The following is a 57,671-nucleotide window of genomic DNA, read 5'->3' on the forward strand; positions in this document are numbered from 1 at the left end:
GAAGAAGTAAAGATTGAAAGAATTGAAAAGGAATCATGCGCAGTCATAAAATCATCCATAAATTCATCCTCCTCTATCTTGTCATCGGCCTTGCGATCTTTATCTTCCTCTCCACGGCGGGCTCGGCGATGATTCAGAAAAAGGTGCTGAATGAAGAAAGCCTGAATCTGTATGAAGAAGCGTCCAATATTGCTCAGGACCGTTCGATTCTTACTTACTCCCGTTCTGCAACAGATGAAATCTCCGAACCCTCGTCCGATACCGAGACGCAGACTCTCTATGACAGCCTTTCCAGGCTCTCGCTCTATCAGAGTTGTCAGATCTGGCTGATCAGCCCAAAGGGCAAGGTCTACATGAATACAAGCGAACCGCTGAATACCTATGTTCCCGTGACACTGGACGGATTTGATCCGGTTGCGCTTGGCTCAAACTATTACAGCATCGGAACCTTCTTCCACTATTTTGACACCGATTATCTCAGTGTGATGATTCCGATTACCTCTAATCTGAATATCCGCGGATATGTCGCTGTTCATATGGATATGAAGAAAATTATCTCACTGAAGGAGGGTATTCTCGCAAGAGTGCATGTCATGACAGGAGTCATCTACTGTGCCTTTCTGTCTGTACTTGTGCTCCTCTATTTTTCCGTACTTCGTCCGCTCAAGAAGATCACCATCGGCACGGAAAAATTTGCGGAAGGTGACATGAAGTATAATATCCGGGTGAAATCACAGGATGAAATGGGCCATCTCGCGGCATCTCTGAATGTGATGTCCGATGAAATCAGCAAAAGCGATGAATATGAGAAGCAGTTCATTGCGAATGTATCCCACGATTTTCGTTCTCCTCTTACTTCGATCAAGGGATTCGTCGAGGCGATCCTGGATGGCACCATACCCGCAGAGATGCAGGAGCGCTATCTGCGCATTGTTCTGAATGAGACCGAACGCCTGACAAAGCTTACAAACGGCATCCTGACACTGAACAGCATGGACCAGAAAAAAAATCTGCTTCACATCAGCGTTTTTGATCTCAATGAAGTGATACGAAATACAGCTGCCTCTTTTGAGGGAATCTGCACGCCAAGGCAGATTTCCTTCCAGATCACACTGACCGGAGAAAGGCTTCCCGTTCTGGCGGATCAGGAGAAAATCCAGCAGGTTCTCTACAACCTGATTGACAATGCGATAAAATTCAGCCGGGACGGCTCTGTCATCGAACTGGAAAGTGATATCCGGCACGACAAGGTGTTCTGCACGGTCCGTGACCACGGCGCCGGCATACCAAGAGCATCCCTGAACAAGATATGGGATCGTTTTTACAAGAGCGACGCGTCAAGAGGACGCGAGAGAAAGGGAAACGGACTCGGTCTGTCGATCGTAAAGGAAATTATCAATCAGCACAAACAAACGATTACCGTGATCAGCACAGAGGGAGTCGGGACAGAATTTATTTTCTCGCTGAAGCCGGCTCCTGAAGATCTGACGGAGACATCGACCATCGCGCAGGCGTCACAGCAGCACGATGAATTCTGATCCGGTTTCCGAAAAATTGCCCGGGATTCCGCGACAGTCTTCCGTTCACTCAGCAAACCGCCATTATACGGTTTGTGGTGCCCTGCCTGCATTTGTGGTGCCCCGCTTGCGGGGCATAAGTGTCTCTTAACATAGTCAGCAAAGCATCTGAAAATAAAGCCCGCTGCCTCGCTGCTTCACCGCTCTCGCATCTGCTGCATGCAACCGGCTTCTTCGGTCCGCAGATAGTCGGGCGGATCTGCCACATCAGACTCTCCAGGTATAGTTTCGCAGCTGTCCCTCTTCCAGCATTCCCTCAAAGTTATGCTGTCGGAGTGCCTCATAGAGAACGATTGACACAGAGTTCGCGAGATTCAGAGAACGGATCGTGTCCAGCATCGGAATACGGATTGTCGTTGCCTGATTATCGTACAGAATCTCCTCCGGGATGCCCGCGCTTTCCTTCCCGAACATTATGTAGCACTCGTCTTCAAAGGATACGTCTGTATAGCAGCGCGGTCCCTTCGTGGAAGCGAAATAGATTATTGCGCCGGGATGCTGTCCGATGAAGTCCTCATAGTCAAGGTATCTGGTGACATCCAGACTGCTCCAGTAATCCATTCCCGCCCTTTTCACAGATTTCTCCGACAAGTGGAACCCAAGCGGCTCTATCAGGTGAAGGCTTGCCCCCGTGGCGGCACAGGTGCGGCCGATGTTTCCGGTGTTCGAAGGGATCTCCGGTTCATGAAGTACAATATTGAAATGTGCCATAGGTTTCTCCGTTTTTTCTGATTATCTCTGATTATCTTTGATCAGCAGTCTTTCCCTCGCTACAATTTGTATATCTCATCCTGCTGCGGCTTTCTTTGGTCAGCACTCTTTCCCTCGCCACAATTTGTATATCTCATCCTGCTGCGGCTTGTCCAGATAACGGATCTCTCCCTGGTTATGCAGGATTCTGTCTCTTCCGGATGTGGTTCTTCCGATGACTTTTGCGGGAATTCCGGCATTTACAAGTTCTTCCGTCAATGCGTCTCCCCTCCCGGTAAGAACCAGAAGAGAACCTTCCGAATAAATCTGGTATGGATTCAGATTAAAAAACTCACAGATTTCCACACTTTCCTGCCGGATCGGTATCTCCCGCAGATTGATCTCCAGTCCTGCGCCCTCGGCTTCCGCAAGCTCCCAGAGTGCGCCGAACACTCCTCCCTCCGATATATCATGCATCCGTACCGTCTCGCGGTCTGCCCCTGCAATTTCAGCCTCCGGGACGACAGAGAGATCCTCTCTGAATTTTTTCGCGGCCTCGATGATATCTCCGGTAAATCTTCCGGAAAGTATCTTCTCCCGTTCTGAAGCAAGCAGCATGGCGGCCGCGATTCCTGCCGATTTTGTCATAACGATGTCGAAGCTGCGCTTCTCATTACAGGATTTCTCCGAACATCTCTCCTTCGCAGCAGACCAATCCGCCTTTGTATGTGCATCGGATCCGTCCCTGTTGCCGGACGATACGCACGGAAATGCGGAACAGATCTGACTGTCCAAAGGCACACCGATTCCCGTCACGGCAATGATCTCGCTTCTCACGGACCGGCTGACCGTTGTATGACCGCCGGCGATACTTACACCAAGATTTTCAGCCGTCTGTTCCGCCGCCCGCAGGATTTTCTTCAGGACAGCTTCCCCGGTATCTTCTGTGAGAATGAGGTTCAGAATCACCGCACGACCCGCCGCTCCCGCAGCGGCGAGATTGTTTATCGCCGCATGGATCGCAAGGATTGTCCGGATCACCGGATCCGCATCAAGATCAAGAGAAACCGACGGCGAGATCACTGTACTCTCTCCCGTTCTCAGGATCGCGGCGTCTCCTCCCTCATACGGTCCGGCTGTCAGATCAGATCCGCTGTGGCGGATCTCCTTGAGAACAGACCGGTTGAGTACCGCTTCTGAAATTTTTCCAACTCTCATATTATCGCCTCAAAATTTCTGTACCCGATGCTTTCGATTCCTGTAACGAGTCTGACCGGCCAATTTCCTGGACTGCTGCTCTCTAACCGGACATTTCCGGCACTGCCGCTGTCTGCTTTCTGATCGGTCATTTCCGGTACTGTCACTGTTTTAACGACCATTGGTGACACGGCCACAGTCCGGATTCTGTCACTTCTCCGGATACTGTAGGAATGAAGGTACATTGTTCAATTCTCGATCACATCACTCTCAACAATCGAACCATTGCCGACCGCTGACTGTATCGTTGCCAGATCACCTGTCGCGATGGCTGCCTGAATCGCCTGCAGCGTCTCACTGTCAGCGTTTTCTGTACCGATTGTATAGGTGAACGGCATCATCGAATAGCTGCTGCGATTTACCAGTTCTTCCGAATCAAGCTGCCCGTTGATGTAGATTTCCTTGTAGAGCTCGGCCTCGACGCCCTGTATACCTCCGGATACCGTAATGCTTCCGTACGGTTCGGAGCTGTCGGTCTCGTATTCCGTCTCCACATCCGTCGTGCTGATCGTCCTGCTCTCGAAAGATATCGTCCGGTCAGCATCTCTCGTCTCCTGACCGTAAATATTGAAGGTCAGATAGCCGTTTTTTGTCACCGCCTGTATATAGATCGGTGCGGATGTATTATTCTCAAAACGGAAGTCCATCAGTCCCTCGGAAATCGACGCATCCAATCCTGGTTCGATATATGATACCAGATAGGAGTGGTTGTGCCGTTCCGTCACCTTGAGCTCAGCTGCCAGAACCGCGTCGTAGAGCGTCGTCGTTGTCTGACACACTCCTCCTCCATAAGACTCTACAACTTTGCCGTTTTCATAGGTATCACCCGGCAGGAATCCATATTCCTTTGTGGTAGGACCGATGACCTTCTCCGCGGAAAACTCTTCGCCCGGATACAATACTGTTCCGTTGATATGCTCCGCAGCAAGCCTTACATTGGTATCATGATTTGTATCCCCGGTCTGATAACCAGTCGTAGCACTTCCCAGAAGATCTGTAATCTTTGAAAGCTCTGAGGACTTGTCCGCATATTCGGTTGTGCTGTACTCCAGTGTAATGCCTCCCTCACCGCCGTGCCAGTCGCTGGCAAAATAGTCCATGATTTTCTGAACCGATGCCTTATTGTTCAGTGCTACTCCTGCCTTCCCGGGTGTGAGCGTAAAGGTGTTGTCATCGTTTAAGACAACGCCGTTTGACTGCGGGCTGCAGTTCAGTGCATTGGCATTTTTCGCGAGCACCGTGCTGACATCAGACCGGGACACCGCAAAATCCATGTCGAGAACAATCGGTCCGCCCTTTTCAAGCTGCCTCTCCGCCAGAAAACGTTTGAAGATGTTGCCCTTTTTACCGATCGACAATGCCTCATCGACGACATCTTTATTCGTATATGTAAGCCCGAGCGCTCCGGCCGTTGTCCGCACCTGATTGTCTCCTGCGTGCAGAACAATGACATCATCCGAGAGCTCCTTCAGCCTTGTCTCGACAGCCTTTTCCATCTGACTTCGCGTCATATTTGTCACATTGATGTTGTCGATATAGATTCCGTATTTCTTCTGATTGCCATTTCCGGAATTGTCATTTCCGGAAGAAACGGACCGGATTGCTGTTCCCGGGGAGGAAGATGTCACCGCCTCTGTTCCCTGCAGATTTTCGGCCGAAGACGAAGAAACGGCCACCGCATTTAAGGTGTCCGCTCCCGTCTCCCCCGTATTGTCTGTATTCTCCGCAGCCATCGCCGGGAGAACAAGTGTGACAATCATCAGAAGTGCCAGAATGATGGCGATCACGCCGGCAATCAGCCGGCGTTTCCGCTCCATCCTTTCCCTTCTGTCTGTTTTCTTATGATCGGTTTTTCTACTCATTCGCACACGCAGTCTTCTGAAAATGAAATGTAATTGTCTGCATCAGATGAAAAGGCAGCCGCATCAGAATTTATCCAGCTTCAGGTTAAAGATCTGTAAAACATCTTTCTTTTCGGGCATTGCGGGAATCGCGCCGCGCTTTTCCACGCAGAGGCCGGCTACAATGTTCGCAAATCTTATGAACTCTGCCGCCTGCTCCTGATCGAGATCCTCCGGTCTGATCTTGAACTCGGCAAATCTTGAGAGAAGGCCTCCCCAGAAGGAATCCCCCGCGCCTGTCGTATCGACAACCTTTCTGGTCTGAGAAGGTGCCTTTACCACAAAATTCTTCGTGCGGAGCATCGCGCCGTCCTTACCGAGAGTTACCACGACGCACTTCACTCCTTCATCCAGAAGTGCTCCGGCAGCATCATACGGATCCTCGATATCCGTGAGGAGCTTTGTCTCCTCATCAGACAGCTTCATAATATCCACATACTTCACCACGGAACGCATCTGCGCCTTGGCTTCTTCCTCGCTCTTCCACAGCGGCGCACGGTAATTCGGATCATAGGATATGATCGCTCCTGCCTTTTTTGCCTGTTCTACGGCAAAAATTGTCGCGCTCCTTGCCGGTTCATTGGTGAGTGACAGAGACCCGAAATGGAAGATCTGTGTCTGGTTGATAATGTCCATATTGACCTCGTCCGAACGGATCATGGTGTCAGCTCCGGGCTTTCTGGCGAACGAAAATTCACGGTCACCGTCATGAAGCGTCACAAACGCAAGCGTTGTGAAATAATCAGGGTCAATTCTCAGTCCCTCCGTATTGACATGATTCTCGTCCAGTGTCTTCTTGAGGAGACGTCCGTGCATATCATCTCCGACTTTTCCGATAAAGGCGGTTTTCATTCCAAGCCTGGAAGCCGCAACCAGAACATTTGCCGGAGCTCCTCCCGGATTCTGCTCAAATAGTGTCCTGCCTGCCTCACTGGTGCCGCAAGGCGTAAAATCAATCAGTAATTCACCCATCGCTGTAACGTCGTACATAATATTCTCTCCTCTCGATTTCTTGATTGTGAAACAACATTTATACGAGACACTGCACAATAAAACTTATTGAATAGAATCCATGAATAACAGTCTGGTGCGCATCGCTCATGGACAAGCCTGTGCTCTGTCGCTATGCTTTTTAATAATAGCATAACATAAAAAGGAAAGCACGCATAGACAATTTCGTGATTCGCATTCTCGTGCCGCTGACGCGTCACTTCATCCTCATACCTGCAGCCTTCGAAATTCGCATAACGTCTCTTACATACGCTTCACGACAAGCGGCCTGTCTGCGTTTTCGAAATTTATTGGACACATACTGTATAAGCTACGGATTGCTCCGTGCTTCGCACTCCCGTAATCCTACAGGTGACCGACTTCGTCGGTCTGTCGCGGCGTTCGCCCCACCGCTTCACACTTTGTGTGAGCGGATGCGGCTCACTGTCCGCGCATATTCGCACTTCCGTGCCGCTCACGCGTCACTTCGTGCTCATACCTGCAGCCTTCGAAATTCGCATAACGTCTCTTACATACGCTTCACGACAAGCGGCCTGTCTGCGTTTTCGAAATTTATTGGGCCACATACTGTATAAGTCCCCGCGTCACTTCGCTGCTTCGCAGCTTCCGTGCCGCTAACAGGTATTCGCATTCCCGCGTTGCTTCGCACCGCTCCATGCTCATACCTGTTGTCGTCGCTAATGTTCTTGCCCACTGGTGAGCAAGCTCCCCGTGGGCCAAGAACATTGCGACTGGACTTATACAGTAAAAGAGCTCCGAATCCTGTATAACAAGAATCCGAAGCTTTTGATCAGCGCGAGACGGGATTCGAACCCGCGACCCCAACCTTGGCAAGGTTGTACTCCACCCCTGAGCCACTCGCGCATTTGCTGGTTATAAATGTCAGCTCATCTCTTAAAACTGACGATATTGAGAATACAATACCTGTATCCATTTGTCAATACATAATTTAATTATTATTGTCGAAACTTTTTTGCCGTTGACATAAATATTTTTATGGTTTCCGTATCATGAGCTCATCCTTTAGGTTCTCATGATGGCGCTCAGGACGTATTGATTGTTCGGGAAGCTCTTTTGTGTGATATTCTCCAGTCGGATCAGATCTACATCCAGCCAGAGCTCTTCCGCGGCAATCATGATGTTGGCGAACATGATTCCGAAGTTTACCTCCTCCCACCGATACTTCTCCATATAATCCGCCTTATGTTTCTTTGTGAAAACATGGATCCTGTCGTCAAAAACCACAAATCTCCAGGGCTGAATATTCATCGAGGAGGGGGCATATCTCGCTGCTTCAAGGAGCTGTTTCATCCAGGAACGGGGAATTTCCTTGAACACGCATAATTCATCAAGAGGCAGTCTCTTTGCCTCTCCTTTCCTTCTGACCGGGGATTCCTTGCTTTTTCCAAAAGCCAGAATTCCAATCAGCTTCAAGCTGTCTTTCTGCTGCAGACTGCCGGGAACCGCTGTGCTTCCGACGAAGCATGCACCCAGTCCTTTACAGCACAGATACAGATTCATCTGTTCCATGAGATATCCCATATTCATCTGGCATCGCGCCGTCTCCTCCGAATAAAAGAGAATATAGTACGGTGCCTTTACCCGATGAAGCTGGCGGATATGAAAAGATTTTCTGATGTTGTCACATATCAATATATCCGTTTCAAAATCGCCAAGCAGGTTGGGCAGTTCCGCGAAATGAGAACGGATTTCATTGAGCAGGTCCTCCTCGAGCGGCTCGAATATATATTTATGAACAGATTTTCTTACAAATATTGCTTCGTACAGATTCATGCCCCATCACCCTGAACAAATAATCCGAAATATTATATGTAACATAATTGTAACATATTAATTTATAAATTCAAGGGCAGACATGATTATTTTAAATGTCAGGCAGACATCATTATTTTAAATGTCGGTCACCTGTGGAAGCTGCGAGAGTTGTCAATACCTAAGGATTGCGGGAGTGCGAAGCACTGGGCTGCCCTCAGCCCTTACAGGATACGGCGTTGTTTTCAGCATGGTGTTTTACTGCTGCAGTGCCACCACTGTCTCTATTGATCCGCTCCACGCAAACATATCCACCGGATATGCCTTACCTGCGCGGTAACCGCGTTTTCTGAAATACCGCAGATCTCTGGCAAGAGTCTCCGGGTTGCACGAGATATACACGATCCGTTCCGGCTTCATGGAGGACACGGCATCTATGAAGGTCTCGGTACTGCCCGATCTGGGAGGATCCATAAACAGCACATCCACCTTCTCCCCTGCCGCTGCCATCCTCTCCAGAAATCTTCCGGCATCATCCTGATAGAAACGAATATTCCGCACTCCATTTATCCGTGCGTTATACCTGGCGTCACGCACGGCATCTGCATTCAGCTCTACACACGTAACTTCACCTGCGCTGCCAGAGGCTGCGATTCCGATCGTCCCGATTCCGGAGTAGGCGTCAAACACTTTCTCCCTTCCTGTCAGAGCAGCCAGCTCAATCGCCTTCCTGTAGAGCACCTCTGTCTGAACCGAATTGATCTGATAAAAGGAAGACGGAGAGATCCGGAATTTCTTCCCGCAGAGGATATCCTCGATATATCCCTTCCCGTAAAGGACAATATTCCTCTCCCCGAGAACCATGCTTGTATTTTTTTCATTGAGATTCAGCACGATTGATGTAATCTCCGGATGCTCCTTCCGGAGAGCCTTTACAAAATTATTCTTCGAGGGAAAAATCGGAGATGTCACTACCAGAGTTACGAGAATCTGACCGGTTTTATGTCCGACCCGCACCATTACATGGCGGAGCAGTCCATATCCGGAATCCTCATTGTAGATGGTGATCCGGAAAGAAGGAACCAGTCTCCGGATCGTCCCGATGATGCGGTCGGCTCTCTGGTCTTCAATCAGGCATCTCTCGACCGGAACGACGCGATGTGTTCCCGCCTCATAAACTCCGGATACGATGCTCCCGTCCCTCTTTCTCTGAAATGCGGCATTTACCTTATTTCTGTAAAAATAAGGATAGGACATGCCGGCAATCTTCTCTGTCCGCGCGAGTCCCTCCAGTTCTTTTCTCACCCGGTTCTCCTTTACCTTCAGCTGCTCTTCATACGTAATATTCCGGAATTCGCAGCCTCCGCATTTCCTGTAAACCGGACATTTCAGAAATTCCTCCCCATCTGTGTGCGGTTCTGTTTTTTGGGGCTTCATCTTTGCAGCCGCTTTCTGGTCTCTCAGATATGGCTTCTGATTCTCTGGATTCCGGTCTTTCTTATTAATTTTCTGATTCTTCATAGCAGCTTCTTTCTGTGTACGATACCATCTCTGCACTTCACTTCAGGCGCAGATGACAACGCAGCCGTTTCCCGGTATTGATGATGTTTTCCGGTATTACTAAGGTTTCTCCATGCAACTGACGTTTCTCAAACGGCAGCCGGTTCACGTCTCAGAAGATGATTCCGAGCCGGTCAATCACAAGCCCCCAGAATACGCCGATGAGATAGAGCGCAATTGTGATTTTGATATTATCCTTCATATACCTGCGATCCGAGCGAAACAGGATCAGCAGACCGACGCCGGCACCGATCAACAAGCCGGTCATCATCTGACCGGAGGTCAGGATTCCCTTCAGATAGAGCTCGGTAATTGTGACGGAAGCCCCGCAGTTCGGAATCAGACCGATCAGCCCTGAAAGTGCTACACCCAGCAATGGCTCCCCGGACAGAAAGGCACCGACCCTTTCCTCTCCAATCCCCTCAATCGCAAGTCCTGCAAGAAAGGTGATGATCAGAATGAAGATCGTAATTTCTATCGTATGGCGAAAAGCCGAGAGAAAAATATTTCCCTCCTCGCAGTGACAGTTGTCCTGCTCACAGAGGTCGTGAATGTGGCGATCCTTCCGTGGATGTTTTTTCCGGTAGACCCGAAGGAATGCATCGACAATCAGGCCGGAAATCGCGCCCAGAATAATCTTTGTCCCGATGACAGATGCAATTGTCTTGATATTTACCTGCTCCGAGATGAAGATGGGAAGCATTTCGTCAGACGTTGAGAGAAAAACGGCGAGCAGCGTTCCAACGGTGATCACCCCGCCTGAGTACATGCTTGCCGCGGCTGCAGAAAATCCGCACTGCGGAATCACTCCGGTTGCCGCTCCGACAATCGGTCCGAGACGGCGCGCGCGCTGAAGCATGGATATGGTTTTCTCCTGGGCTCTCTCCTCCAGCCATTCCATCAGGAGATATGTAATATACAGAAATGGAATTAGTTTCAGTGTATCTGTCAGGGTATCTTTCAGTACATCCAGCAGCATAATATCCTCCGATGTCTACTTGACACATATCTGTTTCCATCATAAACTAGCAATGCGGTAAAACCGCCAATGAAAACGCTTATAATAAGATATGATCAGGTGATTTATGACATTTTCCAGTATGTTTTTTATACTCGGCTTCCTGCCGGCATTTTTTCTAATTTATAAAATATTTCCGAAGCAGTCAAGTAGAAACATCATACTGCTTCTTTTTTCTATGCTCTTCTATCTGTTTGGCGGCCTTCGTTTCCTGATTCTTCTGACTGTGGAGGCGTTCGTCGGATGGGCATTTGGTCTCCAGATCGAGAAGGCAGCAGGAAAAAAGAGGCTGCAGAGCAGTCTTCTGGCGGTATCGGTTCTGATTTTTCTTGCAATCCTCGGCGGCTTCAAGTACACGGGTTTTATATTCTCGAATCTAAATCAGACTCTCGGTACCGGGCTGACCGTTCCCTCTGCCGTACTTCCGCTTGGTATCTCTTTCTATACGTTCAAGCTGATTTCCTACACTGCCGATGTATATCATGAAAGAGTATACGCTCAGAAAAGCTTTCCGGTTTTTCTCACCTACGTGATCTGTTTTCACACCATTTTGCAGGGACCGATTGTCCGTTACGCTGATATGCGCAGGGAGCTTAATAACCGTATCATGGACCGCCGCACCTTTTCCGAAGGCATGTACCGATTTTCTCTTGGTCTTGCCAAGAAAACCATCCTGGCGGATCACATGGGAACGCTCGCCGATCAGATGTTTCCGGCCTCCCGGGGAATCGCGGCGGTTTCCCCAGCCTCTGCCATCCTCGGTTCGATATGCTTCACGCTTCAGATGTATCTGGATTTCTCCGCGTACTCGGACATGGCGATCGGCCTCGGCAGGGCTGTCGGATTCCACTACAAGGAGAACTTTAATTATCCCTATATTGCTGCGTCTGTGAAGGATTTCTGGCGCCGCTGGCATATATCTCTGTCTTCCTTTTTCCGGGACTACGTCTACATCCCGCTGGGAGGAAACCGCAGGGGCTTTGCCAGACAGACTTTAAATCTGCTGGCAGTATGGCTTCTCACCGGTTTGTGGCATGGCGCAGACTGGAACTTTATCCTGTGGGGGCTGTATTATTTTGTATTTATTTTTCTCGAAAACCTCATTGCCCATATCCGAAAAGGCAATGCACCGGGCAACGACGGGACCAGACATGCCGCATCGTCGATACCGGTCAGAATCCTCGGACACCTGTATACGATTCTGGTGTTCAATTTCGGATGGGTTATTTTCCGGTTCACGGATTTCAGACAGTTGAAGACAGCGCTCGCTTATTTCCTGAACTGGTCCTCCGGCTGGCAGGATGTCTCCATCCTTCTCACCGTGAAGAACAACCTGTTCATCCTGATACTCTGTGTTCTGGCATCAACCCCGCTGTTTTCCGCTCTCTCCCATCGGGCAGAGATCCGTATGCAGGAAAAACGGGTGTCCAAGAACGGCTTCTATGCTGTACGGCTTGCCTTCGCCGGTATCTGTTTTGTGCTGGCGATCTGCGCACTTGCGGGAGCAACTTATCATCCGTTCCTGTATAACCAGTTCTGAAAGGCTTGCATTCATGAACAATTGTAAGAAAAAAGGAAAAGAAAAAGATATTCATAGCTATCTCAAAAATAATATCCGCTGTCTCAGACGCTGGCAGAAGCTGTACTGCGCAGCCTTCTGCATCGGCTTCGGCGTCTTCGGTATCCTGGGTCTCAATATGGATCTTCGCCCGAAAATCTCTCTTCTGGAAAAAAGGGTCCTTGCAAAACTTCCTCAGGTTTCCTTCTCCGGCATCTGGAACGGAGATTTCTTCGATGGACTCGTGACCTGGTATTCCGACACCTACCCGACACGCGACACCATGCTGACCGTAGACTCGGAGATTGAGAACTGGTACGGAATCCGCGGCACTGCTCTGTACGGAACTGCGTCGAAGTCAGCCGCAGATGCAATCCCGGACACCTCCTCGGTAAGCCTCGCTCCCATCGTAGCGCAGAGCTCTGATGAACAGAACATCACCGGTAACCAGTCTGTTTCCTCTGATTCCGTTTTATCAACGGAAAGTCGTTCCTCTTCCGCCTCTTCCACAGACACCGGATCATCCCGGCCATCTGACACTCCCTCTACGGAGGCACAATCTACAGAGAAGGACGGAACCATTCACGAAGTACCGGACGCAGTCGGTCAGGTCTACATCACCGGAAACCGTGGATTTGATATTTACTATTTTAATCAGGAAAATGTAGATGCATACGCCTCGATGATCAACTCGGTAAAATCCCGCATCGGTCAGCAAGTGAACCTTTACGATATGATTATTCCGACCGGATTCGGCGTGGATCTCAGTGAAGACGTTCAGAAATCGCTCGGAGGATCCAGTCAGAAGGACACCATCAGCTATGCCTATGACAGGATGGATCCATCTGTAAAAAAGGTTTCTATATTTGATACCCTTGCCAGCCACAACTCCGAGTATCTGTATTTCCGGACCGACCACCACTGGACCTCCCTCGGCGCATACTATGCGTATCAGGAATTCTGCAAGGCGAAGGGCATCACTGCTCACTCTACAAGTGATCTTCAGGAGAAGGATTTCCCCGGCTTCATCGGCACTTACTATTCTTTGAGCAACCAGTCCCCCGCTCTTGGGAACAATCCCGATACCGTACAGGCATGGATACCGAACGGAACAAACGAGATGACCTACACCGATCAGAACGGAAACTCATATTCGTATCCGATTGTGGCGGATGCGAGCACCTTTTCATCAGAAAATAAATATCTCGCCTTTATTGCGGGTGATCAGCCCTATGAAGAAATTCACAATCCGGCAATTACAGACGGTTCATCCTGTCTCATTCTGAAGGAATCCTTTGGAAACTGTTTTGTGCCATGGCTGGTTGATCATTATCAGAATCTGTTTGTGATTGATTACCGCTACTACAACGGCAATCTGACACAGTTTGTATCGGATCATCAGATACAGGATGTCATCTTCCTCAACAATACCGAGGCGGTCACCGCAGACCGTGCAGCGATGATGCTGAATCTGTTTCCGTGAAGACCTGACGCCCATCCATGGCAGTAAACAGCAGTCCACGCAGGGATGTTGTTTCATCTGTTTCCGTGAAGACCTGACGCCCAGCCACGGCGGTAAACAGCAGTCCACGCAGGATGTTGTTTCATCTGTTCCCGTGAAGGCCTCCCGTCACATGCGCGCATACCTCAGATACCATGAAGACGTTCTCTGATCTTCTGCCCCTCCGGAGTTGCGGCAAGACCGCCTCTTCCGGTTTCCTTGAGTTCGGATGGAAGGCTTCTGCCGATACTCTTCATCGCGTCGATCACCTCGTCCGGCGGTATACGGCTTCGGATTCCCGCCATAGCGAGCTCGGCAGATGAAACAGCATTCAACGCTCCGATGACATTCCGCTTCACGCACGGCACCTCTACCAGCCCGGCGACCGGATCGCAGACAAGCCCGAGAAGTGAGCTCAGAGCAATTGCGCTTCCATGGATAATTGCCTCTGACGAGCCTTCGAGCAGATAAACAGCCGCGCCGGAAGCCATCGCCGAAGCAGAGCCTATCTCCGCCTGACAGCCTCCTTCCGCACCGGCAAGGCAGGCTCTCAGCGCGATGACACCTCCGATTCCTGAGGCTACATACAGAGATTCTGCCATTTTCCGATCCGGAAAGTGGTATTTTTCCTGCATGGATATCAGGACTGCCGGCACAACACCGCATGATCCCGCCGTCGGTGCCGCTACAATCCGCTTCATACAGGCATTTGACTCTGCCACTCTCAGCGCCCGTTCCATAACCTTTCCGCAGAAATCTCCGACAATGCCTTTCCCACCCTCATGATACCGGCGCATCTTCTGTGCATCAGTTCCGACCAGGCCGCTCGCGGAATACAGATCCGGATCATAGTTGATATCCGAATCCCGCATAGCGGTGTAGATTTCCTCCATTTTGCTCATGGATTCCTCTTCTGAAATTCCTTCCTCTCTGCAATCGTCGAGAATGACTGCCTTCCAGAACGGAATCTGCTGTTCACTGCAAACCTTCACAATTTCTTCTAGTGAATGATACAAGCTTCTCCTCCCATTGCTTATGCACAAATCTGCTGCTCTGTACTTGAACGTTTTCTGTTCTTATCGTTAAATCTATGAAATTTGCAGGCTCTCCGAAACGCCGCGCCTGGACGTTTTCTCTTCTCTATCCCGAGACGGGATAACGCTCTTAATCCCCCTCCTGCAGACTGTAATAAGTCACCTTTTCGATCCCCTCCAGATGTTCCAGCCATTTCAACGACTCACGCGGAATTTCCTGGTCACATTCAATGACCATCACCGCATGGCCGCCTCTTCCCGAGCGATAGAGCTGCATCGTCGCGATATTCACAGATTTATGCTCCAGCATACTGGTCACCTCTGCCACATGGCCGGGCTGATCCAGATTGTGAACGATCAGCGTCGGAAGATCTCCGCTGAAGTTTGCCTCCAGTCCGTCGATCCGGTTAATCATGATCCTTCCCCCGCCGATCGAAGAAGCCTGAACCTCCAGCTTCCGTCCGGACTCCGAAGTCAGATTCATACGGACCGAATTCGGATGTGCGTCTTCTCCCAGATCGATCGCGCCGAAACGGTATCTCAGTCCTTCCTCTTCTGCAATACGGAAGCTGTCCGGAATCCGGCTGTCATCCACCGCGAAGCTCATCAGGCCGGCGACCAGCGCCTTATCGGTTCCATGCCCCTTGCCTGTCGCCAGAAACGATCCGTGAAGCAGAATTTCCACATCGGTGATTTTCTCTCCGATCAGCTTCCGGCAGACATTTCCGATCTTCACGGCGCCTGCGGTATGAGAGCTGGAAGGTCCGACCATCACGGGCCCTATAATATCAAAGATGTTCATTCCCTTCCTCCTGTCTGCGTGATGCTGTGAACATCTGATCCTGTCTCATGTTCTTTGTCATGAAAAACAGCGGCTCCTTCTTCTATACACAGAAAAGCACGGGAAATGATGCAGCAATAGCAATCACTGCATTCCCGTGCTCCTCGGTTATCTGAAATCCGGGGTGCCGTACATATCGTACGGTGTTACCTGATATACATAATAATTGATCCAGTTCGCGTAAAGAGCCGCAGACGTCGCCCTCCAGGTCAGCAGCGGCTTCTTCTCCGGGTCATCGTCCGGATAATAGTTCTCCGGCATAGCGATCTCCATCCCTTTTGCCAGATCCCGTTTATACTCCCGGTCAAGGGTCATGCGGTCATACTCCGGATGGCCCTGTACGAAGACCTTCCTTCCGTCGTCTGCCATTCCAAGGAAAAAGCCGGCCTCATCCGAATCCGTGAGAACCGTAATCTCCGGGTGATGCAGAAGCTCATCCATCGGAATTTCGGTGTGACGGGAATGCGGACAGAGAAATACGTCGTCAAAGCCTCTGACCAGCGGAATCTTGCGCTTATGAATCTGATGCTCGAAGAGGCCGAACATCTTGTGGTCCAGAAGCCTTTTCTGGATCCCGTAGAAATGATACATCGCCGCCTGTGCGCCCCAGCACTGATACATGGTTGAAGTCACATGCTTTTCCGACCAGTCCATGATCTCGCAGAGTTCATCCCAGTAATCCACCTCTTCAAACTCCATCAGTTCAACCGGCGCGCCGGTCACAATCATCCCGTCATAATATTCTCTGCAGATATCTTCAAACGTCACATAAAACTTCTGAATATGACTGATCGAAGTATTCTTCACGTGATGGGAAGCCGGAACCATGAATGTAATATCAATCTGAAGCGGTGAATTTGACAGACAACGGAGAAGCTGAAGCTCCGTATCTTCCTTCAGCGGCATCAGATTCAGAATCAGGATCTGCAGCGGACGGATGTCCTGGTGTATTGCGCGGTCTTCATCCATGACAAATATATTCTCTTTTTCAAGAACCTCCTTGACGGGAATATCATTCTGAATCTTAATAGGCATATGGAATCCTCTTTTCGTATATACAAGTGCTGCATCCTGCGTTCGCAGGGCTATAGCGATTACATTTTCTGGCAGTCATATGCGTATATTATACGCTTTCCCCAAATAACGTTCAAGACAGCATCGCGAGCAGTCCCGCCTCATCGATGACAGGAACGCCGAGCGCCTGTGCCTTCTCCAGTTTGCTTCCCGCGGCTTCGCCGGCTACCAGATAGCTCGTCTTCCTGGATACGGAACCTGTGCATTTTCCGCCGTTTTTCTCAATCAGGGCCTTTGCCTCTGCCCTTCCGAGGGTTGGAAGTGTTCCGGTCACTACAATGGTGAGTCCTGCAAGCTTATCCGTGGTATCTTCTTTCTCCATTTCCATTTTTACGCCATAGTCCGAGAGTCTGTTCAGAATCTTCTGATTCTCTTCGTTTGAGAAGAAGCTCACGATATCTCGCGCTGTCGTTTCGCCGATATCCGGAATCTGTACAAGATCATCTTCTCCTGCCGCCTCAAGTTCCCGGATGCTCCGGTAATGCTTCATCAGTTCGCGTGCTGTTGACCCGCCTACATTGCGGATTCCGAGTGCGGTCAGAAGCCTGACGGGACTGTTGGATTTGGATTTCTCGATGGCTGCCAGAACTTTATCCGTATTTTTTTCCTTGCCGATAATTCCTTTTTCGATCAGCTCGTCCCGATGCTCCTTCAGGCAATAGATGTCCGCGTAATTTCTGAGATAGCTCTCCTTCACCAGCTCATCGACCAGTGTCTCCCCGAGACCTGTAATATCCATGCAGTTTCTCGAGGTAAAATATGAAATCGTGCGCGTCAGCTGCGCGGGGCAGGAGGGATTCACGCATCGGATATCAGCCGTGTCCTCTTCACGGATCAGCGGCTGTCCGCAGATCGGACAGAAGCGGGAGGCCTGATAGACCTGTTCCGGTTCTGTGATGCATCCCGTCAGTTTCGGAATAATGTCTCCGCTCTTACGTATCCTGTAGACGCCTCCGATTCCGATTTTCATATCACGGATATAATCCTGATTGTGCAGCGTCACACGTGAGACGCTGGTACCGCACAGCCTTGCCGGCTTTCCTGTTTCCTTATCATATACATGGCCGATGAATCCGATCTTTCCAGTTCTTCCAACCGTTTCCTCGATGGATTCCATCACAACGGGCCGCTCTTCCGGCGGATATTTGTAGGCGATGTGTCCGGCAGAGTACTTGCTCCCAGCCGGAAAATCCGACCGGTATGCGATCTGATCAATTTTAACAACCGCGCCGTCAATATCATAGGGAAGCTCGTCCCGCATCTCACCGATGCGGTTGATCGCCTGAAGCACTTCTTCCGGGCTGCTGCATAGCGTGTGACTGACGGTTTCTATCTTTCTCTCCGAGAGCCAGTCCAGCGCTCTGTCGTGACGCTCCATCAGTTCTGCCGGGCCATCCTGCACATTAAAAATAAACATGCGAAGACCACGCTTCTTCGTAATGGAAGGATCGAGCTGCCGAAGGGTTCCCGCTGCCAGATTTCGTGGATTCGCCGCCGTCTTTCTGCCGTTCTTCTCCTGCTCATCATTATAGCGTTCAAAATCCTCATGGGTCATATAGACCTCTCCGCGCAGCTCAAGATAGTCATACGGCGCACGGATGGTTCTCTGTACGCTCGGGATCACCATGGCATTTGCCGTCACATCCTCTCCGGTGAATCCGTCGCCACGGGTCTCCGCCGTCTCCAGAAGCATGGTTCCCGAGCCGTTGCCCCGGTAACGAAGCGTCATTGACAGGCCGTCAATTTTCTGTTCAACGGAAAACTGAGCATCCGGATGCATAGAAAGGACCTTCTTCACCCACTCTGTGACATCCTCGTAGTGAAAGACATCTTCGATCGAGAGCATAGGAACATTGTGGACGATCTTTACACCGGCTTCCCTTTTTGCGACTCCGCCGATAATCTGAGACGGAGAATCGGGGGTAATCCATTCCGGATGTTCTTCTTCGGCCGCCTTTAATCTCTGCATCAGCTGATCATATTCATAATCCGTGATCTCCGGTTCATTGCGGTTGTAATACAGATCCATGTGATGCAGGATCGTCTTCTTCAGTTCATTATACGCATCAAAATTCATTTCTCACCTGTTCCTCCGAGATAATCCCTGTCCATACCTGTCGAATCTTCCTGCTTCTTCGGTAAAATTACAGCCCTTGTCTGCCGCTCCTGCCTGTCTCTCCGGCAGAGTTCCTTTCAGTCTCGCTTTCAGCCCGCAAATCTCCTCCGGTGTCATCTCCGCCAGATCGCCCGGCTTCATATCACCGATCTGCACATTGACGACCCGGATACGCTTCAGGCTTTGAACACCGTATCCGCAGTACCTGCACATGCGCCGGATCTGCCGGTTCAGCCCCTGTGTCAGAATGATCCGAAAACTGCGCCTCCCTGTCTGTTCTACCCGACACGGTCTTGTCGTTACGCCAAGTTCCGAGAGATAGATGCCCCCGCGCATTCTGTCCAGAAAATCTTCCGTAAGATCACGGCTGACTGTTACTTCGTATTCCTTTTCATGAAAGTTCCGCGCCGTCATCATTTGCTGAATCAGGTCGCCGTCATCAGTCAGAATCAGAAGTCCCTCCGAATTCTTGTCCAGCCTTCCGGCATAAGTAACACGCCGCGGATACTTCAGATAATCCCCCAGGTTGTTCTTTTCTCTGGATTCGAAGGTACATACAATCCCAGTGGGTTTGTAGAGCTTCAGATATATCTTGTCCATCGGCGGAACAGCTCTTTTTCCATCGACCAGAACTTTATCTCCCTCTTCCACCTGTGACCCCGGTGCAGCTTTTTTTCCATTGATAGAAACATGACCGGCTTCCACAAGCCGGTCTGCTTCACGGCGCGAACATATTCCGCACTCACTCAGATATTTATTGATTCTCATGAATTTCTCCAAATACAGCCGGTCCGGAGAAAACTCGCAAAAAATCCGGAACCGGCTGTATGAATACATATACTTATGCTCCGCAGTCACAGCGCAGAGCAGCTCCCGCCTTATACAATCTGCCTGAAATATGCCGCGAAGCCATAGCAGATACCGTATGTGACAGCTGCGAAGAATTGCGGCGCAACGGAGCAGATGGTTTATACAGTATGTGGCGCCCCGCTTGCGGGGCATGGCCGTTTACTGCGCATCTGCCGCAGTGTCAGCGGCTGTATCCGCTGTGCCACCCGCAGTCTCATCTGTCGTGCCGGCGTCTCCTGTGGAATCCGTGCCATTGTCATTATTCCCGGAGCTGTCATCCGCAGAGGCAGTACCCGCATCTGAACTGCTGTCAGACGCGCTGGAGCCGAGCGTTGAAATATAGTTCTTGAGGTCTTCATTCGCGTTGACAACTGCATCATACTTGCTCTGCACATCGGCGATCAGCGCCTTTGCGGATTCTGTGGATGCAGCGTCACTCATTGCCTTCTGAATCTCCTCTGAGGAATCATCCGAGATCACAAGCTTGCCGCTGTCATCAGGTGCCACATAAAATTCGGAAAGGCCAGGAATCGTGTCCGAGTAGTCCTTGTACTTGTACGTGTATTCCACAAAAGCAATGTAAGTGCCCTCAGAAGGACCCGGGTACGAATATGTCGTAATATTCGAATACGACTCGATTGCTCCGCTGTTTCCACTGGAAATCAGATCACCGAAATATGTCTGAACTGCGGCGTTTACATCTCCGGAATCCTTCTTAAGTGTGTCCGTACCGGAAGAAGAAGAACTTACAGAAGCTGATCCCGAGCTGACGGCCGGTGTTACGCTGTTGTTCTCAGAAGATGAATCCACGCCGGACGCGGTCGATGAGACAGACTGAACTGCCTGGCCTGTGGCATTCTGCGGCTTCTCGTTTCTTTTAAGAATCCCTCGTACGAGAAAAACAAGCACGAGGATGACTACGACGATCGCTGCAATCAGTTCGATATATCTCAGGCGGTCGGAAATCCATTCCAGAACAGGATTATATTTACGTTTTGGTTTTCTGTTTCTGTTATTTTCTGACATAAAACAGTACTCCTTCTGTGAATTGCGGGAGTGCGCAGTACAGAGCGATCCAAAGCCTGTACAGCCTGTAAAACATTTACAGAACTATGGTGCCGTTTATAACCCCGCTAGTTCCATAAGCTCTTTAAAACCGCGCAGCAGACTGCATATCAGTTATCTCAGTTACAGGTATAAGAAAAGCCGGGTAAATGTCAAGACATCTATCCGGCAGTTCCTTCGCGCGTCTGGAGGGATTCGAACCCCCGCCACACGGTACCGGAAACCGTTGCTCTATCCCCTGAGCTACAAACGCATTTCAAATTTCCGCAACAAAAAGATTTTAGCACATAGAACACCACTTGTCAAATTACTGTATAAGTCCAGTCGCAATGTTCTTGGCCCACGGGGAGCTTGCTCACCAGTGGACAAGAACATTAGAGACGACAACAGGTATTTTTGACTCTTACGGAGAGCACATTTCCGTCACGCCCGGTACATTCTCGCTTCGGGTTGCTTATACAGATACACATGATCAGACAATACATCCTGATCTTCGACATTCGTCTGATTGATGTCGCAGACCATCCGGTTAAGCTCTGATGTCCGATAAATCCCGTCATCCGGCAGGATCAGACATTCATGAATGCTGCTTGGAATGATGAAATAGTCGCTGTCCAGTCTTTGAGCGATATGCTCTTTCACATCCGGGAGCGCGATACACACCGCTCCGTACATCCTGGACTGATTGGTCAAAAGATACAGCGGTGTATCCGGAACCTCACTTTCGCTGCATCTCAGATCCTCTTCCAGGATTCTTACCAGTGGCTGAAAAAGTATCTCACTGTGTTCTGCCGTCGCAGCCATAGCATCCTTCATGATCTGATCCGCGCTGACTCCCCAGATCTGCAGATGGTCATTCCGGATCTGAATCATGCAATCCGGGTAGTCAGGCTCGCTCAGATCGTATACACAGGTTATTGCGAGATCCATCCATCTAAGATGTGGCACCTCGCGCAGAAGCTCCCGGTTTTTCTTTTCACTGATCAGATGACACCGGAGATTCTTCCGCACCTCCTCATAATTTTGAAAGAAACCCGAGGGCAGCTTTCGGTATACACCGCTCATTTTTTCACGTTCCTGAAGAATGAGATTCACGATATGATGGATGGAAACTCCGGTTTCCCACATGTCGTAATAGTCTTCCAGGTACTGCATTGGCTGAGGGCAGTCCGTATTGTCCCGCAGAACAATCGCCCTGCGCCTGACGCCATTGTTTTTGCGGATCTCACAGACTCTGACATCCATACTGTCAGCAGCATCCTCCTTCATCTCGTGCAACAGAAGCTGTTCAAACTCATTGTAGCTCATAAGAATTCCTCCTTAAAAAAATTGTGTATGGAATATTTCATTATTATTTGCATTTATGAAATAGAACGGATAGATTTCTAATAAAATCCTGATACGATACATTCAACTGTCTGGTTGTAAAACGAATGTATACAGAGAAGAGATAAATGGCGATTTGCCGAAAATGATCTATGCGTCTGAGGCAGGCCGCTGTGAAAGGAATGATAAAGGAATAAAAAAAGGAAAAGAAATTCGGAAAAATCAGAGGAAATTCAAGATAAGGGAAATAAAAGATCAAATGTTGATGATGCTCGGAAGAAATGTCTGAAATGTTCCGAATGGGAAGTGTGAAACCTGAAGTCAGATGACAAAAACAAAAAAAATAAGATGAAAAAGCAAAGAAACCGGGTAAGAGGCGGAAAAAAGAATGGAAATAAGAATACAGGGAATCTGAAAATCGAGAATCAGATCAAAAATAAGAAATAAAATCAGGAACATAGATAAGTTCCGCGCAGACAGTGTCTCTGCCTGCACGGACACGACTCCGGCTGTCGTCGGGGCAGCTGCGGAATCTATTTATCTGATTCAGACACGTTTGAGGTATTCGCCGGTTCTGGTATCGATCTGGACTTTATCGCCCTGATTTACAAACAGCGGTACATTGATCTGTGCTCCGGTCTCAACAGTGGCGGGCTTTGTAGCGCCCTGAGCAGTGTTGCCGGCAAATCCGGGCTCTGTCTCTGTGATCTCAAGCTCGACAAAGAGCGGTGCCTCCACTGCAAATACATTTCCATTGTAGGAATTCAGCTTTACAACCTCATTCTCTTTTACAAACTTCAGAGAATCACCAACCGTCTCGCTGTTTACTGCAATCTGATCAAAGGTCTCGGGATCCATGAAGTAATACAGATCTCCATCATTGTAAAGATACTGCATGTCATGACGGTCAATTCTCGCTGCCGGGAATTTCTCGGTCGGACGGAATGTCTTCTCCACAACGCCGCCATTGATCACGTCTTTCAGTTTTGTTCTGACGAAGGCTGCTCCCTTGCCCGGTTTTACATGCTGAAACTCAATTACCTGGCAAACTTTTCCTTCGATTTCAAGGGTCATACCATTTCTAAACTCACCAGCTGCTACATCTGCCATGTGATGTTACCTCCTTATTTACCTGCGTGTCATTTTTTGCAATAGACCGTGATTTATTATATATAATTTTTACCTGATTTTCAACAATTTTTTTGGCCGCCGTTTGTTCCCCTGTCACGCGCGTATGCCTTCAGGACAGGCTTTTCCAGAAACCGCTTCAGCACGATCTGGATCTCCTCCTTCGGATCGATCGGATTGACAAGAATGCAGTACATCCCCGCTCGTCTGGCTCCCCAGACATCTGTAAAGAGCTGGTCTCCGATGAAGATCGTCTTGTCGGTCGGAACCTGAATGATTTCGCAGGCCCTGCAGTATCCCTTCACGGAAGGCTTGTTCGCCATGCAGAGATAATCCGACTCCACGTCAGCCGCAAAGGGAGCAACTCTTGATTTGCGGTTGTTTGAGATCAGGCAGGTCCGGAATCCCATCTCATGAAGCCTGCGAAACAGATCGATTGCCCTTCTGTCAGCAGGCGCGCCGTGCGGGACAAGGGTATTGTCAATATCGAAGGTCACTCCCCGGTATCCTTTTTCATACCAGGAGGCAAAATTGATATGATACGCGGAATCCAGCCATTCATCCGGATAAAATTTCTTCAAAAATCCATGGTTTTTCATTCTGCGTGCGTACCCTTCTCTCTTTCCCTGCATTTTCTTATTTTCTCTCATCGAGAGGAATGTATTCGCCGTTCGGACAGATGTTCATATAAGCCGGACGGATGATCTTATCTACATTGATCAGCTCCTCCAGGCGGTGCGCACTCCATCCGACAATTCTCGCGCAGGCGAAAATCGGTGTATACAGCTCAAGCGGCAGATCCAGCATGCTGTAGACGAAACCACTGTAGAAATCGACATTTGCGCTGACGCCCTTGTAGATATGGCGTTCCTCCGCGATGACCTCCGGAGCAAGTTTCTCAACCATGGAATACATCAAATAATCCTTGTGTCTGCCCTTCTGATCCGCAAGCTTCTCTACAAAAGATTTCAGAATCTGCGCACGGGGATCGGAGACCGAATACACCGCATGTCCCATTCCGTAAATCAGACCCTTTTTGTCAAACGCTTCCTTATGAAGGAGTTTCTTCAGGTATTCCCTGATCTGATCCTCATCGGTCACATCTCTGACATTCTTCTTCAGATCCGCAAACATCTTCACGACCTTGATATTGGCGCCTCCGTGCTTTGGTCCCTTCAATGACCCCAGAGCCGCCGCGATGGTCGAATACGTGTCTGTGCCAGAAGAAGTCACTACATGAGTCGTAAAGGTGGAGTTATTTCCGCCGCCATGCTCCATATGAAGAACCAGGGCAAGATCCAGAACCTTTGCCTCCAGCTCAGAATATTTTGTGTCCGGACGAAGCATCAGAAGGATATTCTCCGCCGTCGACAGCTTCGGCGACGGATTGTGAATATAGAAGCTTTTCCCCTTGATATAGTGATTATATGCATGATAGCCATATACCGAAAGCATTGGGAAGACAGCGATCAGATTCAGGCACTGACGCAGAACGTTCGGGAGTGAAATATCGTCCGCGTTCTTGTCGTAATAATAAAGCGTCAGGACACTTCTCGAGAGTGTGTTCATCATGTCCTTTGCAGGCGCCTTCATGATGACATCCCGGACAAAATTCTTCGGAAGTGAGCGCTGATTGGCAAGGAGAACGCAGAAATCATCCAGCTCCTCTTTTTTCGGAAGTCTTCCGAAAAGCAGGAGATACGCCGCCTCCTCGAACCCGAAGCGGTTTTCACGGAGGAAGCCCTCCGTAAGATCATGGATGTTGATTCCCCGGTAATATAATTCTCCGGGACAGGGAACCCGGTTCCCGTCAATATTTTTAAAGGATACAATGTTTGAAATATTGGTCAGTCCCGCGCGTACGCCCTGACCGTTTACATCACGCAGTCCTTTCTTAACATCATACTCTGCGTAGAGCTCCTTCGCGATTCCTGTATTCTCCTTGCATTCCTCTGCAAGCTCCACAATCTCCGGCGTAACCTTCGTCTGAAAACTCATTCTTCTTACTCCTGTTCTCTGTTGTCATCGATTCAAGACAGACATTCCCGCGAACCGTTTACCTGTTATCTGTCGTTCCGGTCCCAAAGAACTTCTTTGCTGACCAGATTTGTCACTGATGATAATACTGAAGAAATTCCTCAAGCTTCGCGCACGCAGACCGGAGCGTCCTTCTGTGCGGCAGATATACAATCCGGAAGTGATCCGGCGCAATCCAGTTGAATCCGGTCCCCTGGACGATCAGTACCTGCTTCTGATAAAGGAAATCATAGGCAAACTTCATGTCATCGGTGATGTTAAATTTCTCTGTGTCAATTTTCGGGAAAATATAGAATGCAGCCTTTGGCTTTACAACGCTAATACCGGGAATTTCCTTCAGCAGATTGTACACACACTCTCTCTGTTCGTAAATTCGTCCTCCGGGAACCAGATATTCCTCGACGCTCTGATATCCGCCGAGAGCCGTCTGGACGATCGACTGCGCCGGGACATTAGAACAGAGCCGCATATTGGACAGCATGTTGATGCCTTCCAGATAATCTTTTCCCATCTCAAGATTCCCCGAGAAAACCATCCAGCCGACGCGGAAACCCGCAATCATATGGGATTTCGAAAGGCCGGAGAAGGTCACACAAAAAAGATCCGGCGCCAGTGAAGCGATGGAAGTGTGGCCGATGCCGTCCATGACGAGTCGGTCATAGATTTCATCACAGAAAATGATGAGCTGATGCTCGCGCGCGACTCTGACAATCTCCTCCAGGACCTCCTTCGGATAAACGGCTCCCGTCGGGTTATTCGGGTTAATGATGACAATCGCCTTGGTCTTGTCGGTAACTTTTTTCTCGATATCCTCAATGTCCGGATACCATTCTGACTGCTCGTCACAGATGTAATGGACAACCTTGCCTCCCGCAAGCGTCGCGCAGGCTGTCCACAGCGGATAATCCGGAGCCGGAATCAGAATCTCATCTCCATCCTCCAGAAGTGCCTGAAGAGCCAGATTGATCAGTTCGCTGACACCGTTGCCGGTGTAAATGTTCTTGATTTCAACGTTCGGAATTTTCTTCAGCTGACAGTACTGCATGATCGCTTTTCTCGCGGAAAAAAGGCCTCTTGAGTCAGAATATCCCTCACAGTCTGCGAGGTTGCTCATCATATCGTGGATCACCTCATCCGGAGCTGTAAAGCCGAAGGTCGCCGGGTTGCCGATATTCAGCTTCAGGATCTTCTTTCCGTCCTCCTCCATGCGAGCCGCCTCTGCAACAACCGGGCCGCGGACATCATATAACACATTATCCAGCTTTGATGATTTATTGAACTGTCTCATAACTGTACCTCCCCAGATGAATATGTACGGGCAGTCAGCCACATCCGCTCATACATAGTATGAAACGGTGGGGCAAACGCCGCTACAGACCGGCAAAGCCGGTCACATGCAGCAGCTGCACGGGTTGTGAAGCAACGGAGCAACTGTCTTTATATATCTCATGTCATTCTATATATTGTGGCGCTAATTCCCGTCATTTTCAATTTCAATCAGAATATATTGTAACATTTACACTCAATTCTTGCAACGCGCACCTTATACACGTTGTGGTGCTCCGCCTGCTGCCCGTTTCTTTTCCCGGATCCGTCTCAAAAGTGGATTAAGCCTCGGGTCCGCACTGTTCATCACAAGCGAGATCAGTTCCTTCATATATGTGCCGAGAAGATCCTCACCTGTTTTTTCCGTGTTTGCCTCATTTCTGGCCCGGAACCGCCGGAATGTATTGGTGCTGAACGGCTGGCTGTCATAAACCGTCGTGTGAAGGGCGTACTGAAATCTCACATCAAAATTCAGCGTCTCGATCATCTCATCGTCTGTCATGTCCAGCAGTTCTTCCAGCAGCATGCCTCCCAGCACAATATTGACCGGTGTATTCGGTCTCGGACTCCTGTCACTGTAGAAATCCGCGAATTTTCGTTCATCAATTTTCGGAAAAATATCATCCCCGAACGGTTTTGCCCAGGAACGATCCAGCAGCTTCCTCTCCCGCTCACTCAGATGATTCAGGGAATCGACAAACGAGAGCTGCTGATATGTATTTTGTACAAATGCCATGTCTTCGGGCCTTTCGTTTTCGATCGCAGAGAAACAGGTCTAGAACTGTTCCTGCGTTTTACTTCAGCAGTTTCTTGAGCTCTTCCATAAAGGTGTTCACATCCTTGAATTCACGATATACGGACGCAAACCTTACATATGCCACAGGATCCAGATTCTTCAGTCTTTCCATGACCATGGTTCCGATCTCGTGGCTTGAGATTTCCTTGTCCTCGCGGCTGTAAATCTCATTTTCTACCTGATCTACAATGTCATTCATCTGCTTGACAGAGACCATCCGTTTTCTGCAGGCGAGCATGATACCGTTGTACAGCTTGTTCCGGTCGTAACGTTCCCGCGTCATGTCCTTCTTGATCACCATGACCGGTATGTTTTCGATTTTTTCATAGGTGGTAAACCGCTTGCCGCAATGATCGCAGACCCTTCTGCGCCGGATGGAATTATCCTCCTCCACCGGTCTGGAATCAATGACTCTTGTGTTATCCTGATTACAATATGGACATTTCATCTGTATTCCCTCAAAAATCCGGGATTGCGAAAGTGCACAGCACAGGCAATCCGAAGCATATCCAATTTGTGACGCAATTTAACCCTGGTTGTTTCACTGTTCCCGTTCGTCCGCTGCAGGAATGATGCCAATCCGGAAGAACGACAGACAATTACACATCGTTCCCATTCCTTCACATCTGACACGTCAGAGATAACCTTGTCCTGCCTTCCGGCTCATTCATCCCGTGATCAGGCCTGCTGCTCCGAGCACGTCCGACCACTCCGCAAGAGTTATTCCGGGCTCAATTCATCCCGCAATAAGTCCTGCCGCTCCGAGAACACCTGCCGACGCCAGCCCCATGATGATTCCGGCAAGCAGAACACCGAGCATTACGGCCACAACGCTCTCCTTGAATCCCATGTCCAGAAGACTCGCAGCCAGTGTGCCGGTCCACGCGCCGGTTCCCGGAAGCGGAATGCCAACGAAGATAAAAAGCGCGGCGAACAGACCCTTTCCTGCTTTTTCCTTCAGCTTTTCACCGCCTTTTTTCCCTTTCTCCAGGCAAAAGGTAAAAAATTTACCGATGTATTTCTTATCCGCGCCCCATTCCAGAATCTTCCTTGCAAAGAAATAAATGAATGGAACCGGAACCATATTTCCGATAACCGCGATGATATACGCGTGAAGGAGCGGAACGCCCATCTTTGCGGCGACAGGGATTGCTCCTCTGAGTTCAACGATCGGAACCATTGAGATGATAAAAGTAACGAGATATTTTCGAAACATTGCTTTCTCCTGAACGCATAATCTTTCTGTATGATCTTCTTTGTCTCTTTTTCACGGATACGTATGAAATCTGCGGTTTTTCCCACGGACCCGCATAACTATCCATGTCTCATCAAATCCTTCCGGACATCAGATGGCACCAGCGATTCCAAGAAGAATCACTATGACACCCAGTACAATCCGGTACCAGCCAAATACCTTGAAGTCATGTCTGCGGATATAATTCATCAGGAATTTGATGACAAAAATCGATACCACAAAGGAAACGACACAGCCTAGCAGAAGCACTGCAGCTTCCAACGCCGTAAAGGCGAGTCCGAACTTCGCGAGCTTCAGCACGGAAGCGCCAAGCATCGTCGGAATGGCCAGATAGAAGGTGTATTCCGCCGCTGTCGTTCTGGACAGTCCGATCAGAATGCCGCCGATGATCGTGGCACCGGAGCGGGAAGTCCCGGGTACCATAGCCAGGCACTGAAAGATCCCGATAAACAGGGCATCCTTGAAAGAAATCCGGCTGATTTTCGATACTCTTGGATCCTTGTTTTTGTTCCGGTTTTCGATGAGGATGAACAGAATACCATAGATAATCAGCATCGCGGACACCACCTGCGGGTTGTACAGATGCTCATCCATCCAGTCATTCAGAGGGAACCCGATGATGATCGCGGGTATTACCGAGACAATAATCTTCAGCCAGAGCACGATCCTGTCCATGTAGATATACCGGTCCGCAAATTTTTGGAAGCTTCCGGCAGTGCCTTCTGTCTGCGGACTGGAGAACTGCGTCTTCGACGGAGCATTCTTCGATGTGTGGAAGGGCCAAAGTTTTTTGAAATAGATTACAACGACAGCCATGATCGCGCCAAGCTGAATGACGACATCGAACATGCTGACAAAGGACTTGCTCATTCCGAGATTCAGAATCTTCTGGAAGATAATCAGATGACCGGTACTGCTGATCGGGAGCCACTCGGTAATTCCCTCCACAATACCCAGTATAATCGTTTTTAACAGTGTAATAAACATTTTTTCTTTTTCCTTACTCTTATCGTTTAAACTCTTCGAAAACGCAGACGCTGCTGTGAACGAGATAAAACACGCTGCGCGAGTTTTATCTCGCTATCGCGACGCTCGCCGCACACGAATACTTCGCATTCGGCTGCGGCTCACTGTTCGCGTAAACAAAGGAATCCGGTCTTTACATCTTCAGTAAAAACCGGATTGTCCTCTGACTCTTATTTGTTTCTGTTTCCTCGTTTCAAAATCTTTGCGATATCGATCAGATCGAGCGTCTTGATATCCGTATTTTCCAGAGATGTCGCCAGCGCTCTTGCCGTATCTACTGCGGTGATGACATTTACGCCGGTTTCGATGGCATTTCTGCGGATGACAAATCCGTCTCTGGAGTGCTCCGCGCCCTGTTCCGGTATATCGATGACCAGATCAATCTTATGTCCGAGAATCAGATCCATGAGGTTCGGACTCGGCTGTTCGATTTTATTAACCGGAACTGCATGAACTCCATGTTCTGTCAGGTATTTCGCAGTTCCCCGGGTTGAGAAAATCTTATATCCGAGATTTTCAAATCTCTTGATGATCGGAGTGATCTCTTCCTTCTCGCTGTCGCGGACGGTGACGATCATGTTCTTGTATTTCGGCAGACGGACGCCTGCTCCGATGAAGGCCTTGTAAAGTGCTTCGTTGAAGGACTTCGCGATGCCCAGACATTCTCCTGTGGATTTCATCTCCGGTCCGAGGCTGATATCCGCGTCCCGGATCTTTTCGAAGGAAAAGACAGGCATCTTGATTGCCATATAATCCGCCTCCGGCTGAAGGCCAGGCTCATATCCGAGCTCCCGGATCTTGTGGCCGAGAATCACCTGCGCCGCGAGCGGTACAATCGGAATACCTGTGACCTTGCTGATATAAGGAACCGTGCGGGAGGATCTCGGATTTACCTCAATCACATATACCTCGTTCTTGTAAACAATAAACTGGATGTTGATCATTCCGAGAACGTGAAGGGCATTCGCGAGCTTCCGGGTGTCGGTTTCAATTTTCTTCTTGATTTCTGCCGAAAGATCCTTTGCCGGATACACAGAGATACTGTCTCCGGAGTGTATGCCTGCCCGCTCGATATGCTGCATGATGCCCGGAATCAGGATGTCTTCGCCGTCACAGACCGCGTCGACCTCAATTTCGGTTCCCGCCAGATATTTATCGACAAGGATTGGGTGTTCCTGGGTATAACGGTTGATAACGCCAATGTACTCCCGGATGTCGTCATCGCTTATCGCGATCTGCATGCCCTGTCCTCCCAGTACATAGGACGGGCGCACCAGAACCGGATAGCCGAGCTCGTTGGCCACCTTGACACCCTCCTCCGCAGTAAACACTGTGCCGCCCGAAGCTCTCGGAATGCCGGTCTGACGAAGGATCTGATCAAACCGCTCCCTGTCTTCCGCCGCATCTACATCAGAGGCGGAGGTGCCGAGAATCGGGACTCCCATCTTCATCAGCGCCTCTGTGAGCTTGATGGCCGTCTGACCGCCGAACTGCACGACGGCTCCGTCCGGATGCTCGACATTTACAACGTTTTCCACATCCTCAGGCGTAAGCGGCTCAAAATAGAGCTTGTCCGCGATGTCGAAGTCAGTGGAAACGGTCTCCGGGTTGTTGTTGATGATGATGGTTTCGTATCCTTCTTTTTCAAACGCCCAGGTGGCGTGGACAGAACAGAAATCGAACTCAATTCCCTGGCCGATTCGGATCGGTCCGGAACCGAGTACGAGAACCTTCTTTCTGTCTCCGGTGGAAACCGCCTCATTCTCACCGCCGTAAACGGAGTAGAAGTAAGGAGTCTCCGCGGAGAATTCCGCGGCGCAGGTATCAACCATTTTGTATGCGGCGGTAATTCCCGCCTTTTTGCGCATCTCCTTAACCTCTGCTTCGGAAACAGATCCGTTCAGCTTCGCGATCAGGTAATCCGGGAACTCCATCCGCTTTGCCTCACGCAGGGTCTCCACGTCCAGCCTGCCGCTCTTCAAAATATTTTCCATTTCTACGAGTCTGGCAATCTTGTCAATAAACCAGATATCGATCTTCGTAATGGAGTGAATGCGGTCATACGGCACGCCCCGCCTTACTGCCTCCGCGATTCTCCAGATCCGCATATCATCGATGATCGACAGATCGTGGATCAGCTGATCCTCCGAAAGGCCGGTGAAATCGTAACTCATGAGAGAATCCACATGCTGTTCAAGGGAACGGATTGCCTTCATCAGCGCTCCCTCAAAATTCGTGCAGATACTCATGACCTCGCCGGTTGCCTTCATCTGTGTCGTAAGTGTACGCTTTGCCGTGATGAACTTGTCAAACGGAAGCCGTGGGATCTTGACAACACAGTAGTCAAGCATCGGCTCGAAGCTTGCGAAGGTTTTCTTCGTGATTGCGTTCGGAATCTCATCCAGAGTATAGCCGAGGGCGATCTTCGCTGCCACCTTCGCGATCGGATAGCCGGTTGCCTTGGACGCCAGCGCAGAGGAACGGCTCACACGCGGATTTACCTCGATGACGCAATACTCAAAGCTGTCCGGGTTCAGGGCATACTGCACGTTGCAGCCTCCGGTGATTCCGAGCTCGGTAATGATGTTCAGTGCAGAGGTCCGGAGCATCTGATACTCCTTGTCGCCGAGCGTCTGCGACGGAGCAACGACAATGGAATCGCCGGTGTGAACACCGACGGGATCAATGTTCTCCATGTTGCAGACCGTGATGACGTTTCCCGCGGAATCGCGCATCACCTCATATTCGATTTCCTTCCATCCGCCAATGTAGCGCTCAACAAGAACCTCGTGCACGCGGGACAGCCGGAGTCCGTTGGACAGAATCTCACGCAGCTCATTCTCATCGTGAGCGATTCCGCCGCCCGATCCTCCGAGCGTATACGCGGGACGCAGCACTACAGGATAACCGATTTTCTCCGCAAACCGGATGCCATGCTCCAGGCTGTGAACAACCTCGGATGCCGCTACCGGCTCACCGATTTTTTCCATGGTATCCTTAAACATCTGGCGATCTTCCGCCTTCTTGATCGTAAGGGAGGTGGTACCGATCAGACGAACATGGTTTTCCTTCAGAAAGCCACGGTCTTCCAGCTCCATGGCAAGGTTCAGTCCTGCCTGCCCTCCCATGGTCGGAAGCACACTGTCCGGCTTTTCCTTCAGGATCAGCTGTTCCACTACCTCAACGGTCAGCGGCTCAATATACACCTTGTCCGCGATATCTCCGTCCGTCATGATGGTAGCCGGGTTGGAGTTCAGAAGCACAACCTCGACGCCCTCCTCCTTCAGAGAACGGCAGCACTGTGTACCCGCATAGTCAAACTCCGCAGCCTGTCCGATAACGATTGGGCCGGAGCCAATTACCAGTACCTTCTTTATACTCATATCCCTGGACATTACTGGTCACCTCCCATCATTCTGATAAACTTGTCAAACAGATACGCGGAATCCTGCGGGCCGGGGCATGCCTCGGGATGGAACTGCGTCGTGAAAATGTTCTTGCCCTTGTAGCGAAGGCCCTCATTCGTCCTGTCATTTACATTCACATAAGCCGGCTCCGCGATCTCCGGATCCACCGTGTCCGTATCGACGACATAGCCATGATTCTGCGAGGTAATATAGACCCGCCCGGTTTCCAGATCCTTCACCGGGTGATTTCCTCCCCTGTGTCCATATTTCATCTTCTTTGTGTTGAAGCCGGCAGCAAGTGCCATCAGCTGATGGCCCATGCAGATCGCATAGATCGGCACATCCGACTCGTAAAGCTTGCGAACCTCTCGGATCTCATCCGGACAATCCTTGGGGTCTCCGGGACCGTTTGTCAGCATAATCCCGTCCGGATGGCCGGCCAGAACCTCTTCTGCCTTTGTCCAGGCAGGATACACCGTGACATCACAGCCTCTCTGATTCAGAGAACGGATAATATTGTACTTCACCCCGAAATCCATCAGTGCCACCTTATAGGTGCGTCCGGTGCGTTTTCCGCTTACCGGAGCTTCTGGATCCGCGTCCTTATAGGCAGGGCTGGTAATTCCTCCAACAACGGTATCCGTCGCCGGCCAGAACTCCTTTTCTGTACAGGTAACCTCTTCCACCTCATTTCCGGTTCTGTATGCCCGGATCTGCGGAAGAACCTCCTCCGGAACAACATCGGGATCTGTGGTGATCATTCCATTCATCGTACCGGACTCACGAAGGATCTTCGTCAGAGCACGGGTATCAATGCCTTCGATCCCGGGAACATTGTAGCGCTTCAGGAATGCCTGAATGGTGTCTTCCTCCCGGAAATTGCTGGGAACCCTTGATAATTCATGAACGATAAATCCGTCCATATAGGGTCTCAGAGACTCCTGATCCCGGTAACAGATCCCGTAATTTCCGATCAGCGGATATGTCATGCAGACAGCCTGTCCCGAGTAAGACGGGTCAGTCAGAACCTCTTCATAACCGGTCATAGATGTATTGAAGACGATCTCGCTTATGACAGTCTTTCTGGATCCTATACTTTTCCCTGTAAATACATGCCCATCTTCTAGAATCAAATAAGCTTTCATTTGCGTGCTCCTTGTTCAATCCGTAGCCTCTACAGTATGTAACGCTCCGCCTGCGGGGCATAAGCCTTTTCCTTACGCGGACAGCCTGCCGCCTATGGCCGCACTGCGGCCTTTTGCGGCGAGCGCAGCGATACGAGAGATCACCGGCATAACGCCTGTTGTCTCGCTGCATAGTTCTTCTGCCCGATTATAGCACAGGTTTCCATATCTTTCCTCTTAAAATTGCGAAATTGAGAAATTCATGGACGTCTGACATTCATCTTGACCGGTCATACCGGACGCATGGTCCCGGACACATGACATTCCTCCAATCTCAAAAAGACGAACCGCAAGGATTTCCGCAAAAGAAAAGCCACGGGAACACGAATATGTGCTCCTGTGGCTCTTCTGTTCATTCTTCTGTGATCAAAGTAACTGGCATCAATTTATGACCGGCCTCATCTTTCATTTCCTGTTTTCGGGCAAAAAGAAAGTGCAGGAAGCGGGACTTGAACCCGCACAGTATTGCTACCACAGGCACCTGAAGCCTGCGCGTCTGCCAATTCCGCCATTCCTGCATCTGCTGATATTCAATGTCGTGTGCGTTTTCTGTCGCTCACAACGATGTTTATCTTATCAGACCTTCTTTCGATTGTCAACTGTATTTTTAAAATTTTTTGTAACTATTCATCACATCTCGTCTCGAAAACCACAGGCACCCGGGATTAAAGTGCTGAATCTTTACCATTTTTATCTTTTTACTTTACTGACGTTCCGCTGATCTGCCTTCCGCATTTTCTTTGTCCTCTTTCTGACTGTCTTCTTCCTGACCGAGTACCCGAAACTTCCCAGTTCTCTTCCGAGCTCGTAGTATTTTCCGTGGGAGTATGCGGTGAGTCCGGTTTTCTCCAGATGGAAACTGCCTTTTTCATCCATATACCGGCTGTCTGCCTGGATACAGACAACTTCGGCGAGGAACATGTCATGGGTTCCAAGCTCCAGAACCTGTTTTACCCGGCACTCGATATTGACCGGAGATTCCTCAATGACTGGTGCCTGTACCCGGATTCCTCTGCCCGCAGTAAGGTTGCAGGCTTCGAACTTATTCAAATTTCTTCCGGATCTGACGCCGCAGAAATCAGCTGCCCTTACCAGCCGGTCTGTGGTCAGATTTACGACAAACTCGCCGTGCTCCTTCAGAAGATGCCAGGAGTACCGGCTGCGCCGTACCGAGATCGACAGCATCGGCGGGTCGGAGCACACGGTTCCGGCCCAGGCTACGGTTATGATATTTGGGATTCCCGCCGCATTATAAGAGGCTGTGTCTGATTTCTCCCGGTATTGCCGGTCTGTCTCTCCCGGCACCTCACCAGCAACGCTGATCATGACTGCAGGCACCGGATATAGAAAATTGCCGGGCTTTTCAAATACAATTTTTTCACTCATGACAGATACCTCTTAATCTTTACAGATGCTTCTATCCTGTACAGATGCCTCTTATCCTCTACCGGATTCTCGAAGGGACGCACCCCAGCCAAAACCCTCCTGGATGCGAACGCAGAAACGAGATAAAACACGCTGCGCGAGTTTTATCTCGCTATCGCGACGCTCGCCGCACACGAATACTTCGCATTCGGCTGCGGCTCACTGTTCGCGTAAATTATAAACGTTTCCGCCGCGCACCAAGCACAAACGTCGCGGAAACAGCTTCTCGGATCGTCTTGGAAACGTCTGTTTCCCGTCCTCTTACAGCGCCTGAATAAACCGGTCAAATGCCTCCTGTCCTTCCGCTGTGCGCTTGAATACACCGGCATCTTCCAGAACAAGCATGAATACCTTTCCGATTTCTTCCTTCAGAATATCGTCGATATTCGTCTCATTGATCGTGCTGTGACGCTTCATAATCTGTTCCGCCCAGTCTGCATGCTTTGACAGCTCCTCATCTGCGCGGATTTTTCTTCCTTCAAGTATTGCTTTCCTGAGATCTGCCATCTCCTTCTTCAATCTTGCGGGAAGCACAGCAAGACCCATAACCTCGATCAAACCGATATTTTCCTTCTTGATATGATGAAGCTCCGCGTGCGGGTGGAAGACACCGAGCGGGTGCTCCTTCGTGGTGATGTTGTTCCGGAGGACCAGATCCAGTTCGTAATCCTCTCCCCGTTTCCTCGCGATCGGCGTGATCGTGTTGTGAGGCGTCCCGTCTGTCTCTGCGTAGATAAAGACTTTTTCATCCGTATATCCTCTCCATGCGGTCAGGATTCTGTCCGCGAGCGCAATGATGCGTTCGGTGTCCGGACCGGAGAGCCGGATACAGGACATCGGCCATTTCACAATTCCCGACTTTACATCCTCAAATCCAGCCACGGAAAAGCTTCGTTCTACCGGTGCCTTCGCCATCGCGAATTCATAATGGCCGCCCTGAAAATGATCATGACTCAGAATGGATCCTCCTACGATCGGGAGATCTGCATTCGAGCCGACAAAGTAGTGCGGGAACATCTTCACAAAATCGAAGAGCTTGCAGAAGGTCGCATGCTCAATCTTCATCGGAATGTGCCGGGAGTTAAATACAATACAGTGTTCATTATAATACACATACGGGGAATATTGGAAGCACCAGTCCGAATTCTGTATGGTTACCGGAATGACCCTGTGATTTTCTCTGGCGGGATGATCCGGTCTTCCGGCGTATCCCTCGTTCTCCCTGCAGAGCTGGCATTTCGGATAGCCTGACTGCTTCGCGTTTTTCGCAGCCGCAATCGCCTTCGGATCTTTTTCCGGTTTGGAGAGATTGATCGTAATATCCAGATCTCCGTACTCCGTTGGAACCTTCCACTTCATATCCTTCGCGATACGATATCTGCGAATGTAATCCGTATTTCTGGAAAAATCATAGTACCAGTCTGTTGCCTTGACCGGGGAATCCTCATACAGCTTCCGGAATCTGCGGATCACTTCAGAAGGTCTCGGAGTCAGGCATCCCATCAGACGGGTATCAAATAGATCGCGATAGACGATGCTGTCCCCTCCGGTAAGTCCCCTCGACACCGCGTCGTCAGTCAGTTCCCTCAGCGTCTCCTCAAGCTCGGTTCCCGCTGCGATCCGCTCTTCGTTCAGAGTCGACGCGTAGGCGATCACCTCTTCCCGGCTGCCCTCATAGCTGTCCTTTTCAAGGTTCATCAGAATCTGGTTCACCGTGTAAATGATATCATCCTCTTCAATCAGCCCGGTGTATAATCCATATCCTGCCAGCCTCGTTATTGCATTGTCAACATCACTCATATCTTCCTCCGTTCTGCAGGCATCCCCTGCTGTTCCGATTATTTTTATGTGTACAGGCATCTGCTGCCTGAAACTTTGATTTACGCGAACAGTGAGCTGCAGCCGAATGCGAAGCATTCGTGTGCGGCGAGCGTCGCGATAGCGAGATAAAACTCGCGCAGCGTGTTTTATCTCGTTCTGCATATTCCTTCCGGTCTTTTCTATTACCTGGAAGTTTTTTCCTCTTCCATGAAATACATTCTGGAGTTAAAGTCCGCAAAATATCTTGTATTCTCGTTGTATCCGGTTCCGCAGTAGGCGCCCTGAAGCTTCACACCGGCCTTCATCAGCACGGCGCCGTTCGTCTCGATCTCCTCCTGCTCGCCGGGCATGGTGACAAATCGGGCGATCATGTTCTGAAGAACCGATCCCTGACGCACGTGCACCGGTGCCGCAGTATTGATCAGATCTCCGAAATCCCGGATATCATGGCGTTTCGCGATATTGTAGAAATGATACCGGCTTCCTTCGTTCAGTCCTCTCGCGCGATACATTTCAAACGGATGATTTGCCTCCGTCAGCTTCTGAAACATCATGCCGACGCCCCGTTTCCGGTCTGCAGAGACGACCGTCCACTCAACAATATTGTCAAACCGTCCGCGGTAAAAATCGCCGAACTGAAAGACTTCGCGCCATTCCTTATAAAGCGCGATCTGTTTCCGGATTTCATCCAGTTCCTTCTTCCCCAGGTCATTCAGGTTGAGCTCATATCCGAGTGTACCGAAGGCGGCGACGTTGAACCTGGTGTCAAGCGGAGTCTCGCGCAGTGTCTGATGATTCGGACTTGCGGAAACATGTGCAGTCATCACGGAAGCCGGATAGCCATAGCTGTAGCCCTGCTGAATCCTCGTCCGCATGACTGGATCCGTGTCGTCGCTCGCCCAGATCTGCGGGAAGTAACAGAGTGCGCCGAGATCAAACCGGCATCCTCCCGCGGCGCAACCCTCGAAGAGAATCTCCGGGAATTTCTCCGTGAGAGCCTTTGCCAGACGGTAAAATCCGCAGATATACCGGTGAGCGGTCTCTCCCTGACGCTCCGGAGGAAGAGCGGGTGAATAGACATCAGACATGATGCGGTTCATGTCCCACTTCACATAGGATATCTTGCCGGAAGAGAATACCTCACTCATCTTTGCAGTCAGATAATCGACCACCTCAGGATTCGCCAGATCAAGAATCATCTGATTTCTCCCCTCCGAATGCGGTTTTCCCGGTATCTGCATCGCCCAGTCCGGATGTGCCTCGTAGAGCCGGCTCCTGCGGCTGATCATCTCCGGCTCCACCCAGATTCCGAACCGAAGCCCGAGCTCCTCCATTTTTTCCGATATCTGCTTCAGGCCTCCCGGAAGCTTGGATCTGTTCACGTCCCAGTCTCCAAGAGAGCAGTCATCTCCGTTCCTTTCTCCAAACCAGCCGTCATCCATGACAAAAAGCTCGATTCCGACGTCCCTGCCAGCCTTTGCCAGACGAAGCAGACGGCTCTCATTGATCTTGAAATAGGATGCCTCCCAGCTGTTCAGAAGGACCGGTCTCGCCTTATGCTTCCAAACTCCGCGGCTGATATGCTCACGAACAAAATGATGCATGGAGAGACTCATGCCTGTATATCCCTCGTCCGAACAGGTCATCACCGCCTCAGGCGCCTCGAACTCATCTCCCGGTGAGAGGATGAACGAAAAATTCTGCGGATTGATTCCCGACACAAACCGGGTTTTTCCAAAGGAGTTTACTTCCGCCGCTTCATAATGATTGCCGCTGTAGATCAGATTCAGCCCGTAGCACAGCCCCGAGGATTCCGTCGTGTCCTCTCTGTGGAGCATCACGAACGGATTGCTGCGGTTTGAAGAAGAGCCGGCATTGGAAGAATTTACAATTTTTCCGGAGACAACCGGAACGTCCGACCGGTACATCTCCCTCGCCCAGGCGCCGTGAAAGGTGCTCATGATATATCCGCTGTCTTCAAAATCAAGCTGCATGCTCATCAGACGATTCAGGACCACTGCCTCATCGCTGTCGTTAACGAGCCGGCTCGACCTCGTAATGACATCGCAGTCTTCAAATACATAGTAGTGAAGCTCAAGACGCAGATCGTATGATGCATCCTTCAGCGTCAGAATCAAATGGGAATAGCGCTCTCCGCAGAAATTCTCCGTACACTTCTGTTCCAGTCCCTCGCGGCTTCCGAACAGTGAGCCGGGAAGAGTATGAAATTCCGGCTTTTCATCGGTAATCCTCGCCTCATCAAACAGAAAATCCGAGGTCACGCTTCCGTCGGCATGGGTTATCTCAAGAAAGGGTTCCCGGATATCTCCCTTTCCGAGAGAAGACATCTCCAGACGCAGATCCTCCAGCGTGAGATCCATGTGCTCCTGATCGTAGGAGATCATATTGCCCGCAGGAAATGCCCTTTTCTCTTCCAGACATTTTGCATCCTGCAGCAGCTCCTCATCTGTCTTTTCTGAAAAATCTCCCAGCGAGACGCCGTAATACAGATGCTCCAGGTGTCCGCTGGGAAGTACCTGAAAAATGTAAGTTGTCTTTGGTGTCCCGAGCATAAATACGTTCTTTATTTTTCTGATCATCAGCATTTCCTCTCATAAATCTACAGACAGGTGAAGGGTCTTTTATCTATTATTATCTATGATCTCAGCATATCCTTCAATGTAATTATGTTGCAAAACGATGTAAAAAAAGACCACCGCCGCACATTCTTATTCGTGCCGGCGGCAGCCCTTTTGTTCCGCTTTTCTGAACGAAACACAGCTATCTTAAATTTCCTGCTTCTGTTTGCGGAGCGTGCTCATCACCTCCGCCATTTTTTTGTCACTCAGCCTGTAGAAGCATCGGAATAACAGAAATGCAACGACTAGAAGAAGTGCCGACGGCACCGTCATCCACAGCCGGAGCCCGCCGAGGGTCGCTGCGCTCTGCGCGGCCGCCTCCGTGTCAAGACCGATCCACTCAATGGCAAGTCCTGAAATAAATGCCGCGATGCCCGACGCCAGCTTTACCGTGAAGGTCTGCATGGAGAAAATCACGGATTCCTCCCTTTTTCCATTTTTCGCCTCACCATAGTCTACCGCGTCAGACAGGAAAATAGTCAGCATCACATTCAGCACACCGTAAGAGGCGTAGACCAAAATACCAGGAACAAGCAGCACGATCCATGAACCTCTGTAGATCCCGCTGAACGCAAAGGCAAGTAATATCAGAAATCCGGCGATCTGAAGCACAATCGTGACGGAAAAGAGTTTCAGTTTTTCCATCTTTCTGCGGAAAACCGGAACAAGCATCATGAAAATCACCTGTGCGAGAAAACATCCTGCCGTGAATACGCTGTATACATCGGTGTTTCCAAGGTCAAACTGGAAGAAATACAGGATCAGGTTCCCCACAATATCGAGTGCCAGATAGACCAGTATTACCGCTGCCACGACACAGAGTGCCTGGTCATTGCGGAAGAGGGATCCGAACATTTCGCCGATCGAAGCGGATTTCATCTCCTCCGGTTTTTTCTCCGGAACATTTTTCACAAATACAATTTCCGATATCAGAAATACTGCCGCGATGATGAGCGCCCAGTAACGGAAGCCGATCCGGTATCCTGCCAGCGCCGTTGTTCCGGACAATACCGGAACCACGATCATCGTGAGAACGGTAGGAATCGCGTCTCCGATTCCCGAGCTTGATCTTGCAAGTGAAGAAAGCTGCTCTCTGTCCTTTCCCGGCTCGGTGATTGCCGGGATCATGGACCAGAAAGGAATATCCATCAGCGTGTATGTGACGCCCCATGCGAGGTAGATCAGCGTCAGCCAGATCTTCATGGAACCCGGCTTCATGCTGTCCGGCACTGCGAACAGCGCATAGACGGTCAGAGCATTCAGTACCGTTCCGGACAGAATCCAGGGACGGAAACGCCCCCATCTCGTTCTCGTCTTCGCAACAACAACTCCCATGATCGGATCGTTCAGCGCGTCAAAGATTCTGGCGCCCATCAGAACCGCTCCGATGAACGCACTGCTGATCCCGAGCACCACATTGTAATAATAGAGCAGATAGCTGTTTACCAGCATATACACGATATCCTTGCCAAAAGCGCCGAAGCAGAACGCCGCTTTATTTCGTATCGTCAGTTTCATTTCAACCCTCCCATTTCTTTTTCAAATTCCCCGCTTCAGATTCACAGCCGTTCTGACTGCCCGGTACGCGCCGTCATAGATCCCCGTCTTCTTATTCGCGATGATATTCGTGCACATATCCTTCAGAAGCACATCATCCTCCAGGAAAAGATCTGTCATCTGAAGAATATGCGGAAGATCCCGGCATTCGAGTGTTCCGTCTCCGATCTCCGCAGAGTGGATGGCGCCCCATTTTTCATGTCCCCCGATTCTGCGGATGAACAGCTTCGGCACCGGATAGAAGGAAAGCTCGCTCGGCTTGGTGACCAGAACATCACAGCTTCTCATCAGAAGGTTGGTACAGTACACCGCCTCAAAAATATTTTCATGCCAGAAAGCGTGGACACCCCCGATCGCATCATCCGAAAGAGCTGTCGACGCAAATTCCTCTGTTTCCTTCCAGTTGTTGAAATGTTCTTCCGAGACCTGCGCGAGCCCGCTCACTTCGCCACACAGCTCCTCCCATACATTCCGGTAGTCTCCGACATTGATGAAAAGCGCCGCCTTCTTCTTTCGGATCACCGGAAGCAGGTGCCGGATGATTCCGGCAAAAATCTCCTTCTGGGCGCCCGCTCCTCCGATTGTCAAAAGGAACCTCATCGGCCTGCCATCGTCCTTTCTGCGGATTCTTGCGGCGCAGTCCTCTTCAATATTCCGGACAAGCTCATCATCAACATAATGTCCGGTGTAGATCAGTGATTCCGGCGGCATGGGATGTAGCACCCGATTCCCGTCCATACCATTCAGAATCCGGTATCCCTGATATGCCTGATGCGTCTGTACCGTGTGAATACTGCCCTCCGCCAGATGAAGCGCCATGGGCCAGTTGTCCGGTATGGCGTTTACCACATATTTCATACCTGCGTGAACCGCTGCCTGTGCCGGCCACACATGCGTTCCAATCACCGGGATATCCTTCGGAACATTCCGGAACACTGCCGCCATAATCTCAGCGTTTTTCTGATCGGAGGCATTGTAGGAAAGCTTCCGAAAGCCCTCATAGTTCAGCGGCTCCCAGATGACCTTATTGAACAGCCTGCTCTTCTGGGACAGCCTGGAACCCATGGAATACAGGTCATTCTGCGCACGGATCACCTTTGTGCAGGCGGTCTGCGGATAGGAATTCAGATCCATCCAGTATGGCTTGTATCCCATCGCATGCGCGCAAGAAGCCATCGCCATAGAAATCCTGTAGTGTCCGAATCCCATCCGTATATTTCCGACGATGATTCCCTTTCCGGTGTCAAATTCCTCCTCTCCTGCAATATCGTCCTCCGGCAGACAGATGTCGCTCACGCCGAGCGACTCACCGATGTAACGATTTTTCCGGATAATGGTACGATAAGACGCATTTGCGTCATCTCCATACTTTCTGGCGTACCTTCTCCCGGAAGCTTCCGCTTTCCGATAGTCTCGCTCACGTATCCGGTTTCCAAATATTTCTCTTGATTTGTCTTCCATGACTGCCTCCTCCGATTACGGATCGCGGATCACAATTCCCTTTACCAGGATGTCCACAACCTCCTGCAGCGCCGCGTGATACGTCAACCCGTTCTCAATCAGAATATCTCTCTCGAAAAACTGCTCCAGTGTCGCCTCCATCATTGTCTGAAACACCGGTATGGAAAATCTCCGGATTCTCCCCTGCCGCATGCCCTCTTTCAAAAGCTCCACGGTCGATTCCCAACCGCTTTCCAGCCGTTCCTTCAGGTGACGGTAAACAGACGGGTACTTGTCACGCAGATCATATAGCTGACGGAAATCCACATTCTGATAACGATCCGGCATTACGCCCAGAATCCTTCTCACCCTCTCGACAATGTCCATCTCCCGGTTCTCATACACCTTCTGCTCATCTTCCTTGATCGAATCAAAGATGTAATCCACCATCTCATAAAGCAGATGCTTTTTGTCCGGAAAATAGACGTAAAGGGTTTTCTTGCTGCGATGCAGCTCCTTCGCGAGATCATCCATCGTAAACTTCATTCCCTTCCGGTTAAAAAGCCGCAGCGTCGCCTCCAGGATGTCTTCCCGGATATTCTGACCGGCACAGCGTTCTTCTGACCAAGCATCATCCGAAGCTGCAGCATCTGTACTCATCGGTTTCGTCTGCTCTGTCTGTTCTGTCTGTTCTGTCCGCTCTGTCTGTTCCGTCAGCTCTGTCTGTTCCGTCAGCTCTGTCCGCTCTGTCTGTTCCGTCTGAAAATCGATCACGTCCGGGACCTCCATATCTTCGACAAGATGTCGGAAACTAAATTATCTGTTTCAGTTTCCATGGGCTTATTTTACCACTTTACTTGCAAAAAAATAAGAAACTATTTATACAAAAATAGTTTCCTATATTTGTGCGAGTTGTATGCTCCCACAGATGCATTTATTTTGTTTAACGAGATAAAACACGCTGCGCGAGTTTTATCTCGTTATCGCGACGCTCGCCGCACACGAATACTTCGCATTCAGCTGCGGCTCACTGTTCGCGTAAATACCAGCAGACGCTCCTTCCTTACGACGGGGCGCCTGCTCATTCAGGGAATTAATTTCTGTTACGGATATCCCGGACGGTCTCGCCCACCAGAAGCCTTCCCCTTACTCCGATCTCCTCAATAATACTTGATTTGCGGTTAACCACCATCTCAATCAGCTTCTGGGCCGCAAGCCTTCCGATGCCCTCGGCATCCTGCCGGTATGTGGTGAGCGCCGGCTCCATGATCTGCCCGACGTCGATTCCATCGTAACCCACGGCGCTCACATCCTGCGGGATCCGGTATCCGAGCTCACGCAGCACTCTCCGTCCTCCAATATAAGAAAAATCGTCCGAAAACATGATGGCTGTCGGCTTATTCCTGCTGTTCATGATCTCCTTCACAATTTCATTGTTAAATTTCGGATCGTTGTATCTCCCGTCATGAACCGAGACTTCATCCTCGTCGATCCCGGACTCCTTCAGCGCCCGGTAAAAACCCGCCAGCCGTTTCTGTGTGACGAGCGTGTCTTCGCCGTGTATAAAGGCAATCTTTCTGTGCCCGTGCCCGATAAGATACTTCGTAAGCTCGTAACTGCCTTCTTCATTATCTGACATCACGCAGCTGTGATTCTTCACCTGATAATCAATAGTGATAAATGGGATCTCGCTTCTCACGAGCTGAATGATCCCCGGCGCATGGAAATTCACGTTCGCGATGAGAATTCCGTCACACTTCCGGTAGCGCACATGCTGAAGAAAGGAGTCCCCGACCATCTTCTGGCTGATGAACGTGATATCATAGCCCAGACGCTCCAGTTCCTTCTTTGCGCTGTTCAGAATCACTGAAAAAAAAGGATGCACGAGTCCGGACGATGTGTCATCCTCAAAAACCACACCGATATTATGAGAAATATTTGTCCGAAGCAAAATGGCAGAAGGATCCGGATGATAATCCATCTCCTCCGCGATTCTGCGGATTTTCCGGGATGTCTCCATGGAAACATCCTTGTAACCGTTCAGCGCCTTACTGACGGTAGCGACGGATACTCCGCACTTCTTTGCGATATCCCGGATCGTCACCGGCCGCTTCGTTGCCGCTTCATCCCTCTCTTCTGTAATATCGGCATTCCCCTGCTGTCCGTCTGATGAATGCGTTCTGTCTGCCATCTTCTGTACCTGTTCTTTCTAATCCTGTTCCGCTGAAACTGAAGTTTCAAGTGAATCCTGTGATTCACACCCATATACGTCTGCCGGGCTTCTTCCCATCCTATACCAGCTTTGCAGCGTCCCTGATGCTGTGTAATCACTTACACGATTGGTTTATTTTTTCTTTCACAACCTTATTATATAGAATATTTTGGAAAAAAACTACACGAATCAGAAATTTTTATCCGGTTTTTCATCTGTTCTCTATAAAGTCTGCCATAGACAGACGATATGATCAATTTCCGCAGTAACTCAGAACCTTTCCGATGCTGTCATGGAATACGAGATCCGCGTCCCCGTCGCGCACCGTCCTGTCTCGATTGATCAAAACGAGGTATCTGCCACTGAAGTAGTCCAGAAGCGAGGCTGCCGGATACACGCTCAGGGACGTGCCTCCCACAATCATCATGTCCGCCTCCCGGCAGGCACGCTCCGCATTTCTCCAGGCATCCTCCGGCAGCATTTCCCCGTACAGGGTTACATCTGGCCTCACAATTCCCGTACAGCCCGGCTCGGTGCATCTCGGGACCGGTTCCTTGCTTCGGAAGATGTAATCCGACGGGTATCGCTTATGACACCGGTCACAGTAATTTCGAAGTGTTGAACCGTGAATCTCATACACCTTCTTGCTTCCCGCCTTCTGATGAAGCCCGTCAATATTCTGCGTGATCACACAGTCAAGTTTCCCCTCCCGCTCCATCTCCGCCAGTTTTCTGTGCGCCGCATTCGGCTCGATCCCTTCGACATTCATCTTCTGCCTGTAAAATTCGTAAAAAACCTCCGGATGCTGATACAGACAATCGCAGCTCAGAAGGTATTCCGGTGTGTAGCTGTCAAATTTCACATCGTGCTGATTATACAGACCATCCTTGCTTCGGAAATCCGGAATTCCGCTCTCGGTCGACACGCCCGCACCACCGAAAAATACAATATGCCGGCTTGCGCGGATCATCTCATTGAGCGCGTCATACTTCTGCTCCTCACTAAGTCCCGACAGATAACGGACCCGGTCGGATCTTTTCTCATATTTATCGATATACATATCCACACCCCTTTCTGTAGTGTTAATGATTTTCCTGAGGCCTCAAAATCCGATGTCTCCGAAAACGCATTCTATCTGTAAAAGCGCATCCCGTCTGGGAAAATGCATCCTGTCTGGGAAAAAGCACCCTGTCTTGGAAAACGCATCCTGCCTGTGAAAATGCATCCTGTCTGTGAAACGCCGCGCAGTGAATCTGCCCGCTGTCAAAAAAATCTGCGATGATAATATACGTTCTCGTCACGGGACGATTCTCTGCGTACCAGCAGGAAACATACAAGATAAATAACAACAACGACGATACCGAACACAAGCGTCGAAGCTCCCGTTCCGAGCATCGCGCAGGTATCATAGATGCCATGAAGAAAAACAGCCAGCATGTACCCGGTCACGATGCACAGAACCTGACGGATATGATGCCCCTCCGCCTGCTGAATCTTCGCTCTGCCGTAAAAAATTCCAAACAGAACACCAAAGCTCATATGCCCCGGAATTGCCAGAACAGATCTCCCGACCAAAACACCCGGTCCATACCCCATTTCATAGATAATGTTCTCCATCGCGGCAAAACCCAGCGACGCAAAAACCGAATAGACAATTCCGTCAAATCTGTAGTTAAACGCCGGGTTTTTCCAGGTAACCGCCGCCATCAGGGCATATTTCGTGCCTTCTTCAACAACAGCGACAACCAGAAACGCCATGACCGCAGTGTACGCAAGTCCTGAAGGATTCAGAGGGGACCGGTCCAGAAAAAAGCTGCCGATTCTTTCCAGAAGCATCGACAGAAATGCCGCGGCAACGCCCATGAATATCAGACGTATCAGAAGCCCGACCGGTTCTTTCTCTACCCTGTCCTGCCGGTACACATAGATCAGGAGGATCAGAGCAGGCAGGACCGCGAGAAAAAGATACAAAAAGAAAACGTACATTGCCGGAAGAAGCAGAAACATAAAAAACCCCCTTTCAAATGGTATTTTCTATTATTATACCATCCGTCCGGGGGATTTCCATATTCAACTATTTGTGAGGTGTCCGCCCTTTTTACGGCACACAATCGAATAATATTTCACCCATAATCCTGTGGCATCGCTATAGGATCAGCTTATCGTCTCTCAGTAATGATACCCGTCGAGTGTTGTCGTGGTCTGTCTGTCATGATGCTCTGCGTTCTCAATCAGCAGATTCAGCTCAACTTCCGTGCCGATAAAATCCTGCACATCGCACTCATAGATGGAATTCTCTGTTCTCATCATGAAAAGGCCGTCATCGTAAGCCATGGAAATCACCGGTGAAGTATGAATAAACGTCCCGTCATCATACTTCCGGCTGCCGCTTACACTGCCAACCAGATCCTTCTGTATCATCTTCCAGCTTCTCAGTCTCATACATATTCCCCTTAAATCATACTCCCTGAATATCACCAAAAACTTTATGACATTATTCTACACCAATTTCATGACAAAAGTGTGAACCTCTTCGAAAATGCAGACAGGCTGCCTGCCGCGAAGCAAGTGAGGGACTGGATGCGATTCCAAGGGCAACAGATATGAGCACAGCGCTGAACTTTTCTTACAGATCTTTATGTGTGAGCATCGTTCCGTGTGCCATCTTCGCAACCGCCCCGGAAAGCGCAATCAGTGCGATCAGGTTCGGCAGCGCCATCAGCCCGTTAAACAAATCCGACAGATTCCACACCAGATCTACCTTCAGGACTGACCCGATCAGGATGAAGATAACGACAATGACAGCGAAGGGCTTCACAGCCTTTGATCCTACCATATATCTGACATTCTGCTGCGCGAAGAAGAACCAGCCGATGATCGTTGAAAACGCGAAGAAAAACAGACAAATTGCCACAAACTTCGAGCCGAACGCTCCGAATCCCGTACTGAACGCAGCCTGTGCAACCGGTGTACCGGTGATATCACCCGCGTACGGAATGGAATTGCCAAGAACACCGGATGAAAGAATAACCAGCGCGGTCATGGTAAGTACGACGAAGGTATCGATGAACACACCTACCATAGCGACTTCGCCCTGATCCTGAGGTTTATCAACCTGTGCCTGCGCATGCGCGTGAGGAGTGGAGCCCATACCTGCCTCATTGGAGAACAGTCCGCGGGCTACACCAAGCCTCAGCGCCTGACGAACTGTGATTCCGGCACCGGCTCCGACAACAGCCTGCGGTGTAAAGGCTCCGACAAAGATCGATCCGAGCGCCGGCAGCAGATTTCTGTGGTTGATAATCAGAACAATCAGGCCGCCGACAAGGTAAAGCGCCGCCATGATCGGAACAATCTTTTCCGTAAAGGACGCAATACGGCTGATTCCGCCGATAAAAATAAATCCAGCTATCACGGCGATGATAATACCCATGATCAGCTTGTTGGCACCGAAGGCAGTGTGAAATGCGTCGCTGATGGAGTTGGACTGCACCATATTGCCCATGATGCCGAGCGCAAGGATGATCATGATCGCGAAGAACGATGCGAGGAACTTTCCAAAACCGTTCTTGAATGCCTTGCGGATATAATAAACCGGACCTCCGATGATATTGCCCTGATCATCACGGGATCTCGTAACCTGAGCGAGGCAGGCCTCTCCGTAGATCGTTGCCATTCCGAAGAATGCCGCAAGCCACATCCAGAAAATTGCTCCGGGGCCGCCTCCGACAAGTGCCGTCGCACATCCGGCGATATTGCCCGTTCCGACCTGTGCCGCGATTGCTGTCGCAAGTGCCTGGAATGAACTCATGCCATCCTTCCCGGCCTTTTCGCCATGCAGAGAGAAGTTGCCAAAGACACGGTTCCATGCTCTACCAAAATGACGGACCTGAACAAATCTTGTCCGGAACGAGAAATAGATTCCCGTACCCACAAGCACGAACAGGAGGAGAAACCACACCTTATCATCAATAAGTGCCACAATACTGTTGAGAGCGTCCATTTCAAATCTCCTTTAAGATTAATCTCTTTACCTGCGTATCTGTATCAGAAATAAGGAGACTCCCGGGCAGCACTCATGGCGAAGAAAAAGCCCCAACCACCAGCCGGTACGACCGGCAACGTGAATTGGAGCACTTTTTGCTGAAAAAACTGCCTGGCTGCGGCTTTCATCATCCGATGTGCGGCGACGCACAGATGACGGTATCTGAAAATACAGCCCGGCCGGTTCATCAACAACTCTGTCCTTTTGCCTGAGAGATTCCATACCTGCTTTGCGCAGATACTTTGCACCTTCGGCACCCTTGAAGGGTTTCTCCAGAGTCCACTCCGTTTTTAGTCTTCGTCCACACGACACCTGAGAGTTTTACTCCTTCGGCAGGTCCTCCGGCACAGATTATACTGAAAGAATTCCTGTACAGGATTCCGCTTTTCCTAAAAACATCTACGTAAGTATTAAATTTGAGTAAACTATAACATGGATATCCGATACCGTCAACAAACCGGTTTATGATTTTTTAAGATTTATCGCGGCCGGTTTATCCGGGCAGCTTTTCCCGGATCATTTTATCCCGGGCGGTTTTTTTCCGGATCATTTTATCCCAGGCGGTCAAACTGCAAGATCCGCGTACTCCGGTCTTTGCATTCTTTTCTTTGCGTAGGAACAGAGCGGCAGAATTTTCACCCCGGTCTTTCTCGCGTTCTGCGCCACCTCATCGACAAGCTTCCCGGCAATCCCGTTTCCATTATACAAGGGGTCTACCTCTGTGTGTTCAATCACCCAGCGGTTGTCAGATCGTGTGAACGTGCACTCACCCACCTCGCGGTCTCCGTCATATGCTGCCGCACGGTTTCTGTGATTTTCAAATCTGATGTTAAGTTCCATGCCTGTCTCCCTTCTTATTCAAAATGACAAATCTTTTGTTTTTCTTTTCTAAATACACACCCGGCACTATGATGCACTCTTTTTGCCATCGGTTTCACCGAAAAGCCCCATAAAAGAGTGCATTTTTTTAATATTGTATGGAAATAGTATATTTATTTATCCTTACAACAGTGGTAGAATTAGGTGGTCATTGAATTGTTCGTCAGTTTTTTACATATGGGCAATATTTTATATTTAATACCAGAAAAAACGTTGTATATTTCAAATATATAATGTTTGCTCAAGACATATGCAGCATCCATTATTTACGGAGGAACTTTTTATGAGTAAGGAAACCGAAAATGCTTTTGACTTTGAGGACCTGGGTCGGAAAGTTAAGGAGCTTCGGATTAAAAACGGTCTGACACAAAACCAGGTTGCCTCTGAACTTCACGTAACCCCGGGATACATCAGCAACGTTGAAAATAACCGGACGGCGATGTCCCTTCGCGTATTATCCTACTACGCAAAACTGACCGGAATCACACTGGATTCTCTTGTCGGGAAGATCGAACCCGAATATCGCACCACAGCTCTCGATAACGAACTTCTATCCATTATTTCAAGATATTCCGACGAAAAGAAGCAGAAAATTCTGGATATTCTTAAAATCATTGACCGATAAGACTGACCGAACCGTTGACTCAGAAAAAGCAGTTGCCTCTCTGGCGGCTGCTTTTTCTGTTTTTCTGCGTCTGATAACCATAGAAACAAACGCCACGGAAATCAGCCGTGGCTGTTTCAGCCAGCCGGCAGTCTCTTTTTTTTCATTTATACCTCTGATGGCATAGAAGTCACAGCCAGGCAGACAAGCCGGTCCTTTTTCAGCCGGCTGCATTCTTTGTTCTCTTTTTTCCCGAAAACGCGCAGAAGAAAATAAAGAGCAGAAACAGGACAGCGATGCACATCCATCCGGTCAGCACAACGGTTCCCATCGGCGAGAACATGTCGTAATATCCCTTCAGATAGATGACGATGATGATCACAGGCACAATAAAGGTGATATATGTTCTGAGTTTTTTCGGGAATTTTCTCCCCTCTCCCGCATCTGCCTCCTGAATGAAATGATCCCATCCCCATCCGCTTTTCCGGGTGCAGAAAAGCACAAAGGCCAGACTGCCCAGCGGCAGAAGATTATTTGAGACGATGAAATCCTCAAGGTCCAGAATATGTGTTCCCTCGCCTAACGGCTGAAAGGATGACCATATATTGTAGCCGAAGACGCATGGCAGGCTGAGCAGAACGACAAGGACAGCACTGATGATGACGCTCTTCTTTCTCGTCCAGCCGAACAGATCAATATCAAAGGCAATAATATTCTCAAATACCGCAATAACCGTGGTCAGCGCCGCAAACGACAGGAAGACGAAGAAAAGCGCGCCCCAGATTCTTCCTCCCGGCATCTGGCTGAACAGATTCGGTATGGTGAGGAAGATGAGACTTGGTCCGGCATCCGGCTCTATCCCATAGGCAAAGCATGCTGGAATGATAATGAATCCCGCCATCAGCGCGACAAAGGTGTCCAGCGCCGTGATCGTGACTGCTTCTCCCGTCAGGCTTCTGTCCTTATTCAGGTAGGAACCGAAGATCAGCATGGCTCCGATTCCGATGGACAATGTGAAGAACGCCTGACTCATTGCAGCGAAGATGACGTTTCCGACACCGCGCTCCGCCATGTTCCGGAAATCCGGCACGAGGTAGAAGGCGATTCCCTTCGCCGCACCCTTCAGGAATATCGAGTGGACAGCAAGCACGACCATCAGAACCATCAGGCAGGTCATCATGACCTTTGTCACCCGCTCCACCCCGTTTTGAATTCCAAAATAACAGATCACAAAACCGATAAGACACACCAGAATTGTCCAGAAAGCCATGCCAGGTGCGTTGGAAAGCATCGCGGCATAATCGGATTTTATTCTGGCGCTGTCCGCGCCGGCAAATGTACCCGTGACATGAAGATAGCAGTAATAAAGCATCCATCCGGCAACGGTTGTATAATACATCATCAGCATATAGCTTCCGATGATACTGATGTATTTCAGCCAGTGGAACCTCGATCCTTTCTGCTCCAGCGTCTCAAAACATCTCGCCGCACTCTTCCGGCTTGCACGTCCGACCGAAAATTCACAGATCATGACTGGAATTCCAAGGATTAGAAGAAATACCAGATAAATCAGGATAAAAGCTGCTCCGCCGTACTGTCCGCAGAGATAGGGGAATTTCCATACATTTCCGATTCCGATTGCACAGCCTGCAGAAACCAGGATGAAGCCGATCCTGGAGCCGAATTTTTCCCTGTCGGATTTGCTGCTTACATTTGACATACCGTCAATCCCTCTACTTTCTATCATTCTGTCCGTCTGTACTCTTCGGCTCGGTCTTTGGCAGCCGTCCGTAGATCCTTGCGAGGTTGTGAATGCTGACCGCCAGAGCGTCTGACAGATAATTCGGCGTGAGCCTCCACTGCCAGTTGGTTCCCTGCGAGCCGGGTGTATTGATCCTGGCCTCACTTCCCTTCACAAGATAATCCTGAAGCGGAACGATACAGGTGTCTGCCGGCGAACGATATGCCTCGCGGATAAAATCCCACACAAATGCTCCGTAATCGGTATTCTCCGAATGAATAAACTGTCTGGCAAAATCCCGGTCATGATCCGGCGCATGTTCCACCCAGTCCAGAATCGTCGTGTTGTCGTGTGTGCCAGTGTAGACGACGCAGTGGAACGGATGATGGTAGGTCAGATACCAGCTCGATTCTGATCCGTCAAATGCGTACTGAAGGACCTTCATCCCCGGATATCCGCTGTCCTTCAGAAGCTGTTCATTCTCCGGAGTAATCGTGCCAAGATCCTCGGCTATCAGCGGTACCTCGCCAAGAGTCTTCTTCATCTCCCGGAAAAAGCTCATGCCGGGTCCCTTCTTCATGATTCCATTTTCCGCGGTCTCATCCCCGTAAGGGATTTCATAGTAATTCGAAAAGCCATGAAAATGATCAATCCGAAGGATATCAAAAAGCTCCATATTCGCCCGGATCCTGCGGATCCACCAGGAATAGTGATCCTTTCGTCCTCTCTCCCAGTCGTATACAGGATCTCCCCACAGCTGTCCGGTCACTGAAAAAGCATCCGGCGGACACCCCGCAATATATTCCGGCTTCAGATCACGGTCAAACCGGAAAACCTCCGGGTGTGCCCACGCATCTGCACTGTCCATGGAAACGTAGAACGGAACATCCCCGATAAACCCGATGCCCTGTTCCCGGGCATATCGATGAAGCCGCTCCCACTGTGTGAAGAACTCAAACTGAACAAAACAGAAGAAAGAGATCTCATCCTGAAGTTCCTCTTTCGCCCGGCTAAGTGTGTCCGCCCTGCGCTCCCTGTAACCATCGTCCCAGTCCAGCCAGCTCTTTCCCTCGAATTTCTCCTTGAGCGCGCAGTACAGACAGTAGTCGTCCAGCCAGTACGATTCTCTCTCACAGAATTCGGTATACTTTTCATACAGGCCCTTCTCAGGGAGTACCGTATTCTCTGATTTCATATTCACCGCTGAGACTGCTGCGTCCGCAGCTCTTTCCGCCGCAGGCCCTGCTGGATCCGTGACTTTCTCCGCCGCTGCTCCTGCAGTGCCGACGATCATATCCGTATAAGCTGCAGCCGTTTTATTCTGAGCGTCTTTGATTTTTTCCGTCTGTTTTTTTGAGTCCAGAAGACGCTCGCGGAAGGCCGGGTACGCCATCCGAAGTGCCCTGCCCCGGTTTGTATAAAGTGCACCGTAATCAACACGCTCCTGATTCTGTCCAAAATCCAGACAGCGTACATCATCTTCTCTCAGAAGCCCGTCATCAATTAACGTTCTCAGATCGATATAATTCTGATTTCCCGCAAACGCCGAGACCGGCTGATAAGGTGAATCTCCGAAGCCGGTCGGTCCCAGCGGCAGCACCTGCCAGTAGCTCTGCCCGGACTTTTTCAGAAAATCCACAAATTCATATGCTTCCCTCGAGAAACAACCGATTCCAAATTCAGACGGTACCGAAAATACAGGAAACAAAATACCACTTTGACGCTTCATACCCTACTCCTTCCCCGTTCACATACTGTTTTATTATAATATAAAGACAGGGCAGGTGTACACCTGTCGAACCATTTTTCTTAATTTTCCGTTAAAACCGTGAATTATTTCCGTAAAAACCGGATAAGATACGGATGACGGATTTTTCTTGGTTGAAGGACTAACGAGATAAAACACGCTGCGCGAGTTTTATCTCGCTATCGCGGCGCTCGCCGCACACGAATACTTCGCATTCGGCTGCGGCTCACTGTTCGCGTAAAAAAAGACCCCCTGTCAGGCGCTGCCGCTCCTGCAGGGGTCTGCGATATAATCTATCTGTTTCATTTCCCGGTGCCGCACCGGTTACTCGTCGCGGTTCCATGATCAGTTGATATACTTGTCTTTGAACTTCAGTCGTGAAAGAGCCCGCGCCATGGAAGCCTGCGTCATCTTGTATTCACGCAAACTCTGCTTCTGACGCAGACGCTCCTTCGCCCGCTCCAGTGCCTCCTCGGCACGACGCTTGTCGACCTCATCCGGGGACTCACAGGTGTCAACCAGGATCGTTGCACGGTTATTTGCGAAAATCATGGAGCCGTTGCCGCAGACAGCCGTTACCTTTTTGCCGTCCGACGTTGTAAAGTCGATCTCCCCGGGCACGATCGCAAGCATGATCTGCGAATGGTGCGCAAGGAAGCCTTCCCTTCCGTCAATGGTAGGAACCTTCAGACTTGTAACGTAACCGTTGTAAAAGGCTTTATCCGATGCGATGACTCTGAGATAATATTTGGCTTCTGCCATGTTACACCTCAATCTTATTCCTGACGCGTCAGCGGCGCAGACGCAAAGCTTCCGCCTCTATCTGCCTGCTGATGCATGTGCCGGATTCTCTTATGCTTCCTTCTTCGCGTGCTCCGCAACATCCTCGATGCCGCCGCAGTTGAAGAACGCATTCTCCGGATAATCGTCCATATCTCCATTCAGGATTGCCTGGAATCCCTTGATGGTGTCCTCGAGAGGAACATACTTTCCGGGAATTCCGGTGAACTGCTCCGCTACGTGGAACGGCTGTGACAGGAAGTTTCTGATCTTACGGGCACGATATACGACGGTCTTGTCCTCGTCAGAAAGTTCTTCCATACCAAGGATGGCAATGATATCCTGAAGTTCCTTATATTTCTGCAGATACTGGAGCACAGACTGCGCAGTCTCGTAATGTTCCTTCCCGACAATATCCTCCTCCAGAATTCGTGAGGAAGATTCCAGCGGATCAACGGCAGGATAAATACCCTGCTCTACGATCTTTCGGGAAAGAACGGTCGTAGCATCCAGATGAGCAAATGTCGTAGCCGGCGCGGGGTCGGTCAGGTCATCGGCCGGTACATATACCGCCTGCACCGATGTGATAGATCCGTTTGTCGTTGAGGCAATTCTCTCCTGAAGCTCACCCATTTCATTTGCCAGGGTCGGCTGATATCCTACAGCGGACGGCATACGTCCAAGCAGAGAGGATACCTCGGAACCGGCCTGTACGAAACGGAAGATGTTATCGATGAACAGAAGAACGTCTTTTTTCTGAACATCACGGAAATACTCGGCCATGGTAAGACCTGTTTCCGCGACACGCATACGTGCCCCCGGGGGCTCATTCATCTGTCCGAATACCAGGGCGGTATTCTTGATAACTCCAGACTCTGTCATTTCGCTCCAGAGGTCATTTCCCTCACGGGATCTTTCTCCGACACCGGTAAAGATCGAATAACCGCCGTGCTCCGTCGCGATGTTGCGGATCAGTTCCTGAATCAGAACGGTCTTACCTACTCCGGCACCTCCGAACAGTCCGACCTTACCACCCTTTGCGTAGGGCGCGATCAGGTCAATAACCTTGATTCCGGTCTCCAGGATCTCCTGTACCGGTTTCTGTTCTGTAAATTTCGGTGGTTTTCTGTGAATCTCCCACTGTTCAGAATCTCTGAGCTGTTCGCCGCCGTCGATGGTATCGCCAAGCACATTGAACAGACGTCCCAGATTCTTCTCGCCGACCGGAACTTCGATTCCGGTTCCGAGTGAGATCACAGGCATATCTTTCTGTAAGCCTTCACTGGCAGAAAGCATGATACAGCGGACCATATCATCACCGATATGCTGCTGTACCTCCATGATTGCCTTCTCGCCATGGTTGTCAACCTGCAGCGCTGTCTTGATTTTCGGAAGAGGAAGATCCTCAAATGCGACATCGACAACAGGACCCATGACCTGGACAATTTTTCCGATTTGCATGTGTCATGTCCTTTCTATTGTGTCAACGCCCCTGCCTCATAAGGCAGGGCGTTACAAGCTCAATGAAGTGCGCCGGCCTGGAAAGTATCAAGATCCTCTCCCTGCTGGTTTTCAAACTTCGGCATGTCTTTCTTCTTATGTTTCTTCTGCTGCAGCGCACGTGCCTTCGCGCCTGCGCAAACCTCCGTAATCTCCTGTGTGATCTGAGCCTGACGCTCCCGGTTGTACTGAATGCTCAGCTCCTGGACCAGTTCACTGCCGTTTTTATTGGCAGCGTCCATCGCCTGCATACGGGAACTGTGCTCCGCACAGTATGATTCCACAAGTGCACTGTATATATAACCGTTGATGAAGTCGGGGATGATGTTATTCAGAAGAAGATCCGGCCCCGGTTCCATGTCGAAGGTCTCCTGATACACTCCGCTCAGCTTTGTCATGTTCTGTTTGAAAAACTCCTCATTCAGACGGATCAGCGGCAGAAGCTGCCGGATCTCCGTCTCGGTTTCCATGGAGTTCTTCATTCTGGTGTAAATGATATATACCTCATCAACTTCTTTGCGCTCGAACAGATCAAGCATCTGATATGCGATCGACCTTGCCCTGGAAAGTGTCGGTTTCTGGGCGGTATAATGAAAGGCGCCGTCTACATTTACATTGTGATTTGCAAAATACTGACGGCCGACCTCTCCGACGACATATAGCATGTCATTGTTCGCGGGTCTCAGCTTCTCCTCTGTCAGCTTCAGTACATTATGGTTGTATGCACCTGCAAGTCCCTTATCTGCGGTCACACAGATAATCGCCCTGCGGAGATCGCTTTTGGAAGTGACCTCACGCGCATCCAGATACGGATGGCTGTAGCCGTCCGGAAGGTGACGCAGCACCCGTCCGAACATGTCCTGCAGCGCATAAAAATACGGTTCGGTATTTGCCAGCGCTTTCCGCGCGTTATTCATTTTCGTAGAAGAAATCATATACATAGCGTTCGTAATCTTCAGTGTATTATTGAC

Annotated in this window: 47 protein-coding genes, 3 tRNA genes and 1 riboswitch (2 of these 51 running past the window's edge); of the genes, 6 read left to right on the plus strand and 44 right to left on the minus strand. The window is 49.9% G+C overall.

Annotation, left to right across the window (positions count from 1 at the left end):
- Positions 1-10 carry the 3' portion of a response regulator gene (locus ACTQ1O_RS00285; RefSeq protein WP_441485616.1) on the plus strand. Its footprint begins 713 nt before the window's first position, so 10 of the gene's 723 nt are visible here — the last part of the coding sequence; its start codon lies off the left edge, out of view; the stop codon is at positions 8-10.
- A gap of 25 nt (positions 11-35) precedes the next feature.
- Positions 36-1,538, plus strand: coding sequence for a sensor histidine kinase (locus tag ACTQ1O_RS00290; RefSeq protein WP_441485617.1), 1,503 nt, complete (start codon positions 36-38; stop codon positions 1,536-1,538).
- Positions 1,539-1,784: 246 nt separating this feature from the next.
- Here the strand turns inward: ACTQ1O_RS00290 and ACTQ1O_RS00295 are convergent, their stop codons facing one another.
- From ACTQ1O_RS00295 to ACTQ1O_RS00330, 8 genes are all read right to left on the minus strand, one after another.
- Complete coding sequence (locus ACTQ1O_RS00295; protein ID WP_441485618.1) at positions 1,785-2,288, minus strand: tRNA (cytidine(34)-2'-O)-methyltransferase; 504 nt, start codon at positions 2,286-2,288, stop codon at positions 1,785-1,787.
- Between the two features lie 99 nt (positions 2,289-2,387).
- On the minus strand, positions 2,388-3,485 hold the full coding sequence (locus ACTQ1O_RS00300) for an AIR synthase-related protein (RefSeq protein ID WP_441485619.1): 1,098 nt from the start codon (positions 3,483-3,485) through the stop codon (positions 2,388-2,390).
- Positions 3,486-3,712: 227 nt separating this feature from the next.
- Complete coding sequence (locus ACTQ1O_RS00305; RefSeq protein WP_441485620.1) at positions 3,713-5,386, minus strand: VanW family protein; 1,674 nt, start codon at positions 5,384-5,386, stop codon at positions 3,713-3,715.
- 63 nt (positions 5,387-5,449) lie between these two features.
- A complete protein-coding gene (locus tag ACTQ1O_RS00310) occupies positions 5,450-6,415 on the minus strand; it encodes a PfkB family carbohydrate kinase (protein ID WP_441485621.1) in 966 nt (321 codons plus the stop codon).
- Positions 6,416-7,228: 813 nt separating this feature from the next.
- Positions 7,229-7,300, minus strand: a tRNA-Gly gene (locus tag ACTQ1O_RS00315).
- A gap of 159 nt (positions 7,301-7,459) precedes the next feature.
- Entirely contained in the window at positions 7,460-8,230 is a 771-nt protein-coding gene (locus tag ACTQ1O_RS00320; RefSeq protein ID WP_441485622.1) for a nitroreductase family protein, read from the minus strand.
- Positions 8,231-8,467: 237 nt separating this feature from the next.
- Positions 8,468-9,730 (minus strand): 23S rRNA (uracil(1939)-C(5))-methyltransferase RlmD, encoded by a 1,263-nt coding sequence (rlmD, locus tag ACTQ1O_RS00325; protein WP_441485623.1) that lies wholly within the window; start codon positions 9,728-9,730, stop codon positions 8,468-8,470.
- A 151-nt stretch (positions 9,731-9,881) separates the two neighbouring features.
- Positions 9,882-10,748 carry a putative manganese transporter gene (locus ACTQ1O_RS00330; RefSeq protein WP_441485624.1) on the minus strand — a complete coding sequence of 289 codons (867 nt, stop codon included), beginning with the start codon at positions 10,746-10,748 and terminating at the stop codon, positions 9,882-9,884.
- 106 nt (positions 10,749-10,854) lie between these two features.
- On the opposite strand from ACTQ1O_RS00330, the gene ACTQ1O_RS00335 reads away from it, so the two are divergent.
- Positions 10,855-12,327 carry an MBOAT family O-acyltransferase gene (locus tag ACTQ1O_RS00335; RefSeq protein WP_441485625.1) on the plus strand — a complete coding sequence of 491 codons (1,473 nt, stop codon included), beginning with the start codon at positions 10,855-10,857 and terminating at the stop codon, positions 12,325-12,327.
- A 13-nt stretch (positions 12,328-12,340) separates the two neighbouring features.
- The gene (locus ACTQ1O_RS00340; RefSeq protein WP_441485626.1) at positions 12,341-13,828 is read left to right on the plus strand and encodes a DHHW family protein; all 1,488 of its coding nucleotides are present in this window, start codon (positions 12,341-12,343) and stop codon (positions 13,826-13,828) included.
- Between the two features lie 164 nt (positions 13,829-13,992).
- Here the strand turns inward: ACTQ1O_RS00340 and sdaAA are convergent, their stop codons facing one another.
- From sdaAA to ACTQ1O_RS00380, 8 genes are all read right to left on the minus strand, one after another.
- The gene (gene sdaAA, locus ACTQ1O_RS00345; RefSeq protein ID WP_441485627.1) at positions 13,993-14,862 is read right to left on the minus strand and encodes an L-serine ammonia-lyase, iron-sulfur-dependent, subunit alpha; all 870 of its coding nucleotides are present in this window, start codon (positions 14,860-14,862) and stop codon (positions 13,993-13,995) included.
- 148 nt (positions 14,863-15,010) lie between these two features.
- Entirely contained in the window at positions 15,011-15,682 is a 672-nt protein-coding gene (gene sdaAB / locus ACTQ1O_RS00350) for an L-serine ammonia-lyase, iron-sulfur-dependent subunit beta (protein ID WP_441485628.1), read from the minus strand.
- Between the two features lie 147 nt (positions 15,683-15,829).
- On the minus strand, positions 15,830-16,756 hold the full coding sequence (metA, locus tag ACTQ1O_RS00355) for a homoserine O-acetyltransferase MetA (protein ID WP_441485629.1): 927 nt from the start codon (positions 16,754-16,756) through the stop codon (positions 15,830-15,832).
- A 112-nt stretch (positions 16,757-16,868) separates the two neighbouring features.
- The gene (gene ligA, locus ACTQ1O_RS00360) at positions 16,869-18,872 is read right to left on the minus strand and encodes an NAD-dependent DNA ligase LigA (protein ID WP_441485630.1); all 2,004 of its coding nucleotides are present in this window, start codon (positions 18,870-18,872) and stop codon (positions 16,869-16,871) included.
- Between the two features lie 3 nt (positions 18,873-18,875).
- The gene (locus ACTQ1O_RS00365; protein ID WP_441474637.1) at positions 18,876-19,679 is read right to left on the minus strand and encodes a pseudouridine synthase; all 804 of its coding nucleotides are present in this window, start codon (positions 19,677-19,679) and stop codon (positions 18,876-18,878) included.
- A gap of 240 nt (positions 19,680-19,919) precedes the next feature.
- Positions 19,920-20,786, minus strand: coding sequence for a hypothetical protein (locus ACTQ1O_RS00370; RefSeq protein WP_441485631.1), 867 nt, complete (start codon positions 20,784-20,786; stop codon positions 19,920-19,922).
- 219 nt (positions 20,787-21,005) lie between these two features.
- Positions 21,006-21,078 (minus strand) — tRNA-Arg (locus ACTQ1O_RS00375).
- Between the two features lie 170 nt (positions 21,079-21,248).
- Positions 21,249-22,133, minus strand: coding sequence for a DUF5688 family protein (locus ACTQ1O_RS00380; RefSeq protein WP_441485632.1), 885 nt, complete (start codon positions 22,131-22,133; stop codon positions 21,249-21,251).
- Between the two features lie 154 nt (positions 22,134-22,287).
- Between ACTQ1O_RS00380 and ACTQ1O_RS00385 the strand changes: the two genes are divergently transcribed.
- The gene (locus tag ACTQ1O_RS00385; protein WP_441485633.1) at positions 22,288-22,440 is read left to right on the plus strand and encodes a hypothetical protein; all 153 of its coding nucleotides are present in this window, start codon (positions 22,288-22,290) and stop codon (positions 22,438-22,440) included.
- 257 nt (positions 22,441-22,697) lie between these two features.
- Here the strand turns inward: ACTQ1O_RS00385 and efp are convergent, their stop codons facing one another.
- From efp to ACTQ1O_RS00500, 23 genes are all read right to left on the minus strand, one after another.
- Positions 22,698-23,261 carry an elongation factor P gene (efp, locus tag ACTQ1O_RS00390; RefSeq protein WP_441099548.1) on the minus strand — a complete coding sequence of 188 codons (564 nt, stop codon included), beginning with the start codon at positions 23,259-23,261 and terminating at the stop codon, positions 22,698-22,700.
- 80 nt (positions 23,262-23,341) lie between these two features.
- Positions 23,342-23,911 carry a YqeG family HAD IIIA-type phosphatase gene (locus tag ACTQ1O_RS00395; RefSeq protein ID WP_441485634.1) on the minus strand — a complete coding sequence of 190 codons (570 nt, stop codon included), beginning with the start codon at positions 23,909-23,911 and terminating at the stop codon, positions 23,342-23,344.
- Positions 23,912-23,915: 4 nt separating this feature from the next.
- Positions 23,916-25,277 (minus strand): citrate/2-methylcitrate synthase, encoded by a 1,362-nt coding sequence (locus ACTQ1O_RS00400; protein WP_441485635.1) that lies wholly within the window; start codon positions 25,275-25,277, stop codon positions 23,916-23,918.
- 112 nt (positions 25,278-25,389) lie between these two features.
- Positions 25,390-26,604 (minus strand): aminotransferase class I/II-fold pyridoxal phosphate-dependent enzyme, encoded by a 1,215-nt coding sequence (locus ACTQ1O_RS00405; protein WP_441474642.1) that lies wholly within the window; start codon positions 26,602-26,604, stop codon positions 25,390-25,392.
- 255 nt (positions 26,605-26,859) lie between these two features.
- A complete protein-coding gene (locus ACTQ1O_RS00410; protein WP_441474643.1) occupies positions 26,860-27,378 on the minus strand; it encodes a transposase in 519 nt (172 codons plus the stop codon).
- A 58-nt stretch (positions 27,379-27,436) separates the two neighbouring features.
- Complete coding sequence (nrdR, locus tag ACTQ1O_RS00415; protein WP_441099543.1) at positions 27,437-27,886, minus strand: transcriptional regulator NrdR; 450 nt, start codon at positions 27,884-27,886, stop codon at positions 27,437-27,439.
- 288 nt (positions 27,887-28,174) lie between these two features.
- Positions 28,175-28,654 (minus strand): COG2426 family protein, encoded by a 480-nt coding sequence (locus ACTQ1O_RS00420; protein WP_441474644.1) that lies wholly within the window; start codon positions 28,652-28,654, stop codon positions 28,175-28,177.
- A 129-nt stretch (positions 28,655-28,783) separates the two neighbouring features.
- Complete coding sequence (locus ACTQ1O_RS00425; protein WP_441485636.1) at positions 28,784-29,680, minus strand: undecaprenyl-diphosphate phosphatase; 897 nt, start codon at positions 29,678-29,680, stop codon at positions 28,784-28,786.
- Between the two features lie 209 nt (positions 29,681-29,889).
- Positions 29,890-33,114 (minus strand): carbamoyl-phosphate synthase large subunit, encoded by a 3,225-nt coding sequence (carB, locus tag ACTQ1O_RS00430; RefSeq protein ID WP_441485637.1) that lies wholly within the window; start codon positions 33,112-33,114, stop codon positions 29,890-29,892.
- Positions 33,114-34,271: a carbamoyl phosphate synthase small subunit gene (locus tag ACTQ1O_RS00435; RefSeq protein WP_441099539.1), complete on the minus strand. Its 1,158-nt coding sequence runs from the start codon at positions 34,269-34,271 to the stop codon at positions 33,114-33,116. The genes carB and ACTQ1O_RS00435 overlap by 1 nt, the downstream gene beginning before the upstream one ends.
- A gap of 473 nt (positions 34,272-34,744) precedes the next feature.
- Positions 34,745-34,828, minus strand: a tRNA-Leu gene (locus tag ACTQ1O_RS00440).
- A gap of 172 nt (positions 34,829-35,000) precedes the next feature.
- Positions 35,001-35,696, minus strand: coding sequence for a flavin reductase family protein (locus ACTQ1O_RS00445; RefSeq protein ID WP_441485638.1), 696 nt, complete (start codon positions 35,694-35,696; stop codon positions 35,001-35,003).
- A gap of 300 nt (positions 35,697-35,996) precedes the next feature.
- A complete protein-coding gene (galT, locus tag ACTQ1O_RS00450; protein ID WP_441485639.1) occupies positions 35,997-37,535 on the minus strand; it encodes a UDP-glucose--hexose-1-phosphate uridylyltransferase in 1,539 nt (512 codons plus the stop codon).
- 203 nt (positions 37,536-37,738) lie between these two features.
- Positions 37,739-40,156, minus strand: coding sequence for an alpha-galactosidase (locus tag ACTQ1O_RS00455; protein WP_441485640.1), 2,418 nt, complete (start codon positions 40,154-40,156; stop codon positions 37,739-37,741).
- A gap of 186 nt (positions 40,157-40,342) precedes the next feature.
- The gene (locus ACTQ1O_RS00460; RefSeq protein WP_441485641.1) at positions 40,343-41,713 is read right to left on the minus strand and encodes a glycoside-pentoside-hexuronide (GPH):cation symporter; all 1,371 of its coding nucleotides are present in this window, start codon (positions 41,711-41,713) and stop codon (positions 40,343-40,345) included.
- 21 nt (positions 41,714-41,734) lie between these two features.
- A complete protein-coding gene (locus tag ACTQ1O_RS00465; protein WP_441485642.1) occupies positions 41,735-43,213 on the minus strand; it encodes a DUF6937 domain-containing protein in 1,479 nt (492 codons plus the stop codon).
- Between the two features lie 15 nt (positions 43,214-43,228).
- Positions 43,229-43,966 (minus strand): TetR/AcrR family transcriptional regulator, encoded by a 738-nt coding sequence (locus ACTQ1O_RS00470; RefSeq protein WP_441485643.1) that lies wholly within the window; start codon positions 43,964-43,966, stop codon positions 43,229-43,231.
- Between the two features lie 319 nt (positions 43,967-44,285).
- Positions 44,286-45,383 carry a LacI family DNA-binding transcriptional regulator gene (locus ACTQ1O_RS00475; RefSeq protein WP_441485644.1) on the minus strand — a complete coding sequence of 366 codons (1,098 nt, stop codon included), beginning with the start codon at positions 45,381-45,383 and terminating at the stop codon, positions 44,286-44,288.
- A gap of 274 nt (positions 45,384-45,657) precedes the next feature.
- Positions 45,658-46,464, minus strand: coding sequence for an NAD-dependent protein deacylase (locus tag ACTQ1O_RS00480; protein ID WP_441485645.1), 807 nt, complete (start codon positions 46,462-46,464; stop codon positions 45,658-45,660).
- A 203-nt stretch (positions 46,465-46,667) separates the two neighbouring features.
- Positions 46,668-47,411, minus strand: coding sequence for a PrsW family intramembrane metalloprotease (locus ACTQ1O_RS00485; RefSeq protein WP_441485646.1), 744 nt, complete (start codon positions 47,409-47,411; stop codon positions 46,668-46,670).
- 162 nt (positions 47,412-47,573) lie between these two features.
- Positions 47,574-47,846: a hypothetical protein gene (locus ACTQ1O_RS00490; protein ID WP_441474657.1), complete on the minus strand. Its 273-nt coding sequence runs from the start codon at positions 47,844-47,846 to the stop codon at positions 47,574-47,576.
- Between the two features lie 184 nt (positions 47,847-48,030).
- Positions 48,031-49,407, minus strand: coding sequence for an alanine/glycine:cation symporter family protein (locus tag ACTQ1O_RS00495; protein ID WP_441485647.1), 1,377 nt, complete (start codon positions 49,405-49,407; stop codon positions 48,031-48,033).
- A gap of 228 nt (positions 49,408-49,635) precedes the next feature.
- Positions 49,636-49,735: riboswitch (glycine riboswitch) on the minus strand.
- A 278-nt stretch (positions 49,736-50,013) separates the two neighbouring features.
- The gene (locus ACTQ1O_RS00500; protein ID WP_441485648.1) at positions 50,014-50,289 is read right to left on the minus strand and encodes a GNAT family N-acetyltransferase; all 276 of its coding nucleotides are present in this window, start codon (positions 50,287-50,289) and stop codon (positions 50,014-50,016) included.
- Positions 50,290-50,611: 322 nt separating this feature from the next.
- On the opposite strand from ACTQ1O_RS00500, the gene ACTQ1O_RS00505 reads away from it, so the two are divergent.
- Positions 50,612-50,953, plus strand: coding sequence for a helix-turn-helix domain-containing protein (locus ACTQ1O_RS00505; protein ID WP_441485649.1), 342 nt, complete (start codon positions 50,612-50,614; stop codon positions 50,951-50,953).
- Between the two features lie 199 nt (positions 50,954-51,152).
- Here the strand turns inward: ACTQ1O_RS00505 and ACTQ1O_RS00510 are convergent, their stop codons facing one another.
- The 5 genes from ACTQ1O_RS00510 to atpG all read right to left on the minus strand — a co-directional run.
- Entirely contained in the window at positions 51,153-52,679 is a 1,527-nt protein-coding gene (locus tag ACTQ1O_RS00510; RefSeq protein ID WP_441485650.1) for a sodium-dependent transporter, read from the minus strand.
- Positions 52,666-54,402 carry a 4-alpha-glucanotransferase gene (gene malQ, locus ACTQ1O_RS00515; protein ID WP_441485651.1) on the minus strand — a complete coding sequence of 579 codons (1,737 nt, stop codon included), beginning with the start codon at positions 54,400-54,402 and terminating at the stop codon, positions 52,666-52,668. The genes ACTQ1O_RS00510 and malQ overlap by 14 nt, the downstream gene beginning before the upstream one ends.
- 363 nt (positions 54,403-54,765) lie before the next feature.
- On the minus strand, positions 54,766-55,182 hold the full coding sequence (gene atpC, locus ACTQ1O_RS00520) for an ATP synthase F1 subunit epsilon (protein ID WP_441485652.1): 417 nt from the start codon (positions 55,180-55,182) through the stop codon (positions 54,766-54,768).
- Between the two features lie 90 nt (positions 55,183-55,272).
- Positions 55,273-56,661 (minus strand): F0F1 ATP synthase subunit beta, encoded by a 1,389-nt coding sequence (gene atpD / locus ACTQ1O_RS00525; RefSeq protein ID WP_441485653.1) that lies wholly within the window; start codon positions 56,659-56,661, stop codon positions 55,273-55,275.
- Between the two features lie 59 nt (positions 56,662-56,720).
- Positions 56,721-57,671, minus strand: the 3' portion of a protein-coding gene (atpG, locus tag ACTQ1O_RS00530) for an ATP synthase F1 subunit gamma (RefSeq protein ID WP_441485654.1). 39 nt of this gene lie beyond the right edge of the window; 951 of the gene's 990 nt are visible here — the last part of the coding sequence; its start codon lies beyond the right edge, outside the window; the stop codon is at positions 56,721-56,723.

The organism is Bilifractor sp. LCP21S3_A7 (genome assembly GCF_052118825.1).
GTDB lineage: Bacteria > Bacillota > Clostridia > Lachnospirales > Lachnospiraceae > Bilifractor.

Bases quoted from the DNA above. Each gene is read 5' to 3' on its own strand.
- ACTQ1O_RS00290 (WP_441485617.1), top strand. From the start codon at position 36: ATGCGCAGTCATAAAATCATCCATAAATTCATCCTCCTCTATCTTGTC.
- ACTQ1O_RS00295 (WP_441485618.1), bottom strand. From the start codon at position 2,288: ATGGCACATTTCAATATTGTACTTCATGAACCGGAGATCCCTTCGAAC.
- ACTQ1O_RS00300 (WP_441485619.1), bottom strand. From the start codon at position 3,485: ATGAGAGTTGGAAAAATTTCAGAAGCGGTACTCAACCGGTCTGTTCTC.
- ACTQ1O_RS00305 (WP_441485620.1), bottom strand. From the start codon at position 5,386: ATGAGTAGAAAAACCGATCATAAGAAAACAGACAGAAGGGAAAGGATG.
- ACTQ1O_RS00310 (WP_441485621.1), bottom strand. From the start codon at position 6,415: ATGTACGACGTTACAGCGATGGGTGAATTACTGATTGATTTTACGCCT.
- ACTQ1O_RS00320 (WP_441485622.1), bottom strand. From the start codon at position 8,230: ATGAATCTGTACGAAGCAATATTTGTAAGAAAATCTGTTCATAAATAT.
- rlmD (WP_441485623.1), bottom strand. From the start codon at position 9,730: ATGAAGAATCAGAAAATTAATAAGAAAGACCGGAATCCAGAGAATCAG.
- ACTQ1O_RS00330 (WP_441485624.1), bottom strand. From the start codon at position 10,748: ATGCTGCTGGATGTACTGAAAGATACCCTGACAGATACACTGAAACTA.
- ACTQ1O_RS00335 (WP_441485625.1), top strand. From the start codon at position 10,855: ATGACATTTTCCAGTATGTTTTTTATACTCGGCTTCCTGCCGGCATTT.
- ACTQ1O_RS00340 (WP_441485626.1), top strand. From the start codon at position 12,341: ATGAACAATTGTAAGAAAAAAGGAAAAGAAAAAGATATTCATAGCTAT.
- sdaAB (WP_441485628.1), bottom strand. From the start codon at position 15,682: ATGAACATCTTTGATATTATAGGGCCCGTGATGGTCGGACCTTCCAGC.
- metA (WP_441485629.1), bottom strand. From the start codon at position 16,756: ATGCCTATTAAGATTCAGAATGATATTCCCGTCAAGGAGGTTCTTGAA.
- ligA (WP_441485630.1), bottom strand. From the start codon at position 18,872: ATGAATTTTGATGCGTATAATGAACTGAAGAAGACGATCCTGCATCAC.
- ACTQ1O_RS00365 (WP_441474637.1), bottom strand. From the start codon at position 19,679: ATGAGAATCAATAAATATCTGAGTGAGTGCGGAATATGTTCGCGCCGT.
- ACTQ1O_RS00370 (WP_441485631.1), bottom strand. From the start codon at position 20,786: ATGTCAGAAAATAACAGAAACAGAAAACCAAAACGTAAATATAATCCT.
- ACTQ1O_RS00380 (WP_441485632.1), bottom strand. From the start codon at position 22,133: ATGAGCTACAATGAGTTTGAACAGCTTCTGTTGCACGAGATGAAGGAG.
- efp (WP_441099548.1), bottom strand. From the start codon at position 23,261: ATGGCAGATGTAGCAGCTGGTGAGTTTAGAAATGGTATGACCCTTGAA.
- ACTQ1O_RS00395 (WP_441485634.1), bottom strand. From the start codon at position 23,911: ATGCAGGGAAAGAGAGAAGGGTACGCACGCAGAATGAAAAACCATGGA.
- ACTQ1O_RS00400 (WP_441485635.1), bottom strand. From the start codon at position 25,277: ATGAGTTTTCAGACGAAGGTTACGCCGGAGATTGTGGAGCTTGCAGAG.
- ACTQ1O_RS00405 (WP_441474642.1), bottom strand. From the start codon at position 26,604: ATGAGACAGTTCAATAAATCATCAAAGCTGGATAATGTGTTATATGAT.
- ACTQ1O_RS00410 (WP_441474643.1), bottom strand. From the start codon at position 27,378: ATGGCATTTGTACAAAATACATATCAGCAGCTCTCGTTTGTCGATTCC.
- nrdR (WP_441099543.1), bottom strand. From the start codon at position 27,886: ATGAAATGTCCATATTGTAATCAGGATAACACAAGAGTCATTGATTCC.
- ACTQ1O_RS00420 (WP_441474644.1), bottom strand. From the start codon at position 28,654: ATGTTTCGAAAATATCTCGTTACTTTTATCATCTCAATGGTTCCGATC.
- ACTQ1O_RS00425 (WP_441485636.1), bottom strand. From the start codon at position 29,680: ATGTTTATTACACTGTTAAAAACGATTATACTGGGTATTGTGGAGGGA.
- carB (WP_441485637.1), bottom strand. From the start codon at position 33,114: ATGTCCAGGGATATGAGTATAAAGAAGGTACTGGTAATTGGCTCCGGC.
- ACTQ1O_RS00435 (WP_441099539.1), bottom strand. From the start codon at position 34,271: ATGAAAGCTTATTTGATTCTAGAAGATGGGCATGTATTTACAGGGAAA.
- ACTQ1O_RS00445 (WP_441485638.1), bottom strand. From the start codon at position 35,696: ATGAGTGAAAAAATTGTATTTGAAAAGCCCGGCAATTTTCTATATCCG.
- galT (WP_441485639.1), bottom strand. From the start codon at position 37,535: ATGAGTGATGTTGACAATGCAATAACGAGGCTGGCAGGATATGGATTA.
- ACTQ1O_RS00455 (WP_441485640.1), bottom strand. From the start codon at position 40,156: ATGATCAGAAAAATAAAGAACGTATTTATGCTCGGGACACCAAAGACA.
- ACTQ1O_RS00460 (WP_441485641.1), bottom strand. From the start codon at position 41,713: ATGAAACTGACGATACGAAATAAAGCGGCGTTCTGCTTCGGCGCTTTT.
- ACTQ1O_RS00465 (WP_441485642.1), bottom strand. From the start codon at position 43,213: ATGGAAGACAAATCAAGAGAAATATTTGGAAACCGGATACGTGAGCGA.
- ACTQ1O_RS00475 (WP_441485644.1), bottom strand. From the start codon at position 45,383: ATGGCAGACAGAACGCATTCATCAGACGGACAGCAGGGGAATGCCGAT.
- ACTQ1O_RS00480 (WP_441485645.1), bottom strand. From the start codon at position 46,464: ATGTATATCGATAAATATGAGAAAAGATCCGACCGGGTCCGTTATCTG.
- ACTQ1O_RS00485 (WP_441485646.1), bottom strand. From the start codon at position 47,411: ATGTTTCTGCTTCTTCCGGCAATGTACGTTTTCTTTTTGTATCTTTTT.
- ACTQ1O_RS00490 (WP_441474657.1), bottom strand. From the start codon at position 47,846: ATGAGACTGAGAAGCTGGAAGATGATACAGAAGGATCTGGTTGGCAGT.
- ACTQ1O_RS00495 (WP_441485647.1), bottom strand. From the start codon at position 49,407: ATGGACGCTCTCAACAGTATTGTGGCACTTATTGATGATAAGGTGTGG.
- ACTQ1O_RS00500 (WP_441485648.1), bottom strand. From the start codon at position 50,289: ATGGAACTTAACATCAGATTTGAAAATCACAGAAACCGTGCGGCAGCA.
- ACTQ1O_RS00505 (WP_441485649.1), top strand. From the start codon at position 50,612: ATGAGTAAGGAAACCGAAAATGCTTTTGACTTTGAGGACCTGGGTCGG.
- ACTQ1O_RS00510 (WP_441485650.1), bottom strand. From the start codon at position 52,679: ATGATAGAAAGTAGAGGGATTGACGGTATGTCAAATGTAAGCAGCAAA.
- malQ (WP_441485651.1), bottom strand. From the start codon at position 54,402: ATGAAGCGTCAAAGTGGTATTTTGTTTCCTGTATTTTCGGTACCGTCT.
- atpC (WP_441485652.1), bottom strand. From the start codon at position 55,182: ATGGCAGAAGCCAAATATTATCTCAGAGTCATCGCATCGGATAAAGCC.
- atpD (WP_441485653.1), bottom strand. From the start codon at position 56,661: ATGCAAATCGGAAAAATTGTCCAGGTCATGGGTCCTGTTGTCGATGTC.